The 57,671-nt window shown below is 64.4% G+C and carries 49 protein-coding genes and 1 pseudogene (1 of these 50 only partly in view); 35 read left to right on the top strand and 15 right to left on the bottom strand.

All coding sequences use genetic code 11. The features are described 5' to 3' along the window. From tssC to DAEP_RS0120795, 20 genes and pseudogenes are all read left to right on the top strand, one after another. Window positions 1–566: the end of a type VI secretion system contractile sheath large subunit gene (tssC, locus tag DAEP_RS0120885; RefSeq protein ID WP_008558489.1), read on the top strand. 931 nt of this gene lie to the left of the window's left edge; only the last 566 of its 1,497 coding nucleotides appear in the window; the start codon falls outside the window, past its left edge; its stop codon occupies window positions 564–566. Window positions 567–634: 68 nt separating this feature from the next. Then, on the top strand, window positions 635–1,135 hold the full coding sequence (locus DAEP_RS0120880) for an Hcp family type VI secretion system effector (protein WP_027246061.1): 501 nt from the start codon (window positions 635–637) through the stop codon (window positions 1,133–1,135). Window positions 1,136–1,226: 91 nt separating this feature from the next. Beyond that, window positions 1,227–2,030, top strand: a complete 804-nt coding sequence (locus tag DAEP_RS0120875; RefSeq protein ID WP_027246060.1) for a type VI secretion system accessory protein TagJ — start codon at window positions 1,227–1,229, stop codon at window positions 2,028–2,030. Continuing rightward, a complete protein-coding gene (gene tssE / locus DAEP_RS0120870) occupies window positions 2,023–2,520 on the top strand; it encodes a type VI secretion system baseplate subunit TssE (RefSeq protein WP_008558494.1) in 498 nt (165 codons plus the stop codon). The genes DAEP_RS0120875 and tssE overlap by 8 nt, the downstream gene beginning before the upstream one ends. Then, window positions 2,520–4,397 (top strand): type VI secretion system baseplate subunit TssF, encoded by a 1,878-nt coding sequence (gene tssF, locus DAEP_RS0120865; protein WP_027246059.1) that lies wholly within the window; start codon window positions 2,520–2,522, stop codon window positions 4,395–4,397. The genes tssE and tssF overlap by 1 nt, the downstream gene beginning before the upstream one ends. Beyond that, a complete protein-coding gene (gene tssG, locus DAEP_RS0120860) occupies window positions 4,361–5,416 on the top strand; it encodes a type VI secretion system baseplate subunit TssG (RefSeq protein WP_027246058.1) in 1,056 nt (351 codons plus the stop codon). Before tssF ends, tssG begins: the two co-directional genes overlap by 37 nt. A gap of 1 nt (window position 5,417) precedes the next feature. After that, entirely contained in the window at window positions 5,418–8,141 is a 2,724-nt protein-coding gene (gene tssH / locus DAEP_RS0120855; protein WP_027246057.1) for a type VI secretion system ATPase TssH, read from the top strand. Between the two features lie 58 nt (window positions 8,142–8,199). Continuing rightward, window positions 8,200–9,435, top strand: a complete 1,236-nt coding sequence (locus DAEP_RS0120850; protein WP_027246056.1) for a hypothetical protein — start codon at window positions 8,200–8,202, stop codon at window positions 9,433–9,435. Between the two features lie 87 nt (window positions 9,436–9,522). Beyond that, on the top strand, window positions 9,523–10,353 hold the full coding sequence (locus tag DAEP_RS0120845; protein ID WP_036761555.1) for an ion transporter: 831 nt from the start codon (window positions 9,523–9,525) through the stop codon (window positions 10,351–10,353). Continuing rightward, window positions 10,346–10,843 (top strand): annotated as a pseudogene (tssB, locus tag DAEP_RS24440) (type VI secretion system contractile sheath small subunit); the annotation flags it as partial. The gene DAEP_RS0120845 and the pseudogene tssB, both read left to right, overlap by 8 nt. Window positions 10,844–11,125: 282 nt before the next feature. Then, window positions 11,126–14,614, top strand: coding sequence for a type VI secretion system contractile sheath domain-containing protein (locus tag DAEP_RS24535; RefSeq protein ID WP_342665832.1), 3,489 nt, complete (start codon window positions 11,126–11,128; stop codon window positions 14,612–14,614). A 64-nt stretch (window positions 14,615–14,678) separates the two neighbouring features. Next, complete coding sequence (locus tag DAEP_RS0120835) at window positions 14,679–16,790, top strand: type VI secretion system Vgr family protein (RefSeq protein ID WP_027246054.1); 2,112 nt, start codon at window positions 14,679–14,681, stop codon at window positions 16,788–16,790. Window positions 16,791–16,799: 9 nt separating this feature from the next. Further along, on the top strand, window positions 16,800–17,408 hold the full coding sequence (locus tag DAEP_RS24510) for a DUF6931 family protein (RefSeq protein ID WP_008558504.1): 609 nt from the start codon (window positions 16,800–16,802) through the stop codon (window positions 17,406–17,408). A 17-nt stretch (window positions 17,409–17,425) separates the two neighbouring features. Beyond that, complete coding sequence (locus DAEP_RS0120825) at window positions 17,426–17,725, top strand: PAAR domain-containing protein (RefSeq protein ID WP_008558462.1); 300 nt, start codon at window positions 17,426–17,428, stop codon at window positions 17,723–17,725. Between the two features lie 8 nt (window positions 17,726–17,733). Further along, window positions 17,734–19,212, top strand: coding sequence for a type VI secretion system-associated FHA domain protein TagH (tagH, locus tag DAEP_RS0120820; protein ID WP_027246053.1), 1,479 nt, complete (start codon window positions 17,734–17,736; stop codon window positions 19,210–19,212). 47 nt (window positions 19,213–19,259) lie between these two features. Next, window positions 19,260–20,600: a type VI secretion system baseplate subunit TssK gene (tssK, locus tag DAEP_RS0120815; RefSeq protein WP_008558421.1), complete on the top strand. Its 1,341-nt coding sequence runs from the start codon at window positions 19,260–19,262 to the stop codon at window positions 20,598–20,600. A 14-nt stretch (window positions 20,601–20,614) separates the two neighbouring features. Further along, window positions 20,615–22,039, top strand: a complete 1,425-nt coding sequence (gene tssL / locus DAEP_RS0120810; protein ID WP_027246052.1) for a type VI secretion system protein TssL, long form — start codon at window positions 20,615–20,617, stop codon at window positions 22,037–22,039. Then, window positions 22,036–25,608: a type VI secretion system membrane subunit TssM gene (tssM, locus tag DAEP_RS0120805; protein WP_027246051.1), complete on the top strand. Its 3,573-nt coding sequence runs from the start codon at window positions 22,036–22,038 to the stop codon at window positions 25,606–25,608. Before tssL ends, tssM begins: the two co-directional genes overlap by 4 nt. Next, window positions 25,608–26,276 (top strand): type VI secretion system-associated protein TagF, encoded by a 669-nt coding sequence (tagF, locus tag DAEP_RS0120800; protein ID WP_036761532.1) that lies wholly within the window; start codon window positions 25,608–25,610, stop codon window positions 26,274–26,276. The genes tssM and tagF overlap by 1 nt, the downstream gene beginning before the upstream one ends. Continuing rightward, window positions 26,276–26,998 (top strand): PP2C family protein-serine/threonine phosphatase, encoded by a 723-nt coding sequence (locus DAEP_RS0120795; protein ID WP_027246049.1) that lies wholly within the window; start codon window positions 26,276–26,278, stop codon window positions 26,996–26,998. The genes tagF and DAEP_RS0120795 overlap by 1 nt, the downstream gene beginning before the upstream one ends. 38 nt (window positions 26,999–27,036) lie before the next feature. Here DAEP_RS0120795 and DAEP_RS0120790 read toward each other — a convergent pair whose 3' ends face one another. Both DAEP_RS0120790 and DAEP_RS0120785 read right to left on the bottom strand, forming a co-directional pair. Further along, window positions 27,037–29,202, bottom strand: a complete 2,166-nt coding sequence (locus DAEP_RS0120790; protein WP_027246048.1) for a serine/threonine protein kinase — start codon at window positions 29,200–29,202, stop codon at window positions 27,037–27,039. A gap of 44 nt (window positions 29,203–29,246) precedes the next feature. Continuing rightward, entirely contained in the window at window positions 29,247–29,822 is a 576-nt protein-coding gene (locus DAEP_RS0120785) for an OmpA family protein (RefSeq protein WP_027246047.1), read from the bottom strand. Between the two features lie 183 nt (window positions 29,823–30,005). Between DAEP_RS0120785 and DAEP_RS0120780 the strand changes: the two genes are divergently transcribed. Further along, window positions 30,006–30,848, top strand: a complete 843-nt coding sequence (locus DAEP_RS0120780) for a M15 family metallopeptidase (protein WP_008558485.1) — start codon at window positions 30,006–30,008, stop codon at window positions 30,846–30,848. Between the two features lie 95 nt (window positions 30,849–30,943). Here the strand turns inward: DAEP_RS0120780 and DAEP_RS0120775 are convergent, their stop codons facing one another. The 8 genes from DAEP_RS0120775 to DAEP_RS0120740 all read right to left on the bottom strand — a co-directional run bounded on the left by DAEP_RS0120775 (window position 30,944) and on the right by DAEP_RS0120740 (window position 37,479). Continuing rightward, window positions 30,944–32,443 (bottom strand): caspase family protein, encoded by a 1,500-nt coding sequence (locus DAEP_RS0120775; RefSeq protein WP_027246046.1) that lies wholly within the window; start codon window positions 32,441–32,443, stop codon window positions 30,944–30,946. A gap of 126 nt (window positions 32,444–32,569) precedes the next feature. Then, window positions 32,570–32,896 carry a hypothetical protein gene (locus DAEP_RS0120770; RefSeq protein ID WP_008558481.1) on the bottom strand — a complete coding sequence of 109 codons (327 nt, stop codon included), beginning with the start codon at window positions 32,894–32,896 and terminating at the stop codon, window positions 32,570–32,572. Window positions 32,897–32,898: 2 nt separating this feature from the next. Beyond that, complete coding sequence (locus DAEP_RS0120765; RefSeq protein WP_008558444.1) at window positions 32,899–33,285, bottom strand: response regulator; 387 nt, start codon at window positions 33,283–33,285, stop codon at window positions 32,899–32,901. 33 nt (window positions 33,286–33,318) lie between these two features. Further along, complete coding sequence (locus tag DAEP_RS0120760) at window positions 33,319–34,182, bottom strand: CheR family methyltransferase (RefSeq protein ID WP_008558427.1); 864 nt, start codon at window positions 34,180–34,182, stop codon at window positions 33,319–33,321. Further along, window positions 34,179–34,661, bottom strand: coding sequence for a chemotaxis protein CheW (locus tag DAEP_RS0120755; protein ID WP_008558479.1), 483 nt, complete (start codon window positions 34,659–34,661; stop codon window positions 34,179–34,181). The genes DAEP_RS0120760 and DAEP_RS0120755 overlap by 4 nt, the downstream gene beginning before the upstream one ends. After that, window positions 34,651–36,819, bottom strand: coding sequence for a chemotaxis protein CheA (locus tag DAEP_RS0120750; protein WP_027246044.1), 2,169 nt, complete (start codon window positions 36,817–36,819; stop codon window positions 34,651–34,653). The genes DAEP_RS0120755 and DAEP_RS0120750 overlap by 11 nt, the downstream gene beginning before the upstream one ends. A 1-nt stretch (window position 36,820) precedes the next feature. Next, the gene (locus tag DAEP_RS0120745; RefSeq protein ID WP_008558405.1) at window positions 36,821–37,195 is read right to left on the bottom strand and encodes a response regulator; all 375 of its coding nucleotides are present in this window, start codon (window positions 37,193–37,195) and stop codon (window positions 36,821–36,823) included. Further along, window positions 37,192–37,479 (bottom strand): STAS domain-containing protein, encoded by a 288-nt coding sequence (locus DAEP_RS0120740; RefSeq protein ID WP_008558454.1) that lies wholly within the window; start codon window positions 37,477–37,479, stop codon window positions 37,192–37,194. The genes DAEP_RS0120745 and DAEP_RS0120740 overlap by 4 nt, the downstream gene beginning before the upstream one ends. A gap of 425 nt (window positions 37,480–37,904) precedes the next feature. On the opposite strand from DAEP_RS0120740, the gene DAEP_RS0120735 reads away from it, so the two are divergent. The 7 genes from DAEP_RS0120735 (at window position 37,905) to DAEP_RS0120705 (ending at window position 45,639) form a co-directional block, all read left to right on the top strand. Beyond that, a complete protein-coding gene (locus DAEP_RS0120735) occupies window positions 37,905–40,286 on the top strand; it encodes a methyl-accepting chemotaxis protein (RefSeq protein WP_027246043.1) in 2,382 nt (793 codons plus the stop codon). Window positions 40,287–40,453: 167 nt separating this feature from the next. Further along, a complete protein-coding gene (locus DAEP_RS0120730) occupies window positions 40,454–41,398 on the top strand; it encodes a CheB methylesterase domain-containing protein (protein WP_051337551.1) in 945 nt (314 codons plus the stop codon). A gap of 26 nt (window positions 41,399–41,424) precedes the next feature. Beyond that, window positions 41,425–41,988 carry a chemotaxis protein CheD gene (locus tag DAEP_RS0120725; RefSeq protein WP_027246041.1) on the top strand — a complete coding sequence of 188 codons (564 nt, stop codon included), beginning with the start codon at window positions 41,425–41,427 and terminating at the stop codon, window positions 41,986–41,988. A gap of 195 nt (window positions 41,989–42,183) precedes the next feature. Then, window positions 42,184–42,897 (top strand): molybdate ABC transporter substrate-binding protein, encoded by a 714-nt coding sequence (modA, locus tag DAEP_RS0120720; protein ID WP_051337537.1) that lies wholly within the window; start codon window positions 42,184–42,186, stop codon window positions 42,895–42,897. Then, window positions 42,894–43,598 carry a molybdate ABC transporter permease subunit gene (modB, locus tag DAEP_RS0120715; RefSeq protein ID WP_027246039.1) on the top strand — a complete coding sequence of 235 codons (705 nt, stop codon included), beginning with the start codon at window positions 42,894–42,896 and terminating at the stop codon, window positions 43,596–43,598. Before modA ends, modB begins: the two co-directional genes overlap by 4 nt. Then, window positions 43,598–44,683 (top strand): molybdenum ABC transporter ATP-binding protein, encoded by a 1,086-nt coding sequence (gene modC, locus DAEP_RS0120710; RefSeq protein ID WP_036761527.1) that lies wholly within the window; start codon window positions 43,598–43,600, stop codon window positions 44,681–44,683. Before modB ends, modC begins: the two co-directional genes overlap by 1 nt. A gap of 125 nt (window positions 44,684–44,808) precedes the next feature. Beyond that, a complete protein-coding gene (locus DAEP_RS0120705; RefSeq protein ID WP_027246037.1) occupies window positions 44,809–45,639 on the top strand; it encodes a bifunctional allantoicase/(S)-ureidoglycine aminohydrolase in 831 nt (276 codons plus the stop codon). Between the two features lie 51 nt (window positions 45,640–45,690). Here DAEP_RS0120705 and bhcR read toward each other — a convergent pair whose 3' ends face one another. After that, complete coding sequence (gene bhcR, locus DAEP_RS0120700; protein WP_027246036.1) at window positions 45,691–46,524, bottom strand: HTH-type transcriptional regulator BhcR; 834 nt, start codon at window positions 46,522–46,524, stop codon at window positions 45,691–45,693. A gap of 198 nt (window positions 46,525–46,722) precedes the next feature. Between bhcR and bhcA the strand changes: the two genes are divergently transcribed. From bhcA to DAEP_RS0120675, 5 genes are all read left to right on the top strand, one after another. Next, a complete protein-coding gene (gene bhcA, locus DAEP_RS0120695) occupies window positions 46,723–47,913 on the top strand; it encodes an L-aspartate--glyoxylate aminotransferase BhcA (protein ID WP_008558487.1) in 1,191 nt (396 codons plus the stop codon). Beyond that, complete coding sequence (gene bhcB, locus DAEP_RS0120690) at window positions 47,913–48,881, top strand: beta-hydroxyaspartate dehydratase BhcB (protein WP_027246035.1); 969 nt, start codon at window positions 47,913–47,915, stop codon at window positions 48,879–48,881. Before bhcA ends, bhcB begins: the two co-directional genes overlap by 1 nt. Window positions 48,882–48,897: 16 nt before the next feature. Beyond that, entirely contained in the window at window positions 48,898–50,061 is a 1,164-nt protein-coding gene (gene bhcC / locus DAEP_RS0120685) for a 3-hydroxy-D-aspartate aldolase BhcC (RefSeq protein WP_008558431.1), read from the top strand. Window positions 50,062–50,131: 70 nt separating this feature from the next. Beyond that, entirely contained in the window at window positions 50,132–51,097 is a 966-nt protein-coding gene (gene bhcD / locus DAEP_RS0120680) for an iminosuccinate reductase BhcD (protein ID WP_027246034.1), read from the top strand. A gap of 95 nt (window positions 51,098–51,192) precedes the next feature. Continuing rightward, window positions 51,193–51,705 (top strand): AmiS/UreI family transporter, encoded by a 513-nt coding sequence (locus DAEP_RS0120675; RefSeq protein WP_027246033.1) that lies wholly within the window; start codon window positions 51,193–51,195, stop codon window positions 51,703–51,705. A gap of 65 nt (window positions 51,706–51,770) precedes the next feature. Here DAEP_RS0120675 and DAEP_RS0120670 read toward each other — a convergent pair whose 3' ends face one another. The 3 genes from DAEP_RS0120670 to puuE form a co-directional block, all read right to left on the bottom strand. After that, window positions 51,771–53,207: a uracil-xanthine permease family protein gene (locus DAEP_RS0120670; protein WP_008558467.1), complete on the bottom strand. Its 1,437-nt coding sequence runs from the start codon at window positions 53,205–53,207 to the stop codon at window positions 51,771–51,773. A 73-nt stretch (window positions 53,208–53,280) separates the two neighbouring features. Further along, window positions 53,281–53,772, bottom strand: coding sequence for an ureidoglycolate lyase (locus tag DAEP_RS0120665; RefSeq protein WP_027246032.1), 492 nt, complete (start codon window positions 53,770–53,772; stop codon window positions 53,281–53,283). Continuing rightward, entirely contained in the window at window positions 53,769–55,184 is a 1,416-nt protein-coding gene (gene puuE / locus DAEP_RS0120660) for an allantoinase PuuE (protein WP_027246031.1), read from the bottom strand. Before puuE ends, DAEP_RS0120665 begins: the two co-directional genes overlap by 4 nt. Before the next feature lie 149 nt (window positions 55,185–55,333). Here puuE and uraH point away from each other — a divergent pair, with 149 nt between their 5' ends. Further along, window positions 55,334–55,690: a hydroxyisourate hydrolase gene (gene uraH / locus DAEP_RS0120655; protein WP_027246030.1), complete on the top strand. Its 357-nt coding sequence runs from the start codon at window positions 55,334–55,336 to the stop codon at window positions 55,688–55,690. A 79-nt stretch (window positions 55,691–55,769) separates the two neighbouring features. Here uraH and DAEP_RS0120650 read toward each other — a convergent pair whose 3' ends face one another. Next, window positions 55,770–56,678 carry a LysR family transcriptional regulator gene (locus DAEP_RS0120650; RefSeq protein WP_008558433.1) on the bottom strand — a complete coding sequence of 303 codons (909 nt, stop codon included), beginning with the start codon at window positions 56,676–56,678 and terminating at the stop codon, window positions 55,770–55,772. 104 nt (window positions 56,679–56,782) lie between these two features. On the opposite strand from DAEP_RS0120650, the gene DAEP_RS23115 reads away from it, so the two are divergent. Continuing rightward, window positions 56,783–57,671 (top strand): urate hydroxylase PuuD (locus tag DAEP_RS23115; RefSeq protein ID WP_036761524.1); only part of this gene is annotated, 889 nt, incomplete at its 3' end.

The raw sequence follows: 57,671 nt of genomic DNA, 5'->3' as shown, positions 1-57,671 counted from the left end.
CGCTGGAGAACCTGCCCAGCCACACCTTCCCGACCACCGATGGCGGCGTCGATCAGAAATGCCCGACCGAGATTGCCATCGACGACCGGCGCGAGGCGGAGCTGGCGAAGAATGGCATGATGCCGCTGATCCACCGCAAGAACACCGACGTTGCGACCTTCATGGGGGCGCAGTCGCTGCACAAGCCGGCCGAATACGACGACCCGGACGCGACCGCCAACGCCAACCTCGGCGCGCGGCTGCCCTACCTGTTCGCCACCTGCCGGTTCGCGCACTACCTGAAGTGCATGGTGCGGGACAAGGTCGGCTCGTTCAAAAGCCGTCAGGACATGGAATCCTGGCTGCAGGACTGGATCAACAACTATGTTGATTTCAACGCGGACATCTCCTCGGAGAACGAGAAGGCGCGCAAGCCTCTGGCCGCAGCCGAAGTGGTTGTGGAAGAGGTCGAGGGCAACCCGGGGTATTACTCCTCGAAGTTTTTCCTGCGCCCGCATTACCAGCTTGAGGGGCTGTCCGTCTCGCTGCGGCTGGTATCGAAACTGCCCTCGGAAAAAGGAGGCTGATTTCCCACTCTCCAGCCTCACACCCATCATACTGCAGTAGAGTTCTTAGTTTTTGAAAGGATAGAAAAATGGCTGCAAATATGTTCGTGCAAATCTCGGACATCGAAGGCGACGCCACCGAGGAACAGCACAAGAAGTGGATCGTCGTTCAGTCCGCGAGCTGGAATGTCGAACGTGCCGTGGAAATGACCGATCTGGGCTCGACCCAGCGGATGCACGCGAATTCCAACTTCGGCAAGGTCGAGCTGACCTCGCAGATGGGCAAGGCGTCCAACGGTCTGGCCCTCTCGGTGGCCAACGGCACCGTGCGCCCGGAAATCGTCATGCACTGGTGCCGTTCGGGCGACAGCGCCAGCCAGGGCCTGCTGGTCTATTCGACCTGGAAATTCAAGGATGTGGTAGTGGACAGCTATTCCATCTCTGCCAGCGAAGACGGCATTCCGGAAGAAACCTGGTCGCTGGCCTATGCCTCGATCGAGCATGAGTACAAGTCGACCAACCAGAAAACCGGTAAACTCACCACTGAAGGCACCTTCAAGTGGAACGTGCAGACCGGCAAGGTCGAGTAACGCTTTTCGCTGGCCCCGGGCGTATCGGCGCCCGGGGTCCGTTTTTTCTGAAGCATTTGCAGCATCCATCCCCGTTGCGGAGTAGAGCCCCATGACACCCGAAGAGCATCTGAAGGCCGGTGATCCCAGGGCGGCGCTGGAGGCGCTGCAAGCCAAGATCCGCGCGGACGCGAGCAACGCCAAGCTCCGGGTTTTCCTGTTCCAGCTGCTGTGCGTGCTGGGCGACTGGACGCGGGCGATTGCCCAGTTGAAGGCGGCGGCGGGGCTGGATGAAGGCGCCACGGTGATGGCGCAGGCCTACCGGGAGGCGATCATCTGCGAGGTCTACCGCGAGAAGGTCTTTGCCGGGGAGAAATCGCCGCTGATCCTGGGCGAACCGGAGGAATGGCTGGCGCATCTGATCGAGGCGCAGAAGCTGCTGGCAGCCGGCAATCCCAAGGAAGCCGCGGAGCTGCGCGCCAAGGCGTTCGATGCGGCACCGGCCAGCCCGGGCGAGGTGAACGGCAAGCGGTTCGAGTGGATCGCGGACGCCGACATGCGGCTGGGGCCGGTGCTGGAGGCTGTGATCAACGGGAAATACTACTGGCTGCCGTTTTCCAAGATCGTCTCGTTCGAGGCAGAAGAGCCGAGCGACCTGCGCGATGCGGTCTGGACCACGGGCACCCTGACGCTGGCGGGCGGCGGCGAAGTGGCGGCGATGATCCCGACGCGTTATCCCGGCAGCGAAAAGGCGGACGGGCTGTCGATGCTGGCGCGCGCCACCGTGTGGCAGGATGCCGGCGGGGAAACCTATACCGGTCTGGGCCAGCGGCTGCTGGCGATCGGCGATGAGGACATTGCCATCATGGACGTGCGCACACTCCGGATGGATGGGCACGGCGAAGAGAATGGCTGACAAGACACTGGCCGAGCGCCTGCAGCCCTCGCTGCTGGACCGGCTGACCGACAATGCGCCAGGCGATCAGAAGGAAACCCGCGAGAGCCGGGTGATTGATCTGGTGCGGCTCAGGGAAATCATCCAGCGCGATCTGTCGTGGCTGTTGAACACCCAGAATGTCGAAAGCCATTTCGATGCGGAGAAATACCCGTCGGTGTCGGCCTCGGTGCTGAATTACGGGCTGGTGGAGGTGGCGGGCGAAGCCTCGACCGCTGAGAAGGCGGAAGCGATCCGGCGGTCGATCAAAAAGGCGATCGCCACCTATGAGCCGCGGATCATCGACGGCTCCGTCGATGTGCGGCTGCAGGAGGGGACCGACGCCACCGAGATGACTGTCGGCCTGGAGATCCGTGCCGACATGTGGGCGCAGCCGATGCCGCTGGAGCTGTACCTGCGCAGCAAGGTCGATCTGACCACCGGCGAAGTGGAAATGGAAAGGGCCATGTGATGGATACACGGCTGCTGACCCATTACGAGAATGAGCTGAATTACCTGCGCGACATGGGCGCGGAGTTTGCTGCCGCCTATCCCAAGATCGCGGCCCGGCTGGGCATGGAAGGGGTCGAGGTGCTCGACCCCTATGTGGAGCGTCTGCTGGAAGGGGCCGCCTTCCTGACCGCGAGGGTGCAGCTGGAGCTGGAGCTGCAGTATCCGAACTTCACCTCGAACCTGCTGGAGATCATCTATCCGCATTACCTGGCGCCGACGCCGTCGATGATGATCGCGGCGTTTGAGCCGGATGCGGCGAACTCGGCGGTGAAAAGCGGCTATGTGCTGAAGCGCGGCTCCACCCTCAGGTCGCGGCTGACCGAGGGCGAGCAGACGCCCTGCGAATTCCGCACCGCCGCCGATCTGACCATGTGGCCGATCCAGATCACCGAGGCGCAGTATATCGACGGCCGCGGTGAGCTGGTCGCGGCGGGCGTGGCCACCGGGTATGACGCGCGGGCGGGCATCCGGTTGCGGATCAAGCGGATCGACGGCGACCCGATCAGCAAGCTGGAGATGGACAAGCTGTCGCTGTACCTGTCCGGCACCGCCGGCAACAGCTGGCCGCTGCTGGAGCTGCTGTGCACCCAGGTGCAGGGGATCGTGGCGCGCTCGACCGACCGGCGGGCGGACTGGCAGCTGCCGCTGCGCGGCGCCAGGGTGGTGCAAAAGGGGTTCAGCCCGGAAGAGGCGCTGCTGCCGCTGCCGCGCCGGGTCTATGACGGCTACCGGCTGCTGCAGGAATATTTCGCGATGCCGGAGCGGTTCCGCTTTGTCGAGCTGCAGGGGCTGCGGGCGGGTCTGGAGAAATCCGCCGGCAATGAGGTGGATCTCTATATCCTGCTGCGCGAAGGCATGTCCGGGGTGGCCCCGATCGTGCTGCCGGAAGTGTTCCAGCTGAACGCGGTGCCTGCGGTGAACCTGTTCGAGAAACGCTGCGACCGGGTGCGGATTGCGCCGATTGATACCGAGCATCACGTGATCCCCAACCGCACCGCAGGGCTCGATTTCGAGGTCTACGCGCTGCAAAGCGTGGTCGGGATCAGCGGCGAGGGCGAGGACGACGTGATCTTCCGCCCGTTCTATTCCGCCAATGACTTCACCGCGGCGGGGGAAAGCCACCCGGCCTATTACACCGTCAAGCGGCGGATGCGGCAGCGCTCGGAGAAGGAGCGTTTGCGCGGGGTGCGCAGTTCTTACCTGGGATCGGAGGTGTTCCTGACGCTGGTGGACCGGGCGCAGGTGCCCTATTCGCCGGGGCTGGAGCAGCTGGCGGTCACCGCGCTCTGCACCAACCGCGACCTGCCGATGCTGCTGGCCACCGGCAATGACGATGTGTTCCACCTGCCCGAAGGCGGGCCGGTCAAGAAGGTGACGCTGCCGGTGTCGCCCACCCGTCCGCATCCTACGCTGGCGCAGGGGGACACCGCCTGGCGGTTGATCTCGCACCTTAGCCTCAACTACGTGTCGATTGCCGAAACCGGCAAGGGCCAGTCGGCGGAGGCGCTGCGCGAGCTGGTCGGGCTGTATGCGCCCTTGGGCGACCGGGTGACGGAAAAGCAGCTGGAGGGCATCCTGTCCGTTGGCGCCCGGCCCATCGTGCGGCGGATGAGCGATGAGGTGCTGTCGACTGCGGTGCGCGGCCTGGAGATCACCCTGGGCTTTGACGAGAGTTTTTTCGAGGGCAGCAACATCTATGCGCTGGGGGCCGTGCTGGAACGGTTCTTCCGCGGGTATGCCAGCATCAACTCATTCACGGAGACAGTCCTGAAGACTGAAAAACGCGGGGAAATTGCCAGATGGCGACCGGAAAAGGGCCTTGGCCGGATGATCTGAGCCACTATGGCCGGCTGGCTGCGGAGCCTGAGAAACACCACGTTTTTCAGGCCCTGAGGGTGTTGGAGGCGCATTTCGGAGACGCCCCCCGCCTTGGCGAAAGCCGCCGCCCGCGCCAGGACAGGCTGCGGCTGGGGCAGGAGGCGGAACTGGCCTTCCCGCCTTCGACCATTGCCGCCTTCAAACCGGCGGAGGGTGATAACCCCGCGGTGCTGACCAACCGCTTCTTCGGGCTGTTCGGGCCGCAAGGGCCGCTGCCGCTGCACCTGACCGAATACGCCCGCGACCGCAAAAGGAACCACCGCGACCCGACGATGGTGGCCTTTGCCGACATGCTGACGCACCGGCTGATGAGCCTGCTGTACCGCGCCTGGACGCAAGGCTCGCCCGCGGTCAGCTTTGACCGGGCCGATGACCCGATGGCGCGCAAGGTGGCGTCGCTGATCGGCTATAATGGGTTCAAGTTCGCGGGCCGGGACGAGATGCCCGACCTGGCCAAGCTGCATTTTGCCGGCCACCTTGCCCGCGGCGCGAAAAACCCGGACGGGCTGGTGTCGATCCTGGCGGCGTTTTTCGAGGTGCCGGTCTCCTTGGAGGAATTTGTCGGCAGCTGGCTGGAGCTGGAGCCGGACGACCGCTGGGGCCTGGGCTATGGCGGGCTGGGGCAAAGCACCAGCATCGGCGAAAAGGTGTGGAGCCGCACCGCCAAGTTCCGCATCCGCATCGGGCCGCTGACGCTGAAGGATTACGAGCGGCTGCTGCCCGGCGGTGAGGCGCTGAAACGGCTGCGCGCCATTGTGCGCTCTTATGCCGGCGATGTGCTGGACTGGGACGTGAACCTGGTCTTGGCGGGCGATGAGGTGCCGCGGGCGTCCCTGGGCGGCACCACCCGGCTGGGGCACACCAGCTGGATTCGCTCGCGCCCCGATCCGGATGCGGACCAGCCCGACGTGAATGATTTGTACCTGTACCCGGGATTGTGCGCCGGGGCTGAAGAGCGAGTAGAGGGAGGGATTTGACATGACCGAGATCAGCCGCGTGGCGCTGTTTGGCAAGCTGAACAAGCTGGGGTACCAGGCCGTCGAAAGCGCAACCGTGTTCTGCAAGATGCGGGGCAATCCCTATGTCGAACTGGTGCATTGGATGCATCAGCTCTTGGCGCAGCAGGACAGCGATCTGCACCGGATCATCCAGCATTACGATCTGGACACGGGCAAGATTGCCGCCGAGCTGACCCGCGCCCTGGACATGCTGCCGCGCGGGGCGTCGACGATCTCCGACCTGTCGGATCATCTGATGGACGCGATGGAGCGGGGCTGGGTCTGGGGGTCTCTGCTCTATTCCTCGGGCCAGGTGCGCAGCGGGCATCTGCTGTTGGGCATTTTGAAGACGCCGGCCCTGCGCAACATTCTGTCCGGCATGTCGCCGGAGCTGGCGAAGATCGGCGCCGATGATCTGGCGGACAACTTCCATCAGGCGACCGATGGCTCGCCGGAGGAACGGCTGGGGGCGCAGGACGGCTCCAACGTCACCGGCGGCGCGGCGGAGCCAGGCGAGGCGTCCGGCGCGATGGCGCCGGGTGCGATGGGCAAGGGCGAGGCGCTGGAGCGGTTTTGCACCGACCTGACAGAACAGGCCCGCAATGGCGGGATCGACCCGATCGTGGGCCGGGACGAGGAAATCCGCCAGATCGTCGACATCCTGATGCGGCGGCGCCAGAACAACCCGATCCTGACCGGCGAGGCCGGGGTGGGCAAGACCGCGGTTGTCGAGGGCTTTGCGCTCAGGATCGCGCGCGGTGATGTGCCGCCGGCCCTGCACGATGTGCGGCTGCTGGCGCTGGATGTGGGGCTGCTGCAGGCCGGTGCCAGCATGAAGGGCGAGTTCGAGAACCGCCTGCGCCAGGTGATCGACGAGGTGCAGGCCAGCCCGGTGCCGATTGTGATGTTCGTGGATGAGACCCACACGCTGGTGGGGGCAGGGGGCGCGGCCGGCACCGGCGATGCGGCCAACCTGCTGAAACCGGCGCTGGCGCGCGGCACCCTGCGCACCATCGGGGCGACGACCTGGGCCGAATACAAGAAGTACATCGAGAAAGCCCCCGCGCTGACCCGCCGCTTCCAGGTGGTCAAGGTCGATGAGCCGGACATCCCCAAGGCGGTCCTGATGATGCGCGGCATCGCCTCGATGCTGGAACAGCACCACCGGGTGCAGGTTCTGGACGAGGGGATCGAGGCCGCCGTCAGCCTGTCGGCGCGCTATATCCCGGCGCGGCAGCTGCCGGATAAATCGGTGAGCCTATTGGACACCGCCTGCGCCCGCGTGGCGGTGAGCCAGCACGCGGTGCCCGCCGAGGTCGACGACAGCCAGCGCCGTATTGAAGCGCTGACCACCGAGCTGGAGATCATCGGCCGCGACGAGACTGCCGGTTACGAGGTTGCCGACCGGCGCGAGGCGGTGCAGGCGGCGAAGGCCGCCGAGGAGGAGCGGCTGGCCGGGCTGACCGAGCGCTGGAATAAGGAAAAGGCGGTGGTCGAAGGCATTCTGGAGCTGCGCGCCAAGCTCCGGGAGGGGGCCGCGCCCGTGGACGCGCCGGCGGATGCCGGGGACGACGCGGCGGAGGGCGCCGCCGGAAGCCCGCTGACGGATGACGAGCGCGCCAAGCTGATGCAGGAGCTGAAGGACAAGAACGCGGAGCTGGAGGCGCTGCAGGGCGACAGCGCGCTGATCCTGCCGATCGTGGACCACCAGGCGGTGGCCTCCGTGGTGGGCGACTGGACCGGCATCCCGGTGGGCCGCATGGTCAAGGACGAGATCCAGACCATCCTGAACCTGGAGGAGCATCTGGCCAAACGGGTGATCGGCCAGGACCACGCGATGAAGATGATCGCCAAGCGGATCCAGACCAGCCGGGCAGGCCTCGACAACCCGAACAAGCCGATCGGGGTGTTCATGCTGGCGGGCACGTCCGGTGTCGGCAAGACCGAAACCGCGCTGGCGCTGGCCGAGGTGCTGTATGGCGGTGAACAGAACGTCATCACCATCAACATGTCGGAATACCAGGAGGCCCACACCGTCAGCAGCTTGAAAGGCGCGCCTCCGGGGTATGTCGGCTATGGCGAGGGCGGGGTGCTGACCGAGGCGGTGCGGCGCAAGCCCTATTCCGTCGTGCTGCTGGATGAGGTCGAGAAGGCGCACCCGGACGTGCATGAGATCTTCTTTCAGGTGTTCGACAAGGGCGTGATGGAAGACGGCGAGGGCCGCGTGATCGACTTCAAGAACACGCTGATCCTGCTGACCTCCAACGTCGGCACCGAGACGATCATGGACCTGTGCTCCGATCCGGAACTGATGCCGGAGCCGGAGGGGATGGCCAAGGCGCTGCGCGATCCGCTGCTCAAGGTGTTCCCGCCGGCGCTGCTGGGGCGTCTGGTGACGATCCCCTATTACCCGCTGTCGCCCGGCATGATCGCCGAGATCACCAGGCTGCAACTGGGCCGCATCCAGAAGCGGGTCGAAGAGGCGCACGGGGTGCCGCTGGTGTATTCCGATGCCGTGGTCGACAAGATTGTCGAGCGCTGCCAGGAGCTGGAATCCGGCGGCCGGATGATCGACGCCATTGTCACCAATTCGATGCTGCCGGATATCTCCAACGAATTCCTGCGCCGCCTGATGGCGGGCACGGAGGTCAAGAAGGTCGATATCGGCGTCACTGACGGCGAGTTTTCCTACGCTTTTGAGTGACGCGGCGCCGGGCAACGGGCCTGCGCATTGAGTTAAAGAGTCACAAGGGAGAGACCTGATGGCCAAGACAACAACCGTTAAGCACAAGTTCTATGTCGTTGATCTGGTGCGGTCCAAGCCCAAGCTGCAATACATCGAAATCCCGAAATACCGGGTCGATGTGGAGCTTGAAGTCACCACCACTGGCACGCTGAAAAAGCCGGATCCCGCACCCTCGACCAAACTGAAGCGCCTGGAAGAAGCCGGCATGGCCGAGCTGGAGCGCTATGAGAAGGTGATCACCGAAGAGGCGGTGAAGCTGGACGCCAAGGTTGGCAAGCTGATGGAGACGCCGGGGGCGGCGGCGCAGAAAGAAGCGGAAAAGATGATCCAGGCGACCAACGCCTCGATCAAGAACGCGATGGATTCGGCGGAGGCTGCTGCCCACAAAGCCATCGAAGCGCGGCTCAAGAAAGAGGCCCAGGGCGACAAGCTGCTGAAGGAGGCGCGGGTCAAGACCACGCTCAAGGTGGGGCTGGGCACGATCAAGATTGCAGGGTCCGTGGCCAAGCTGGTGGCGACCTCCGGCGCGGATGTGACCTCCTACAAGACCATTGTGACGGAGGTCGTGAAGCTGGGGCTGGAGCTCAATCAGCAGCTCAAGAACGAGGCCAAGCTGCGCAAGGATCTGTACACCGGCATCCAGGCCTATATCACCCTGCGCGGCACCGTTCTGATGCAGGCGGCAGAGCGGCAGGGGATCACCGACACCTCCGGCATCTCGGTGAAGAAGCCGATTGAGGCGATCAAGAAGCTGACCGCCAAGGCGCTGGCGATGGGCGAAGAGGTGACCAAGGGCAAGGACGCCAAGTCCATCGCCAAGAACCTGCTGGATGCCACGGTCAAGGGGATCTCAGCCAAGGTGAATGATGCGGAGAACGCGCGCAAAGCCTACCGCGAGCACACCACCAAGACCCGCAACAAGACCGACAGCCTGGGGGTTTCGGCGGACAAGCTGATGAAGAAGGTGCGCGCGTCGAAAACTCTGAAAGAGGGGGTGAAGCTGGGCGCTGAATGCATGACGCTGAAACGCGCCGCCAGCGAACTGGCCGCCAAACTGAAGGACCGCGAGGCCTATCTGGAGGAAATGCAGGCGCTGATGGAGGGCAACGGCATGAAGATCGACGACCAGACGACGATCCAGAAACTTAAGGAACTGGACAAGAAGTCGATTGCCTCGGAAGCGGCGACGCTGATGGGCGCAATCAAGACCGTGAAGACCTTGGTGGACAACGTCAGCAAGGCAGTCGCCTGATCCGGACCACCACAGCAATGGCCCGGCCCAAAGCAGGCCGGGCCGCAGAGAGGGAGAAGACCAGTGGAAACCCAGGCCAGCACCGGAATGTCGCTTCGGGACCGCGCCCGCGAATTCGTCGAGCGCCCCTGGGTGACGAATACCATTCTCGGGATCATCATCTTTAACGCCATCACGCTGGGCCTTGGCACCTCTGCCGCGGTGCGGGCGCATGCGGGCGGGCTGCTGGATGTGATCGACACCACGGTCCTGACCATCTTTGTGCTGGAACTGGCGCTGAAGCTTTATGCCTACGGGCTGCGGTTCTTTTCCTCTGCCTGGAATATCTTCGACCTGGTTGTGGTCTCTTTCGGGCTGCTGCCGGACAGCCAGGGCCTGTCGGCCTTGCGCGGACTGCGGGTGGTGCGCGCCCTGCGCCTGCTGTCGGTCATTCCGCAGATGCGCGCCGTGGTGCAGGCGCTGCTGGATGCCTTGCCGGGCATGGGCGCGGTGATCGTGATGATCTCCATCGTGTTTTATGTCTTCGGCGTAATGGCGACGATGATGTACGGGCAGGCCTTTGACGAATGGTTCGGCACGCTGGGCCGGTCGCTCTATTCGCTGTTCCAGATCATGACGCTGGAAAGCTGGTCAATGGGCATCGTGCGCCCGGTGATGGAGGAGTTCCCGTTCGCCTGGTCGTTCTTTGTGCCCTTCATCGTGATCACCGCCTTTTCGGTCCTGAACCTGTTCATCGGCCTTCTGGTCAACACCATGCAGTCGGCGGTGGAGGCTGAGGCGGAGGCGGAGTTCGAAAAGCTGCGGGATCTGGTGAAATCGGAAACCGACGTGGTCGATGCCCATGTTCTGGAGCTGCATGAGCAGATCAAGGCGCTGAGGGCGGAGATCGCGGAGATGAAAGGGCAGGGCAATGGCTGACAGCTCGCAGAAATTCATCGCCCGCAACCGGGCGCCGCGCGTTCAGATCGAATATGATGTGGAGCTGTATGGCGCCGAGAAGAAAGTGCAGCTGCCCTTCGTGATGGGGGTGATGAGCGATCTGATTGGGAAATCCAAGGTCGAGCAGCCCGCGATTGAAGACCGCAAGTTCCTGGAAATCGACGCCGGCAACTTCGATGAGCGGATGAAGGGGCTGGCGCCGCGCGCCGCCTTCAGCGTGCCCAACACGCTGACCGGCGAGGGCAATCTTACGGTCGACCTGACGTTTGAGAGCCTGGCCGATTTTTCGCCCGGGGCAATCGCCGCCAAGGTGGAGGCGCTGCGGCCCTTGCTGGAGGCGCGCACCCAGCTGCAGAACCTGATGGCCTATATGGACGGCAAGACCGGTGCCGAGGCGCTGATCGAGAAGATCCTGAACGACCCGTCGCTGCTGGCCGCGGTGTCGGCGCCGGCGGCGGATGCTGAGAGCGCGGCGGCGCTCGACTCCCTGCGCAATCTGGAGCTTCCGCAGGAGCAGGCGGACACCACGGGTGACGTGCTGGCAGGGCTTGCCGCACAGGCCCCGGAGGACGCCGAGGCAGAGGATGGTGCAGCGGATGTGCTGGCCGGCCTGAGTGCGGCTGCACCAGAAGACGAAGACCAGGGCGATGAAGCCGGGGAGGCGCTGGCCTCGCTGGCTGCTGTGGAGCTTCCGGACGCCGGAGAGAGCGATCAGACGGGCGCCGTGCTGGAAGGCTTGGCGCAGGCGGAAATGCCCGATGAGGAAGAGGACACGTCCGGCGCTGTGCTCGCCGGGCTGGCGGCGCAAGAACCTGAGAAGCCTGCCGGGGAGGATGCCGCTGGCGCGGCGCTGGAGAGCCTTGCGGCGGTTGAGATCCCTGAGACCGCGGCGGAGGACCCTTCGGGCGTGCTGGACGCGCTGGCGGATCTGGATGTGCCAGAGGCCGCTGTGGAGGAGGATCTTTCCGCGGTTCTGCAGGGGCTCGCCTCGGCCGAGGTGGAGGAAGAGGCTGAAGACGCTTCCGGGGCGGCGCTGGAAAGCCTGGCTTCCGTGGAGGTTTCCGAGGACGCGGAGGAAGATATCTCCGGCGTGCTGAGCGGGCTGCCCGGTCTGGAACAGGCGGAGGAAGAAAGAGGCGCGAAGGCCGCGGCGGCCTTGGAAAGCCTGGCGGAGGCAGCGGTTCCGGATGCTGAGGAAGAGGATGGCCTGGAAGATGTGCTTGGCAGTCTGCTGGCGGACGCAGCCGGAGAGGAAGGCGCTGCCAGCGAAACAGAGGATGCGCTGGAAAGCCTGGCCGCTGCCGGGATCGAGGACGCGGAAGAGGATGAAGCGGCGGACATTCTTGAGGGATTGCTGGATGCTGCGCCGGACGCCGCGCCCGAAGAAGACCTGAGCGCCGTTCTGGGCAGCCTGGAAGCAGCGGCAGAGACCGGTGAAACCGGCGCCGCCGGGGATGTGCTGGCCGGTTTGGCGGAATATCCGCCGGAAGATGGCCCGGAGGATGAGACGGATCTGGACGATATCCTGGGCGGCCTTGACGCGCTGGAAGACGAGGAGGGTGAAGACAGCGGGTTGGATGATTTGCTGGCGGACCTTGGCAGCGGTGCGCTGGAAGACGAGGCTGAGGAAGGCACCGCTGATGCTCTGGCGGACCTCGCAGGGGCGGGCGGCGCGCAGGACACGGAAAGCGGTGATGCGGATCTGGAAGCGCTTCTGTCCGGCGGGCTGGACGAGGATGACGATCTGGACAGTCTGCTCGGCGGTCTGGATGCGGAGGAAGACACCGAGAGCGATCTGGACAGGCTGTTGAGTGATGCGGCGGACGAAGCGGTGGCAGAGGACGCGGCAGAGGATAGCGGTTTGGATGATCTTCTGGGCGGCTTGGACGCCGGGGAAGAAGAGGGCAGCGCCGATCTGGACGCGCTTCTGGCTGATGATGGGGCCACCGAAGAAGACGGCGGTGATGATCTGGACGCCTTGCTGGGCGGGTTGGACGAGACCTTAGATCCCGCAGGCGAGGACGCCGGGGACAGCGGTCTCGATGATTTGCTGGTCGGTTTGGAGGAGGCCGGGGAGGATGCCAGCCTGGATGACCTGCTGGGCGGCCTTGGCAGCGACGAGGACGACGACGGTGATCTGGACAGCCTTCTGGCCGGTCTCGGTGAAGACGCGGACGCCGAAGAGGCGGACGGCGCGGAAAGCGCCGAAGATGACCTCGACGCGCTGCTGGGCGGGCTGGAGGACGCGGATGCGGATCTGGACAGCCTGATGGGCGATGACGGGGACATGGATCTGGACCTGGATGATCTGCTCGGCGGTCTTGGCGATGACGATGAGGACACTAGCGGGGATGGCGGCGAGGATCTGGATGCGTTGCTGGGGGATCTGGACGACGGCGGCGCGGCGCCAGCGGCAGGGACCGCCGGGGCGGAACTCTCGGACGAACCGGAGTTTGCCTATGGCACCATGAGCGCGGAGCGGCCTGCGGCGCAGAAGCTGGAACGCAAGCGGTTCCGGATGGCCGTTCTGGGCGATTTCTCCGGCCGCGCGGCCAAGGGGCAGATGGAGACCGGCGATGCGCTGGCGGCGCGCAAGGCGATCCTCCTGGACCCCGATACGGTCGAGGATGTGATCGGGCGATTTGCCACCGGACTGGTGCTGCCGATCGGCAAGGAGGGCGCCGGGATTGCGGTGAAGCTGGAGGACCTGGACGGGCTGCATCCGGATGAACTCTATGAAAACGTGGAGCTGTTTTCCGAGCTGGCGGGCCTGCGCAAGCAGTTGCAGAGCGGCGCGACGGCGGATCACGCCGCCAAGACGCTGAAGGCCTGGGCGGAGAAATACGGCACCAGGGCGCGGGCCCCCAAGCGGAGCTCGGCGGGCAACGCGGTGCCTGCGGACATGCGGCTGAGCGCCTTTCAGCAGCTGATCAGGGACACCGGCATCACGCCGCGTGCGGCCTCGCCGGTGGAGGAGCTGCTGGCGCGGGTTGTCGGCCCGCATATCCGGGCGCTGCCAGACCCGGACCTGGCGGCGATGCAGAAGGCGGTGGATGAGGCCTTGTCTGACGCCATGCGGCTGGTGCTGCACCATCCGGAGTTCCAGTCGGTCGAAGCGCAGTGGCGCTCGCTGGATCTGATGGCGCGCTCGATCGAGGCGGACGATACGCTGGATGTGATGCTGTATGACATCTCGGCGGAGGAGCTGGCGGCGGATCTGGCGGCCGAGGACGACCTTTCCAGGACCGGCTTTGTGCGGCTGCTGACGGATGAGCCGCTTGACGAGGAAAACGGGCGCGGCGGCTATTCGGCGCTGATCGGCATGTATCAGTTCGAGGAAACCCCGCCGCATGCAGAGCTGTTGGGCCGGATCGCGCGGGTGGCGGCGCATGTGGATGCGCCGTTCTTTGCGTCGATCTCGCCGGAGTTTCTGAAAACGCCCAAGGCGGAGCGGCCCAAGCTGGTGGCGGAGGCCTGGGACACGCTGCAGGGCATGGCGGAGGCCGGGCATCTGGGGCTGGCCAGCCCGCGGTTCCTGCTGCGGCGCCCCTATGGTGAGAAAACCGAGCCCTGTTATGAGTTTGATTTTGAGGAGTTCACTGAAATGGAAGGCCTGAAGGGGATGCTTTGGGCCAACCCGGTGGTGCTGCTGGCGATCCTTTTGGGCCGGTCCTTCAAGGAGTTCGGGCCGTCTCTGCAACTGGGCAAGATCATGTCCCTGGGGGGAATGCCCTATCATTTCGTGAACGACAGGTTTGGCGACCAGGTGGCGCTGCCCTGCACGGAGCGCAATATCGACCTGAACAAGATCGCGCTGGCGCAGGAGCGCGGGTTCATGGCGGTAAGCGCGGTCAAGGGGCGGGACGAGGTGCGGCTGACCTCCTTCAACTCCTTGAAGGGCAGCCAGATCCTGGGGCCTTGGACCGGTCTGCCGGCGCCTGAGCCGTCGCCGCCGGACCCGCGCGGGCTGCCGGAACCGCCGGTGCCTGCGGGCGGCGGTGATGAAGATGATTTGGACCTGGGCGGCGGTGACGGCGGTGACTTCGGCCTGGACGATCTGGACCTCGGGGACGATGACGACGGCCTGGATTTGAGCGGTCTGGATTTCGACGCTGAGGATGGCGGCCTTGATGATCTGGATGACCTTTTGTCGTCGTTTGGGGATGACGGCGATGCGGACGACGATGACGGCGGCGACGAAATGGATGCAGAGCTCGCCGCGCTTTTGGATGATTTGTGATGCGAATGTTTGAGAACACTGCCGGCGATTACCGGCCCCGTTCCCGTCGCGGAAAGGAGGAGACATGGTTGTAAGCAAGGGCCATCAAGATGACCTCGCCTGGCTGTCGGGATCCTATTCCGCCGACGGCCTGATGATGAGCCGGGCCATCGTGCGCGAGGGGCTGAGCAAGCTGACCGAGACCACAATCGAGTTTGCCGCCACCAAGGCCCAGCCCAAGCTGGAGGACCTGGTCGGCAAGCAGATGAACGTGCATGTGATGCGCCAGGAGACGGAGCATCAGTTCAACGGCATCTGCGTCTCGGTCGAGCATCTGGGGTTCCGCAACGGGTACGAGATGTACGTGGCCGAGGTGCGGCCGTGGTTCTGGATGCTGACGCGGACCTGCGATCTGCGGGTGTATCAGGAAAAGACCACGGTCGAGATCATCAAGCAGCTGTTCAGCGAATACGGCTTCGGCGATTTCACGGACAAGCTGAGCGACACTTACACCAAGCGCGAATACTGCCTGCAGTACCGCGAAAGCGATTTCGATTTCCTGTGCCGCCTGATGGAGGAAGAGGGGATCTATTATTACTTCGAAAGCCCGGTCGGCGAAACCGCGCACGAAAAGCTGATATTATGCGACGGGATCAGCGGCCATCCCCCGATCAGCGGCGGCTCAAACGTGGAATTTCATGCCCGCGACGACAGCGACCGGCGGCGGGAGGAGCATATCTCCGAGTGGACCAAGGACGAGTGTGTGACCCGCGGCAAGGTCACCCTGAACGATTTCGATTTCCTGACTCCGTCTGCGGATCTCAAGGCGACCTCGGCGATTGCGAAGGGCAAGCATTCCTACAAGGACTATGAGGTCTACGACTACCAAGGCCATTACAGGAAGGATTCCACGCTCGGCACCAAGCTGGCGCGGGTGCGGATGGAAGCGGAGGCGATCAAGCACCTCCGCTGGCGCGGCGCGTCCAGCGTGCCGACCCTGGTGACCGGCTGCACCTTCACCATGGAGGCGCACCCGGTGAGCGAGAACAACAAAGAGTACCTGGTGATTGATGCGGAGCATCATATCAAGGTGGCCTGGGATTATGGCGAGCGGGAAAGCCAGAAGACGAAGAAGGCTGCAACCAAAGGCGAGATGCGCCGGGACCTGAAGGCAAAGAACATGCATGTGCCCGCGGAGATGGAGCATGATGTCTATGCCTCGACCTTCGGTGCGATCCTGAAATCCGAACAGTTCCGGGCGCCGCTGGTGACCCCTTGGCCGGAGGTGCAGGGGCTGCAAACCGCAACCGTGGTCGGCCAGAGCGGCGAGGAAATCTGGACTGATGAGCACGGGCGCATCAAGGTCCAGTTCCATTGGGACCGCGAGGGTCAGAAGAATGAAACCTCCTCCTGCTTCGTGCGGGTGATGACGCCCTGGTCCGGCAAGAACTGGGGCATGGTCGCGATCCCGCGGATGGGGCAGGAGGTGGTGATCCAGTTCGAGGATGGCAACCCGGACCGGCCGATCTGCACGGGCATGCTTTACAATGCTGAAACGATGCCGCCCTATACCTACCCGGACGATCAGACCCAGCTGGGGATCAAGACCAACTCCTCCAAGGGCGGCGGCGGCTATAACGAGTTGATGTTCGACGACAAGAAGGACAGCGAACTGATGCGGGTGCAGGCGCAAAAGGATCACCAGATGCTGGTCAAGGACCGCTCGACGGTGACGGTTGGCCTGGATGCGCCCGATCCGGAGGTCACCTCTGCCGATGAAAAGAGCTATGTGTTCACCGTCCAGCAGCACATGACGGAAACCGTGCACCAGGGCGACCGCACCGAAGTGGTGGAGACCGGCGACAAGTCGGAGACCATCCAGACCGGCAACATGACCTTGGACATCGACACCGGCAACCTGACCGAAACCATCGCCCAGGGCAACCATACGGAGACGGTGTCGCTGGGCAATCTGACCGTGGATGTGACCGCGGGCAAGATCGCGATGAGCGCAGGCCAGGAGATCAAGCTGACCGTGGGGGCCTCAGAGGTCAAGATCGACAATTCCGGCGTGACCATCAAGGGGCCGATGATCAAGATCGAAGGCACCGGCATGGTCGAGGCAAAGGCACCGATGACCACCGTGAAGGGCGAGGCCATGCTGACCCTGAAGGGCGGCCTCACGATGATCAACTAGGTGGTGCAGATGCCGGGAAGATTTGAAAAGCTGGTCAAGATGCCCGCCGATCCGGTGGCCAAGCTGCTGTCGCGGGCCAACGTGATCCTGAAAACGCCGCTGGAGGCGCCGCCGACGGCGCAGGCCGGGACGGTGCTGGAGGAGCTGGACCGCAAGGGCGCGCTGGTCGATCTGCTGCGGGTGTTGGCGGTGCTGCTGCCGCCGCGGGAACGGGTGTGGTGGGCCTGCCTCGCCGCACGGGACTATATCGGGCCGCGGTCGGACAAGGACCCGGCTGCGCTGAAAGCCTCCGAGGCTTGGGTATTCGAGCCCACCGAGGAAAACCGCGACAAGGCGCGGATCACGCTGGATCATGCCTATGTCGATGATGACACGGTGAATTGCGCGCTGGCGGTGCTCTATGCCGCTGGAACGCTGGGACCCGGAGAATTGAATCAATATCCTGCCCCGGCAGGGGCCTCTGAGGCGGCCGCCTTTGCCATGAATATGGTGGCCTTGGGTCAGTTGTCTGATAAGTTTGAAGAACACGGCGGCGTTCTGGTGGAACGCGCGCTGGATATCGCGCGCGGCGGCAAAGGTCAGGTGATCGAAGTCCCGCAGCACGCGGCGCAGGACTGACAGGGAGGATGTAACCGATGGGAATGCCACAAGCCCGGGTGACGGATCTTCATGCCTGCATGCTGCCCTCCACCCCGCCGCCGCCGGTGCTGCCGGTGCCGACGCCGGTCCTGCCGCCCTGTGCGGTCACCGTTCTCGTAGGCGGCCTGCCTGCGGCGCGGGTGTCTGACATGTGCACCGCGGCGCCGCCTCACCCGATTGTCAAAGGGTCGGCAACGGTATTGATCAACAGCCTGCCTGCCGCCCGCATCTTGGATACGGCAGCGTGCGGCGGGATGATCACCATGGGGCAGGTCACCGTACTGGTGGGAGGGTAAGCCCAGGCATGGGAGTGACACTGAGATTCCAAAGTTCGGGCGCGATGCCCGGCGATGCGGCCCCTGTTCCGATGCGGGGGCCAAGCCTGACGGTCGGGCGCGGGGCAAGCTGCGACCTGGTGCTGCCCGATCCGGACCAGATGCTGTCGCGCAATCACTGCGTGATCGAGGATCACAACGGCAATGTGGTGGTGGTGGACCTCAGCTCCAACGGCACCTTTCTGAACTATTCCAAGATCCCGCTGGGCCGGACGCCGACACCGCTCAACAACGGCGATGTGCTGTGCATCGGCAATTATGAGCTGGTGGTGGAAATCCGCGACGATCTGATGGATCTCGGGGACCTGATTGCGGCGCCCGCGGCGCAGGCGCCCGTGTCGCCCGGCAACGCCGCCAATGCGCCCGATCCGCTGCACTTGTTTGAGGAAAGCGGCCCGGGCGGAGATTTCCTGGATGATTTGCTGGGCGAAGGGCCGAAAGGGCCCGCGCAGCTCAACCCGGTTGACCCGATAGACGAACTGCTGCCGCCGCTGGGCGAGGAGGAGGATCCGTTCTTCCAGAAAGCCAGCGACGGGCGCGAAGGCGAGGGGGCCAGCCTGGCCAATCACAACCCCACCGCCTCGGACGGGTTTGCCGCGCCTGCGGCGCATTCCAGCATGATCCCGGATGATTGGGACGACGAGTTCCTGTCCGGCATCGGCGGCCCGGATGAGCCGGAACCGCAGCCCGAGCCGCCGCGCGAGGTCCCGCCGCCGCCGCAGGAGGTGCCGCCTTCGCAGCCGCCGCAAGAAGCGCCGCCCCAGGAAACCCCGCCTCCGGCGCCGCCGCAGGAGGTTCCGCCTGCGCCGCCAACGGAAATTCCGCCCTCTCAGGACGGGGGCAGCCGGGCGCTGCCCTCTGCCGGAGCACAGGAGGCGATTGAAGCTTTTCTCAGCGGGGCAGGCGCCGAAATCAGCATCGGCCCGGAAGATCACATCAGCACCATGGCGCGCATGGGCCGGGTGATGCGGACGCTGGTCGCGGGCTTGCGGGAAATCCTGATGACGCGGACCTCAATCAAGTCGGAGTTCCGCATCGAGCAGACGATGATTTCGGCCGGCGGGAACAATCCGCTGAAATTCTCGATCACGCCGGAGCAGGCGATCGAGGCGATGGTCCGCCCGGCGACCAGGGGCTATCTCAGCCCGGAAACCGCCGCCGAGGAGGCGCTGAAGGACATCAAGGCGCATGAGGTGGCGATGGTCACCGGCATGGAGGCGGCGCTGAAGGGCGTTCTGAAACGCCTCGACCCCAAGGCGCTGGAAGCGCAGATCGAGGACAAGGGCGGCTTCAGCGGCCTCCTGCGCGGCAAGAAGGCGCGGTACTGGGACGTTTACGAGCAGCTTTATGCGGAGATTTCCGACCAGGCTGAGAATGATTTTCACGATCTGTTCAGCCGCGAATTCGCGCGGGCTTACAAGCAGCAGCTGGACAGGCTGAAGGAATGATTGGCGGCGCGCTCCGGCGCGTGCCTGCAAGTTAAGAGGAGAGCCCGGTGTCCTGGGACAGCAAGGTACTTTGGACGGAGGGGCTGTTTTTGCAGCCGCATCACTTCCAGCAGTCCGACCGTTACAACGAGGCGCTGGTGGCCGGTCTGGCGCGGCGGCTCAGCCCTTATGCCTGGGGTGTGAACGGGCTGGAGATTGACCACGAAGCGCTGAAGATCGGCCAGTTTGCGGTCAAGTCCTGCCAGGGGCTGACCCATGACGGCACGGTGTTCCGGGTGCCGATGGCGGATCCGCATCCGCCGGCGCTGGAGGTGCCGACCACGGTCAAGGACTGCATCGTCTACATGACCGTGCCGCAGCGGCGCCAGGGAGCGGTCGAGGTTGACCTGAGCGGCGCCGAACGCTCCGCCAGCCGTTTGCGTCCGGACACGCAGGAAGTGACCGACGTGACCTCGGCCGAGCGCAAGCCGGTGCAGCTGGACGTGGGCAAGATGCGCCTGCAGTTTGCGCTGGAGGTGGATGATCTGGCCGACCTGCTGGCAATTCCGGTGGCGCGCATCATCGAGGTGCGCGCGGACAAGGAGATCGTGCTGGACCAGGCCTTTATCCCCTCCTGCCTGGATGTGCGCGCGGCCCCTGCGCTGAACGGTTTCCTGCGGGAGCTGGAAGGGCTTCTGGCGCACCGGATGGAGGCGCTGGCAGGCCGCCTGTCCGAGGCAGGCGGCGCCCGCGGGGTGGCGGATGTGGCGGATTTCATGCTGCTGACGGTGGTGAACCGGCTGTTGCCGCAGGTGCGCCATCTGCGCAATATCGAGAACCTGCACCCTGAACGCCTGTTCACCCTGTGCGCCGGGCTGGCGGGGGAGCTGTCGGTGTTCATGTCGGCAGACAAACAGGCGCCGGAGTTTCCGCCCTATACCCATGACAACCTGGTCGCCTGCTTTGCGCCGGTGATCCGGGTGCTGCGCCAGTATCTGAGCTCGGTGCTGGAACAGACCGCGATCCCGATCAAGCTGGAAGCGCGCAAATACGGCATCTCGGTCGGCGTCATTGCCGACCGCAAGCTTTTGGGCAATGCCGGTTTTGTGCTGGCGGTCAGCGCCGACATCCCGGCCGAGGACGTGCGCAAGCATTTTGCCGGTCAGGCCAAGATCGGACCCGTCGAGGAAATCCGCCAGCTGGTGAACTCGGCGCTGCCGGGGATCACCCTGCGCCCGCTTCCGGTGGCGCCGCGGCAGATCCCCTATCATTCCGGCGTGGTCTATTTCGAGATGGATGCGGACAGCCCCTATTGGCGCAAGATGACCACTTCCGGCGGGATCGCGGTGCATGTGTCGGGCCAGTATCCGGGGCTCAAGATGGAGCTTTGGGCGATCCGTAATGCATAAGGGAAGGCGCTGAGATGGCTGATTATGACGATCCCTTTGCCGAACCGGGGGATACCGACAAGACGGTGATCAAGCCGAACCCCGGTGGGCGGCGCAGCGCCACGCCCTTGCAGCAGCCAGAGACGCCGCCGCAGACCCAGCCAGTGCCGCAGCAGTCCGCTGATCCCGATCTGGATGCCTATGGCGTGCCGCAGGCGGCAGCGCCGAGGCCGCAGGCTGCGGCGGGCGGGGCCAAGGCGCCGAAGATGGCGCTCACGGGGATGAACCAGCTGACCGCCTGCGCCTCTACCCTGTTTGCGCTGATTTCCCGGATCCGCAACCGGGCGCAGCACATGGATCCGGACGCGCTGCGCAAAAGCGTGGTGGCAGAGGTGCGCGCGTTTGAGAACCGCGCCTTGCAGGCGGGCATTGCCGCGCAGACCGTGAAGGTCGCGCGCTATGCGCTGTGCGCAACGCTGGACGATGTGGTGCTGAACACGCCCTGGGGCGGGCAGTCCTCCTGGGGGTTGCAGTCGATGGTGGCGACCTTCCACCGCGAGGTGGTGGGCGGCGACCGCTTCTATGACCTGCTGGCGCGGCTGGAGAAGGAGCCGGGCGCCAATATCGACATGCTCGAATTCCTCTATATGTGCCTGTCGCTGGGGTTTGAAGGCCGTCTGCGGGTGGAGCAGGGCGGCTCCGAGAAGCATCTGCAGATCCGCGGAGCGCTGGCCCGGATCATCCGCAACCAGCGCGGGCCTGTAGAGCGTGATCTGTCGCCGCATTGGGAAGGCATCGTCAAACCCTTCAAGGCGCTGTCGGTCTGGCGGCTGGTCTGGATCACACTGGCGGCCACCGCTGCGGTGCTGGCGCTGCAGTTCATCGGCCTCAGCTGGATGCTGTCGAACAAGACCGAGAATGTGGTGGGGCAGCTGTCGATTGTTGACGCTGGTCCCAAGGCACAGCTGGAACGGCGCGCTCCGCCGCCGCCGCCGCCGCTGACCCCGACCACCGAGGAGCAGGTCGCCAAGGTTGCGGGCTTCCTGGAGCCGGAGATTAAGGAAGGCATCGTGCAGGTCTTCCAGAAGGGCAACACGCTCATCATCCGGCTGACCGGATCGGGCATGTTCGGCTCCGGCTCTGACCAGTTGAGCAAGGCGTTCCGCAATCCGGTAAACCGGGTGGCCGAGGCGCTGAATGACGAAAAGGGCAAGATCATCGTGGCAGGGCATTCCGACAACGTGCCGATCCGTTCCTCGCGGTTCCCCTCGAACATGGCGCTGTCGCTGGCGCGGGCAAAATCGGTGATGGCGGGCATGGCCAATGTGATGACCGATCCGGACCGGCTGTCGGCGGAGGGCCGCGCCGACAAGGAACCGATTGCAGACAACAGCACCCGCGACGGGCGGGCCAAGAACCGCAGGATCGAAATCCTGCTGGTTCAGGAGGTTCAAGGATGATCCGCCGCTATATCATTCCCCTGTTCCGGTCGATCTACACCGTCCTGCTGATCCTGGCCGCGGTGCTGTCAGCCTGCGTGTGGTTCTTTGCGCCGTTCATCGGCAGCGCCGACTGGCGCCCGTTTGACGGGGTGATGGCGCGGCTGATCGCGATCGGCGTGATCTTCCTGCTGTATTTCATCATCATCGGCCTTATCTTCTGGCGCCGCCGCCGCAAGGACAAGGAAATGACCGAGGAGATGGCGGAGGCGGCGGATACCTCGGAAGATGATGTGCTGTCCGAGGAAATCGGCGAGCTGCGCGGCAAGTTCAAGGACGCGATGAAAGAGCTTCGCAAGTCCAAGGGCGGCCGCCGCCACCTGAACGATCTGCCCTGGTACATCATGATCGGCCCGCCGGGTGCGGGCAAGACCACGGCGATTGTGAATTCCGGCCTGCAGTTCCCGCTGGCCGAGAAACTGGGCAAGGCCGCGATTGGCGGCGTTGGCGGCACCCGCAACTGCGACTGGTGGTTCACCAATGACGCGGTGTTGATCGACACCGCTGGGCGCTACACCACCCAGGAAAGTGACGCGGAGGCAGACAATGCGGCCTGGCTCGGCTTCCTTGGGCTGCTGAAGAAATACCGAAAGCGGCAGCCGATCAACGGTGCTATCGTCGCGATCTCGCTGTCCGACCTCAGCTTGCAGGATGAGATCACCCAGAAAAGCCACGCCGCCGCCGTGCGCCACCGCCTGGAAGAGCTGCGCGAGAAACTGGGGGTGCGCTTTCCGGTCTATGTGCTGTTCACCAAGGCGGACCTGATTGCCGGCTTCCAGGAATTCCACGACAACTTGGGCAAGGAGGAGCGCGAACAGGTCTGGGGGTTCACCCTGCCGCTGCCCAAGGGCAAGAAGGAAGAGCCGCCGATTGCCGCGTTTGACCAGGAGTTCGGGCTGCTTCTGGGGCAGATCAATGCGCAGCTTTTGGAAAAGATGCAGACCGAGACCGACCATCAGCGCCGGGCGCTGATTGCCGGCTTCCCGTCGCAGGTGGCGTCGATGCGCGCGGTGGCACGCGACTTCCTGATGGAGGTGTTTCAGGACAGCCGCTATGCGCAGCGGCAGATGCTGCGCGGGGTCTATTTCACCTCCGGCACCCAGGAAGGCACGCCGATTGACCGGCTGATGCTGGGCATGGCGCAGACCTTCGGCATCGGGCGGCAGGCGATTGGCTCAGGCCTGGGCACCGGGCGCTCGTTCTTCCTGACACGGCTGTTTGAGGGTGTGATGTTCCCGGAGGCGGGGCTGGTGTCGGCCGACGACAAGGTCGAACGCCGCTACCGCTGGACGCGGCGGATTGCGATTGCGGCAACCGTGCTGGTGGCCATCGCAATGGGCGCGCTGTGGGTGCGGTCCTACCTCAAGAACACCGATCTGATCGCCCGGGCCGACGGCCAGGTGTCGGCCTACCAGGCCGCCGCGGCAGAGCTGCCGCCCAGCCCGGTGGGCGACACCGACCTGGTGCCGGTGGTGGCGGCGCTGAACAACCTGCGCGACACGCCGGGCAATCCGGTGCTGTCGGACCCGGAGCCCGAGCGCGCGATGACCTATGGCTTGTATCAGGGCGAGGTGATCGGCACCCAGGCGGCCCAGACCTACCGCGCGGCGCTGAACCGGCGCCTGCTGCCGCGGCTGCTGGTGCGGCTGGAGCAGCAGATCGAGGGCAACATGAACAACCCCGACACGCTGTATGAGGCGCTGAAGATCTACCTGATGCTGGGTCTGCGGGGGCCGATGAACCCCGATCTGGTCAAGGAATGGATGCGGCTGGACTGGGAAAACATTGCCTATCCCGGCATTGCCCGCACCCAGCTGCGCGCCGATCTGATGGATCACCTGACTGCGCTTCTGTCGCAGCCGATGGAGGAGATTGCCCTCAACGGCCCGCTGATCGAACAGGCGCAGAACCTCCTGTCGGAAATGCCGCTGGCGCAGCGGGTCTATAACGGCATTCTGAACGCGCAGCAGGCAACCGCCCTGCCGAAGTGGCGGATCACCGATGTTGGCGGGCCGTCGGTCAAGCGGGTGCTGGTGCGCAGTTCAGGCAAGCCGCTGAATGACGGGATCGAAGGCATCTTCACCTATGACGGTTTCCACAACGTGTTCCTGCCGGAGGCGGTCAGCGTTGCCGAACGCGTCCACCGCGAGGCCTGGGTGCTGGGTGAACAGAGCGAGGCCGCCCAGAATGAGGCGGTGCTTCTGAAGCTCAGCCGCGATGTGCTGGACCTGTATTACAACGACTACATCAGCCGCTATGACCAGATGCTGGGGGATATCGACATCATCCCGCTGGAATCGCTGTCCCATGCGGTGGAAGTCACCAATGTGCTGTCCGGGCCGACCTCTCCCATCGTCAACATCCTGACCGAAGTCAGCAACGAAACCCGGCTGAACGAGGACAAATCGGTGCTGGACGCGGGGTCCCTGGCAGCGGGCGCGCAGCAGGTCGCGGCGATTGAATCCCGGTCGAATCTGTCGATCCAGGGGCAGATCCTGCTGGAGGCGCTGGTCAATTCCGCCGCCAATGCGCCGGGAGAGGCTGCCAAACCGCCGGGGGCCTATGTGCAGGAGCGGTTCCAGTGGCTGTATGATCTGGTCAACCGGCCAGAAGGCCAGCCGTCGCAGCTGGATGATCTGATGGGGCAGCTGCAGCTAGTCTATCAGGAGCTGAACAAGATGTCCTTCTCTGGCGTTGCCACCGGCGGCGAGAGCGGCCAGGCGCTGCTGCAGTTCCAGCAAACCGCCAGCCGGATGGGCGGGCCGCTGCCCCGCTGGGCAACGCAGATCTCGGCGGGCTCATCGGGCATCACCTCCGAGGGCACCCGTGCCTCGATCAACGCACGCTGGCAATCGGCGGTGCTGCCGTTCTGCGAACAGGCGCTGGCCAACCGCTATCCGTTCAACCGCTCGGCGCGGGCCGATGTGGCAATGGCGGATTTTGCCAAGCTGTTTGCGCCGGACGGGATGATCGACAGTTTCTTCAACGAGCATCTGATGAAATACGTCGATACCCGCAGCCGGCCCTGGACCTGGAAGCGTGTCAATGACGTTGACCTGGGCATCAGCCCGGCGGTGCTGCAGCAGATGCAATATGCGGCCGAGATCAAGGAGGCGTTTTTTGCAGACGGGCCGCAGCCGGCGGTGAACTTCCAGATCACCGTCAACGCGCTGGACCCCAAGGCGAAGGAGGTGCTGCTGGAAATCGACGGCACCAAGGTGGCCTACAATCACCGCTCCGGCGCGCCGACACCGGTGGCGGTGACCTGGCCCGGCTCGGTCGGTCTGGCCCGGCTGACGCTGCTGCCGCAGAAGAAGGACAGCGAGAACGTTCTGTCGCGCGACGGTCCCTGGGCCTGGTTCCGGCTGCTGGACGCCGCCGAGGTGCGGCGCACCAATGTGTCCGACCGGCGGCGGGTGAACTTCCGGGTGGGCGGGCGGCTGGCGCTGTTTGAGCTGCAGTCCGGCTCGGTCATCAATCCCTTCGCCCTGCCGGCGATGGCAAAGTTCAGCTGCCCGAAGTCGATGTGATGGCGGGGTTCGGGGCCTTCGGTAAGATGCCGTCAGCCGGGGATTTCTTCCGGCTGAACACGCCGGGCGGATTTGTGCGGGTGTGGGACGCCTGGCTGCAGCAGATCATGCTGGACGGCAGGGCCGCGTATGGCGCGGATTTTGACGCGCATTACATGACCGCGCCAATCTGGCGGTTCACCCTGCCTGCCGGGCTGGCCGGCGCGGGGGCGGTGATGGGCGTGATGATGCCGTCGGTCGACCGCGTGGGGCGCCGGTTTCCCCTGACGCTGATGACAGGTTTGCCGGGGCAGGGGGCGGCGGTGCCGTACCATTTCGGCGAGACCGCATTATTTGAACGGCTGGAGGATGTGGCGCTGGATGCATTGGAGGACACGATGACCAAGGACCGCCTGGCGGCGGCACTCGCAGAGATACCGGCGCCGGCGGCACGGGTTGCAGGCCCCGCGGCCGCAGCAGAGATGGCGGTGGTTCTGGCCGGGGCCCAGGGCACGGAGAGGCTGACGGCCGCATTGGACGGCGCCCGGCTTGCGGATTGCAGCCTCTGGACGGCGGTTCTGGACGGGGTGCCGCGAACGCTGGCCTGCAGCGGTCTGCCGCAAGGCTCTGCGGCGCTGGGTCTGTTTGACCTTGGCGCGCCGGTCTGGGCGGGGGCCGAGGTCCTATGATGAACCCGATGCGCAAATACCGCTATACTGCGCAGACCCATGTGGGGCGGAAGCGCAAAATCAACGAAGATGCCGTTCTGGCGCTGCCGGAGCATGACATCTGGCTGGTGGCCGATGGCATGGGCGGACACCAAGCCGGCGATTTCGCCAGCCGCCTGATTGCCGACGCGGTTGCAACGATCCCGCAGGGGCTGGATCCGGCAGCGCGGATGCATGCGCTGCGCGACGCGATCCAGACCGCGCACCAGGCCATCCGGGCCGAAGCCGCCGCCCGCGGCGGCGGCACCATCGGCTCCACCGTTGCCGCGCTGATCATGGCGAACCAGCATTTCGTCGGCCTCTGGGCCGGGGACAGCCGGATCTACCGGCTGCGCAATGGCCGGATCGAGATGCTGACCGAAGACCATTCGGCGGTGGCGGAGTTTGTTCTGGCGGGCAAGATGACCTGGGATGAGGCCGACCAGCATCCGCAATCCAACGCGATCACCCGCGCTGTCGGGGTCGGCGAGGAGCTGGAAATCGACAAGGTGCGCGGCGGCACGGTGCCCGGCGACCGTTTCCTGATCTGCTCTGACGGGCTGACCAAATACGCGACCTTTGCGATCCTCGCGGATGTTCTCGGCAGCACGCCGCTGGAAACGGTTGGCGACCGGCTGATCCAGATCGCGCTGGACGGCGGCGGCGCGGATAACATCACCGCCGTGGTGATAGATGTCCTGTAGCCAAGCCGCTTCTCCCCTACAGAAGCCCGCCTGCCCGGTCAGGGTTTGGCGGTGACAAGAACCCGGCTGTCCAGCGACCGGATGCGGCTGGAATCGGCCTCGTAACTGGCCTGCAGCGCTTCGGCAAAGCCGACGGCGCTTTCCGAGGTCGGGCGCATCCCGTCAAACAGCGGTTCCGACGAATGCAGCACCAGCACCTTGCTTTTGCCCAAGGTGCTGTCATCCACATTAAAGGCGATACCGCCGCCGGATGCGGATTCCTCCAGGCTGTAGGCCACCCGCACCGGCACGTCGCCCGCAGCCCCGTCGCGCAGGCTGGCCACCGCATTGTCCGGGCGCGCGATGTTGGGCAGCAGGTGGAACACGTTGCCGGAGACATCAAGGACCGAAACGGTCAGGTAGCCGTCGGTCACATCGCCCGGCAGCACCACGTCGATCACCGGATTTTCCCCGACAAAGAAGCGGCCGGAGGGGTTGGGCTCCACCGTCGTGCCGCCCACCGCGAATTCCACTTCGGCACCGCCGGAGGGGGCTTTCGGCAGGTGCTGCTCCACCACGCACAGGGAGTCGTTCAGCACCTCGACATCCAGCACCACCTGGCGTTCATGGGCCAGCGCGCGCAGCGCGTCGAACAGTTCCAGCCGGGTGGCGGTGCTGGCGACGCGGCCGCTGATCAGGATCGGATCGGCCGGCGCATAACCGTCGTAGTGGCCGTTCCCGTCGCGCACCAGCGGGCCGCAGTCGGCAAAGGCCTCCATCACCGCCTTGACCTCCGCCACCGGCAGCATCGGCAGTTCGAACCGGATTTCCGCCTTGCCTTCCAGCGCCCCGGGCAGGCCGTCGCGGAAACGTTCGTTCAGCATTTCGGCAACGTTGGTGTCGCTGGTCGTGCCGGTCAGGCGGGCCTTGTTGTTGCTGACCACCAGCCGCCACTCGCGCAGGCCGTCAAGCGGCTTGACCGTGTCCAGCACATCGGCGCCCCAGGTCTCGGCGATTTCGCCGGAGGCCAGAGTCAGATCCGCGTCCTCCGCCAGCGCCAGCAGGGCGTCGCGGGTGGCTTCCGAGGGCACGTTGCCAACGATCTGCACCGGCCCGTCCGCCGGTTTTTCCGCAATCAGCGAATAGGGGCGGACAACCGGATAAGACGGGCCCATGAAGCTGTCGAGCATACCCGAGAAATAGGCCCCTGCGCCGCCGCCGCCGAGCAGCAGCAGAACCGCCAGCGCTGCCCACAGGCCGCCGCGGCCGCCCTTTTCCCCTTGCGCGGTTTCACGCGCCGGGACCGGCGGGGGAGGCGGCGCCGGCTGGCGGGTTTGCGGCACGATGATTGTGGCATCTTCGGCCGCGGGTCCGTCCAGCACATCGGCCAGGCTGCCGCCATCGGGATTATCAAGAAACGCCAGCACCTCGCCCGCGCTTTGGAACCGGTCATCCGGGTCCGGTGCGCACATCCGGCTGATCAGCGTCCTCAGCGGTTCTGGAACACCGCTGGTATCCAGCGGTTTCTGCTTGTTCTCAACCACCTCCATCGGGTTGGCGCCCAGCTTGGGCGCGGCGCCGCGGAAGTTGGCCAGCAGCAGCGCCCCCAGCGAATAGATGTCCGAGCGCGCATCGGTCTGCCCGCTCATCTGCTCCGGCGCGGCATAGGAATACTTGCCCGCAAATTCGTTGCCGACAATGGTCTGGGCGCCCGGGTTGGTGTCCTTGGCAATGCCAAAGTCGATGATTACGGCTTCTGCCGGGTCGCCGCCCCGCAGGATGATGTTGTCCGGGCTAAGGTCGCGGTGGACGATATTGCGGGCATGCGCCGCCTGCAGCCCTTCCGCCACACGGCGGCAGATCACCAGCAGATCCCCGGCCGCCATCGGCCCCTGTTTCAGCCGCTTGTCGAGGCCGGGGCCGTCGATGTAATCCATCAGCAGGTAGATATGCCCGTCCGGCGTGCGGTGGTTTTCCGAATAGCGCACCACCGCGGCATGGCGGATTTCGCGGATATTCTCCTCGCGCGCCATCAGGACGGTAAAGTCCTCATTGGCGGCAAGCTCCTGCTTCAGCACCTTCAGGGCCACCAGGTTGCCAGAGATTTCCGAGCGCGCCTTGTAGACGTCCGAGGTGCCGCCGCGCCCCAGCAGTCCTTCGATCCGGTAGGTATTGTTCAGCAGATCACCCGGCTGGAACAGGTCGCCAGGGCGCGATTCAAGCATGTAGTTCTCCCTGGCCTGCAGTCCGCCGCGCGCCCAAGCCGGGCTTAGCCCAGGGCCTGGAATTCGACGCGGCGGTTTTCATCGGCACGCGGGTTGTCCTGGTTGAAAGGTGCGGTTTCGCCCATGCCGATCGCCTTCAGCATATCCTCGGGCACGCCGCAGGAGCTGATCAGGTGGCGGCGCACTTCCTGCGCGCGCAGCAGTGACAGCCGCTCGTTATAGGCGGCAGAGCCGGAGCTGTCGGTATGGCCGATGATCTGGAACACGGTGCCGCCCATCAATTTCATCGACTCGCACATATTGGCCAGCTTCGGCGCCTGATCCGCCCGCAGCGCGGCGCTGTCGAAGTCAAAGGAGATCTGGACATTGATCTGGGTCTGCTGATCAACCGGATTGTATTCCTCGGCCGCGGCCGCCACGGTTGCGGTTTCCTGCGCGGTGTCCTGGCTCTGGTCCGTGCTGCTGGGCACGATCACCAGGCCGCGGGTCTTCTGCTTTTTGAAGGCTTCGGTGATTTCCTCAACCGACAGTTCGCTACCGTTCGACTGCGCCTGCGCCAGCGGTGCGAACATAAGGCCGGTGCCCAGAACGCTTGCGAAAATTCCTTTAAGGGGGATCATGCTCAGCGCCCTTTCCTACCGTTACAACATCGCTGGCAGCTTATACCAGCACCTGCTGCCTGCCAATGGCGGGCAAAGGCCAGCGGCGGAAAAAAACATGGCGTTTCCGGCAAGTTGTAATCAGGGGGTTTACTTGCTGCGCACTGAAAGATTGAAATGGGCGCAGGTGAACCGGGAGGGTATATGCGGGTTCTGCCAGCCGTCATAATCGCCATTGGCCTGGTGCTCGCTCCGGCTGTCTGGTTCGGGCTCAGCTGGCTGCTCAGCGAAGAAGATTACCAGGGCGCTGGCGGGGTGGATTCCACCGCGCGGATCGAGATCGAGATGCTGCGCCAGCAGGTCGAGGATCTGCAGGCCAGGATGACCGACCTGCAAAACGAGCTTGCCAGCCTGCCTGCGGGAGGGGCAGGCACCGGGACCCCTTTCACCGATGACGCGGCCGGCGAGGCCGCGATCTGGAACCAGACCGGCGGCGCGGATCTCGATTATGCGCAGGTGGTGCTGATCGCCGACCGGCTGAACGTGAACCGCGGGCTGACGGTGACGGGCGGCAGCTATCTGACGGAAAGGCTGGGCCGCCCGCGGGAGGATCTGAACGACACCTGCCAGCCGATGACCAACCCGGGCCTCAAGGAGAAGCTGGTGACAGAGCAGGTCGGGCCGATCCGGGTCAGCATGCTGCGCCCGGCCATCGAAAGCCTGAAGGTGGTGTTCGAGAACATCCGCCAGGCGGACCCCGACCTTTATGCCCGGATCAACACGGCCGGGGCGCTGTGCGTGCGCCGGATCCGCGGCACGCTCAGCGCGCTTTCCACCCACAGCTATGGCTTGGCCGTCGATCTGAACATCGACGGCAAGCTGGACAATTTCACCGATGGCAAGACCCAGCTGGGGCTGACCATCATGGCGGATTTCTTTTACGATCAGGGCTGGGTCTGGGGCGCGGGCTTCCGCCGCGAGGACAGCATGCATTTCGAAATCAGCCGCCGCCAGCTGGATCAATGGCTGGCCGAAGGGCAGCTGTAAGGGCGCGCTTCTCTGCCCAAGGGCCGGTCCAGGAAAAAGACGCGCGCAAGGCCGAACCCTCCGCGAAGCGGATGCATCCGCGGGACCCCGGGCGCCTACCCCTCCAGCCCGTAGGCCTGGCGGATCCCCCTTTGGGTGCTTGGCCCGAAATCGCCGTCGATCGCGCCCGCGTAGAAATTGTTGTCTTTCAGTTTCCGCTGCAGCGCGCGCCGGGTCTCCTCGGTGAACATCTTGGGGCGTTCGCTCAGCAGGTTGAGCACGTCCGAACTGCCGCTGCGCAGCGCCGCATACAGGTAATGGGCTGAATCTTCGGGGCCTTTTGACGGGATCAACCCGTCATCAATCAGCGCGGCGAAATTGAACTGGGCCTGCGGATGGCGCAGGTCCGCAGCGCGCTCAAAGAACGTCAGCGCCTTTTTCGGGTTGGCGCGCAGGCCAAGCCCGCCCTGGTAATGCAAAAAGCCAAGATCGTTGATCGCATCGGCAAAATCCTGGGCCGCCGCCGCCTGATACAGCTCCAATGCCCTGGCCGGATCGGCGTCGACGCCGGTGCCGCGCTCATAAAGTTTGGCCAGCTCGAACTGCGCTTCGGGGGAGTCCGCGTCCGCAGCCCGCTGCAGGAAATCCACGGCCGCCTTGGGATCGAACCGGCCCTCATTAGGGTTCAGCCGGATATAGGCCAGCCCCAGCATCGACCGGGTATCGCCAAGGTCGGCCAGCGCCAGCAGCTGCTCTTCCTGGTCGGGTTTCAGCGCGGCCCAGGCGGCAGAGGCATCGGCTACGGAGACCGGGGCGTCATTTGCGCCCGGGCCGGCCAGATAGAACGGCACGCCGGTCAGCGAGCCATAGGTGTGGGGTTCCTGCAGGTTGCCGGTGGTCTCCAGAACCCGGTCGCGCACCTGGCGGAACATCAGGCTGATCTCCAGCCCCGGCTGCACCATCTTTTCCATCAGCGCCGTAGCATAAGGCGAGTTGCTGCCGCTGCCGTCCAGCGCCACCTGGCCGTCCTTGGCGGCAAAGGCCACCAGCGTGCCGCGGTCCGGATCGGCCGGCGCCATGCCGCCGCCGCCACGGGTGGCGGCAGCGGTTTCAGCGGCCTGGGTGCCGCCTTGCTCAAAGGCAATCGAGTCGCCCAGCGGGTTGTCGCGGCAGCTGTCGAGGATCACGATGCGCATCTTGCGGGCCCGGTCCACGGCCGCCAGCAGCTGTTTCAGCGACAGCGACTGGCGCTGAACATCCCGGTTGCCGGCCACCTTGGCGTCTGCCGGGATCAGGAAATTCTCGCCCTGAACCTCGATCCCGTGGCCCGCAAAATAGACCAGCGCCAGATCGGCAACTTCGGAGCGGAAGGCGAAATCCTGCAGCAGCTGCTCCATCTCAGCGGTGCCGGGATCCAGCGCCAGGCTGACGTCAAAGCCGATGCCTTCCAGCGTGTCCGCCATCGCGGCGGCATCGTTGCGGGTGTTTTCCAGCGGCGGCAGGTACTGGTAGTCAGCCACGCCGATGACCAGGGCGATGCGGTCGCTTGCAGCCTGCGCCCCTGCCGCCATCAGCAGGCAGGCGGTGAAAATCAACGGTTTGAAAAGCAAAGACATACGGACACCCGGGCTGGCGGTTTCAGCTAGGTCCAATGTAGTCCGCGGCGGCCGCAATGAAAAAGGAAATTCGCGGCCGCGGGACTGCAGTGCAGCCCCGCCCGGGACGGGGCGGGGCCAGGGCGTTCAGGTGTTTGCCAGGCTGCTGGCAGAGCGCAGCCGGTCGCGCAGTTTTTCGAGAGTGACCCCTGCCGCTGCGGCCGGCAGATCGGCAGGGCCGGACTCGTCAACCTGCGCCTGCACGCGCTTGTAGAAACCGGAGAGCCCGGCCAGGGTCTGGATCACCAGATCAAAGTCCTGCAGAGAGCGCAGTTCCTGGCTGGTCGGGGGCGTGCCCCGTTCCAGCACGTCGAGCACGACGTCTTCCAGCGCCTGCATCTGACCGCGCAGCTGCTCCATTTCCCACGCCGAGGCGGCGCAAAGTTCGCTCAGGGCTTTGCCGGGACGCTCCATGGTTAAAGCCGCCCGACGACCTGTTCGATGGCCTGCTTCATCGTGGCGACCGTGAACGGCTTGCGGACAATGTTGTTCAGGCCGATCTGCTTGCCGACCTGGATCATTTCCGGCGTCGGCTTGCCGGTGACGAGAATGAACCCGACCCGCTGAGTGACCTGGTGGCTGCGCAGGGCCTTCAGCAGCCCCAAACCGTCCATGCCCGGCATGTTGTAGTCGGACAGCACCATGTGAACCGGTGTCTGGATCAGTTTCTGGTAGGCGCCCTGGCCGGAGTTTTCGACCATGTAGTTCTTGATGCCGATCTCATCCAGGCTTTGTGTGATGATCCCCCGGCTGGTTGACATGTCGTCAACGACCATAACGCGGAGAGAGTCTTTCAAGCTCATTTTTCTTTCCTTCTGCTCTGCTTGCAGCCGTGGTCAGGAAGTCCTGCCAGCGGGTGAGTTGACATAGGTTGTGATCCCGGCCGTCTTCAGGTGCTGCGATGCCGGGCCGGACATGCGCTCGGAGTGCCCGATGAAGAGATAGCCGCCCGGGTTCAAGGCGTTCTGGAAGGCCTGCCACACCTTCTGCTGGGTCGGGTTGTCGAAATAGATTGCCACGTTGCGGCAAAAGATGGCGTCGAACTTGCCGCGGAACGGGAATGGCTCGATCAGGTTCAGCACCCCGAAGGTGATCAGCTTGCGCAGACTGTCCGGCAGCCGCCCCTCGGCGTCCCGGGCCGGCACCAGCTTGCGGTATTTCGCGTCAATCTGGGCCAGTTCGTCCTCGGGATATTTTGCCGCCTTGGCGTGGCGCACCACAACCGGGTCGATATCGGTGCCCAGGATCTTGAAATCCAGCTTGGCCGCGTCCGGGCACAGGTCCAGAACGGTCATGGCAATCGAAAAGGGTTCCTGCCCGTTGGAACAGCCCGCCGACCACAGCCGCACCCGCCCGCCGCGCCGCGCCTGTTCGATCAGCGGCGGCAGCACATCGTTGCGCAGGGTTTCGAAATGGTGCGGCTCCCGGAAGAAATGGGTCACGTTGGTGGTCAGCAGCGACAGCAGGCCGCTGCGCTCCTGTTCGGCGTTGGGGCCGTCCAGGCAAGCCAGGTATTCCTTGAAGCTGGTGAAATTGCGCTGGCGCAGCTTGCGCGCCAGCCGCGAGGACACCAGCGGCTTCTTGCTTGCCGCCAGGGCCAGGCCGAAGTGCTTGTGCGCAAACTGCGCAATGGCTCCGAATTCCTGGTCCGAGAGCGTAAAGCTTTCAGTGGCGTTAGTGATGGACCCTTCTGCGCTCACGGCATCACCTGCTCCGGAGCTGAGATCACCGCATCCAGATTGATGATGCGCACCATGGTGTCATCATGCGAGATGATGCCCTGGATGTATTCCATCGTATTGCGGCTGTCGACCGGCGGGGTGTCCTGGATGTCATCCGGGTTGATCGAGATGATTTCCGAGACCGATTCCGCCAGCAGCCCGACCGGTTTGCCATGGACCGAGACCACGATGACGACATTGCGCTCGCTTGCTTCGGTCTGATGCAGGCCGAAACGGGCCGACAGGTCATAGATCGGGATCACCGCGCCGCGCAGGTTCATCACCCCCAGCACATCGGCCGGCGCATGCGGCAGGATGGTCACCGGCGACCAGCGCCGGATCTCGCGGATCTGGGTGATCTTCAGGCAAAAGGCCTGGCCTGCCACGGTGAAGCTGACGAACTCGCTGTGTTCAGCGTGCTTCACTTCCTGATCGGTTTGCTTCACTTCAGCTTGCATTGCTCAATCTCCGCTCGGTGTCAAAGGCGGCTGCCGTGGGCGAAGCCGCAATGATGCTTTCTGGGTCCAGGATCATGGCAATCTTGCCATCGCCCAGGATGGTTGCAGCGGCGACGCCGGGAATTTCCCCGCAGACGCCATCAAGGCTTTTGATCACCACCTGGCGCTGGTCGTGGATGTCATCCACCGCCAAGGCGCAGCGCTGGCCGGTTTCGGTCTCCACCAGCAGGTAGACGCCGGCCTGCCGGTCGCTTTCGCGATAAAGACCCAGCGCGCCCGCAACATCGCAGATCGGCACGAAGTTGCCGCGGATCGACAGCAGGGTGCCGTCGGCGCCGAGGCTGTTGATCATGTCGTCGCTGCCGCGCATGGTTTCGACGATCGATGTGATCGGCACCACCATGGTCTGATCGGCAACCGACACCACCATTCCGTCCATCACCGCCAGTGTCAGCGGAAGAATGATGGTGAATGTGGACCCTTTGCCGGGGGCGGAGGAGATGTTGATGCGCCCGCCGAGGCCGGTCACCGCATTCTTCACCACGTCCATGCCAACCCCGCGCCCGGAGAGGTTGGAGATCTCCTTGGCCGTTGAAAACCCCGGTGCGAACAGCAGGTTGTCAATTTCGCCATCGGTCAGCTCGGCGTTTTCCGGGATCAGCCCCTTCTCGATCGCGATCTGTTTGACCCGCGGACGGTTCACACCGGCGCCGTCGTCCCTGATCTCGATGCAGACGCTGCCGGAGCGGTGCGAGGCGGACAGCCGGATTTCGCCGGTGGTCTGCTTGCCGGCCGCGGCCCGGTCCTCGGGCTTTTCCACGCCATGGTCGACCGCGTTGCGCAGAATGTGCGTCAGCGGGTCGGACAGCCGTTCGATGACCGTCTTGTCGACTTCGGTATTCTCGCCCTCGGTGACCAGTTTGCAGGTCTTGCCGGTGGCAGCCGACGCTTCGCGCACGATGCGGGCCATGCGCTGGAACAGCGGCTTGACCGGCTGCGCGCGGATGGCCATCACCCCTTCCTGGATGTCGCGGGCCAGATTCTTGAAGCCTTCCAGCTCCGTCTCGACGTCCCGCGTGTCGGAGACGTTGAGATTGGCGATCTGCTGCGCCAGCATAGAATGGTTGATGATAAGCTCCCCGACAGCGTTGATCAGCCGGTCCACCCGCTCGAGCTCGACGCGGAGCGTTGGCTTGGGACCGCCGCGCTGCTCCTGGTTGCCGCTCTCGGCTTTCGGGGCCGATGCCTTTTCTTCGGCAACTGCCGGTTTGGCTTCGGGTTCAGGTGCGGGGACCGGCGGTTCAAAAGGGGCGGCAGCGGCCTCGCCGTCTGCGCTGCCGGCGGCGGGCGGGACGGGCGGGGCTGCGAACATCGCATCCAGTGCCGCCAAGGCGTTTGCCTCCGCTTCGGCATCGCCATCCCCTGCAATCGACAGCTCGCACAAGCCCTCGACGAACTCAAAGACCGCCTCGACCACCGACCGCGGCTCCTTGGTCACCAGGACCAGATCCCACGCCAGGTAGCTTTCGTCCATGTCCATGGCGTCGAACCCGGGCAGCTCGTTCTCGTCGAGCGCCACGGTCAGCCCGCCCATGTCCCTGAGCGCCTGGAACAGGAAGAACGGCTCGTTGCCGGTGCCGTACATTTCCTTCAGCGGCTGGAAGCGGATCCGGTAGGTTTCCTCCTGCGGTGCTGCCGGAGCGCCGCCCAGACCGCCAAGGTCCATCATCGGCGCCGGGCCGCCAAGGCCCATCGGCTCGAAGGTGAGGTCCTCCTCCTCATCGGGAGTGTATTCGTCCAGCGCCGCCAGCAGGGTGTCGTGATGCGCCTCGTCGATCTGGCCGCCGTCGCGGGCCGCCTCGACCAGCGCCGACAGATGGTCGCTGGAGCGCAGCAGCAGCTGAACCAGCTTTCCGTCCAGTTCCAGCCGGTTGGAGCGCACTTCGTCAAACACGGTCTCGAACCGGTGGGCAAAGGCCACCAGGTCATCCAGGCCAAAGGCACCGGCGCCGCCCTTGATAGAGTGAACGGCGCGGAAGATCGCATTGACAACCTCAGGGTTGTGATCGCCTCCTTCGATGGCGGTCAGCCCCTCATCCGTCGCTTCGAGGAGCTCTTCGCACTCCTCAAAGAAGGTATCCTGAATCGAGCCCGACATCTTAGGCCGCGGCTCCGGTCACGCGCTTGAGCGCGAAGATCAGCGAGGCATCGTCGAACGGCTTGGTGATCCAGCCGGTGGCGCCGGCGCCGCGGGCGCGGGCCTTCAGCTCAGGCGCGCTCTCGGTGGTCAGCACCAGGATCGGCACCTTGGAGTTGATGCCTTCGCCGCGCAGCTCCTCGATCACGCCGAAGCCGTCGAGGTTGGGCATGTTGATGTCGGTGATCACGACGTCGGGATCGATTTCCGGATACATGTCCACGCCTTCGCGGCCATCAACCGCACAGTGGTATTCAAACCCGGCCTCTTCCAGGGTTGCGGCCAGAAGATTCCGGATCGTGCGGGAATCGTCGATTGCCAGAACTTTGGTCTTCATGCTGTTTCCTCGTCTTCAAAACGGTTGGGCTCCAGCCCCAGAAGGGTCAGGGACTTGCGGCAGGATTCGGTGATGTTGGTGACTGAGAAGCCTACCCCCTCGGACCGCCACTGCTGTTCTGCTCCAAGCAGAATCTGCAGGCAGCGCGAAGGCATCAGAGCAACGCTGCTGCAGTCGATTTCGACCGCCCGGGAGCGGGCCCCTTGCAGGAAGGCGATCAGAGGATCCAGCTCCGCGAAGGCGTTCGGCAGATCCAGAATGTGCTTTTGCGTTTCCGTGGTCATTTTCGGCGATTCGCACCCCCGTTGTCGGCGATCAGTTCGAGTTCGATGGAGCAATTGATAGGTGCGGGGCCTTAACATTTGATTGCCGCCGCGTGCGCCCAGAAAGGGATTCATAAGGAGAGGGCCCGCGATTCAGCGTGGAAATTCCCGTCAATTTTTATCAGTGGCCGGCCGGGGCCGGAGAATCACCTGGCCGCTGCGTCCGGGCGCTTCTGGCTGTGTGCAGCGCAAGGCGCACAGCCGGCGGCTGCATGTTTACCCGGCCTTTACGGAGTGACGCTGATGCGCTGCGGAATCGGGGCCTTTTTTGCTGTTGACCGGCGCCACGCTTCCCCTCCGTAAGCCGCAAATTAACGTATCCGCGCCATCCTGAGCGGCATCATCATATGCGGTGGCCTAGACCGCGATGCTCTTAGGAGGACGGAATGAAAGCGCTTAAATCGCTCAAGCTGGCACATAAATTGCCACTGTTTGTTGTTGGGTTCGGTATGCTTGTGACGGCGATTCTCGTCACTATCAGCACGGTCAGTTTCCAGCGCAGCGCAGAACTCAATGCCCAGGATCAGCTCAGCTCCATGGTGGCCGACCGCAAGCTGTCGGTTCAGACCCTGCTGGACGGGATTCATGCGGATGTGCAGACGCTGGCCTCGGTGCCGTCGTCGGCAACCGCCATCGAATGGCTGACGATGACCTGGAACGACCTGGAGGGGAACCCCGGCCAGGTGCTGCGCCAGGCCTATATCGATGCTAACCCCCATCCGGCTGGAGAGAGGCACCTGCTGGCGCGGGCGGAGGGCGAGTCGCCCTACCACATGCACCACGAAAGCTTCCACCCGGCTTACAAGATGCTGATCGACAGCAAGGGCTATTATGATGCCTTTCTGATCAACCTGGCGGGCGACATTGTGTATTCGGTGTTCAAGGAAAACGATTTCGGCACCAACATGATGTCCGGGCCGTTCAAGGATTCCGGGCTTGGCAAAGTCTACCGTGAAGCGCTTGAGGGCAGCCGCGGCGAGGTGTTCTTTGCCGATATGGAGCCCTACGCGCCGAGTGCCGGCGCAGCAGCAGCCTTTGCCGCCGCACCAGTTGTGAATGATGCCAACCTCACGGTCGGCGTGCTGGCGGTGCAGATCCCCGTGGACATGCTGGGGGCCATCATCAACAACGAACAGGGCATGGGCGAGACCACCCAGATCTATCTGGTGGGGTCCGACATGCAGGCCCGGACCAAATCGCGTTTTGAAAACGGGTTTGACGTTCTGACACCGCTGCCGCCGACCAAGCAGGTGGTGGAGGCCTTTGACGGCAAATCGCATGTGCAGAAGGGTGTTCCCGGCCTCGACGGGCATTCCGTGCTGGCCTATTCGGAACCGCTGCCGCTGGAATTTGCGGACTGGGCGATCATCGCCGAACAGGACTGGGCCGAGCTGATGGCCCCTGCGGTCGAAAAGCGCAACATGCTGCTGATGGCCTCGCTGATCTGCGCCGGCGGCATGTCGCTCTTCGGCTGGCTGTTTGCCCGCTCCATTACCAAGCCGATCGACCGGATCTGCGCGGACATGGAGGCTGTCTCCGCCGGTAACCTCGACACAGAGATTGCGGCGGCGGGCCGTTCTGATGAAATCGGCAAGATCGGCAAAACACTGGTCTCGATGCAGGACGACTTGAAGCTGGCCCGCGCGGCAGAAGAAGAGCGCGCGGAGATGCAGCGCCAGCAGCAGGAAGTGGTCGAAAGCCTGAGCACCGGCCTGATGCAGCTTGCCGATGGCGATTTCTCGCATGAGATCAGCGGCCCGTTCCCGCAGGAATACGAACAGCTGCGGAGGAACTTCAACAGCACGGTCACCAATCTGAGCGGCACCGTGCAGCAGGTGATCGAAGCTTCGGGCAGTATCCGCAACGGCGCCGCCGAAATCAGCCAGGCTTCCGATGACCTTTCGCACCGCACCGAAAGCCAGGCAGCAACCCTGGAAGAAACCGCGGCGGCGCTGGATGAGCTGACCGCGTCGGTGAAATCCGCCGCCGAAGGCGCCCGCAGCGTCGAGGCAACCATGGCAGAGGCCCGGACCGAAGCGGAGAACAACCGCGAAGTGGTGCAAAGCGCGGTGTCGGCCATGACCGAGATCGAGCAGAGCTCCAACCACATCAGCCAGATCATCTCTGTGATCGACGACATCGCCTTCCAGACCAACCTTCTGGCCCTGAACGCGGGCGTCGAGGCGGCGCGGGCGGGCGAGGCCGGCAAGGGCTTTGCCGTGGTCGCGAGCGAAGTGCGGGCGCTGGCGCAGCGCTCCTCTGACGCGGCGATGGAGATCAAGACCCTGATCAGCGACAGCTCCAAACAAGTGGAGCGCGGGGTGGATCTGGTCGGCAAGGCCGGCGAGGCGCTGCAAAGCATCGTCGAACGGGTCACCCATATCTCGCAGCTGGTTTCCGGCATCGCCGAGGGCGCGGCCGAACAGTCGACCGGCCTCAACGAGATCAACACCGGCGTCACCCAGCTGGACCAGGTGACCCAGCAGAACGCGGCCATGGTGGAAGAGGCCACCGCGGCCGGCCACATGCTGAACACCGACGCGACCAAACTGGCCGAGCTGGTCGCCCATTTCCGGGTCGCAGGCGTCAGCCCTGCAGCCCGTCCTGCCCCCGCAGCGGCCCCGGCTGCTGCGGCCAAGGCGGCCGCCAAGCCTGCGCCCTCGGCGCATGGCGATGATGACTGGGAGATCGAGGCAAGCGCTGCGCCAGTGGCGGCCTCTGCGGCGGCCAGCGGCAATGCCGCCCGCGATCTCTGGCAGGACTTCTAAGCGACTCACCGGAGGCGCCGCTGCCCGGGCAGCGGCGCCTTCAGGCCATGGCAACCTGTGCCGGAAGTTCTGATGGCACCGAAAATTGACTGGGGAACCCATTGTCTTCGAAAAACTTATTGATCATTACCACTGACCGCAGCTTTGCCCGCACCCTGCAGAGCTACATGGAATCCGCTTACCCGGGCATGCGGGTGTATTTGGCGAACAACCTGATGATGGCCTACAACCAGGCAGAAGCGGCACAGCCGGTTTTTGCCTTTGTGGAAGACGGGTTCACCAAGCTGCCGGAATTCGAGATGATGATGGCGCTGTTTTCGGCGATCGACACGCGCTGGGTCTCGGTTATGGACACCCAGGGCGCCACGCCGGCGCGCAAATCCTCGCCTCTGCTGGACGTCGGGGCAGGTATCTTCGAACTGACGAAGGCGGATCACCCCAGCCAGTTCGCCCAGTATTTCGACATGATGGTCAACGCGCCGCGCCGCAGCCCACGGACGGCGGCGCGCGCCACGGCAAGCGGTCCTGCAGCGGCTGCGGGCGGCAGCCGCAAGCTGATCCTGATCGGGTCCTCGACCGGCGGGGTGGAGGCCCTGCGCAGCATTCTGGTCGGCTTCCCGTTCGACTGCCCGCCAACCCTGATCGTGCAGCACACCGGCAAGAATTTCGGCTCCGGCCTGGTATCCCTGCTGGACCGGATCTGCCCGGCCCGGGTGCGGGCCGCCGAGGACGGCATCCCGCTGGAGCCGGGCTATGTCTACATCGCCGCCGGCCAGCGCCGCCACATGGGGCTGAGCAGCCGCAAGCCGCTGCGGCTGAGGATGAAGGAAGGCCCGGATATTTCCGGCCACACGCCGTCTGTTGACGCTCTGTTCACCTCTGCCGTGCCATATGGAAAGGACGTTGTTGCCACCATCCTGACCGGCATGGGCCAGGACGGCGCCAGGGGGCTGCTCGACCTGCGCAAGGCCGGTGCCAAGACCTTTGCCCAGGATGAAAAGTCCTCGGTCGTTTACGGAATGCCCAGAGTGGCCTGGGACATCGGCGCTGCGCAGCAGCAGGTGCCGCTGGCCCGGATGGCCAGCACACTACTCCAGGCCAGCAGAGCCTGAACATACCGCAGGAAGGAACCAAAGCCTTGACCACTGTTTTCGCCAATTCGAAATCCGTAACGGTTCTTCAGGGGGAATACCGGGTGACTACCGATCCGAAAATCGTGTTCTCCACGGTGCTTGGCTCGTGCATCGCGGCGTGTATTTACGATCCGGAGAACGGTGTGGGCGGAATGAACCATTTCCTGCTGGCGAATGCCCGCCAGGGCGGGGCGGCCAACGCCCGCTACGGCATCCACGCGATGGAGCTGCTGATCAACGGAATCATGAAGAAGGGCGCCGTGCGGTCCAATCTGAAGGCCAAGGTCTTTGGCGGCGCCAAGATGTCGGCAAACCTGTCGGATATCGGCGCGTCCAATGCCGACTTCGTGCAGCGGTTCCTGCGCGATGAGGGCATCCCCTGCATTTCCTCCAGCGTAGGCGGCACATCCGCCCGCAGGGTGCGGTTCCACGCCTGTTCCGGCGCGGCCCAGCAGACCCATGTCCAGGACGACCGCAAGCTCGGCGAAATGGAGCAGCGTGCCGCAACGCGCCCGGCTCCGGCACCGGCACCGGCGGCAGGCGGCGCGGGCGCTGTCACCCTGTTCTGACCGGCCATCCCTGCAACAGCAGAAGACTGCGCCGTCCGGTGCAAACCCGGCGGAGGCAAATACCGTTTGCCCGCGGAGGCCGGCGGCGGTAGTCCCTTAGGGGCTATGAGAACAAACCGGGCCTCATTTTCGCTGTCTCATATCCTGCCAGGCCTCCGGCGGGGCTTGGCAGCGGCTGTCCTGCTGCTATGCGGTATGGCAGCGATGGCGCAGGCGCAGATCACGGTCTTCGCCGCCGCCAGCACCAAGACAGCGCTGGATGAGGCCGCCGCGGCCTATCAGTCCGCCACCGCGCTGCCCGTCACCATTTCCTATGCCGGCTCCCCGGCGCTGGCGCGGCAGATCCAGCTGGGCGCGCCGGCGGATGTGTTCCTCTCCGCCAATCCCGGCTGGATGGATGTGCTGCAGCAGGAGGGGCTTGCGGATCCGGCCTCGCGCCTGGACCTGCTGACCAACCGCCTGGTGCTGATCGCGCACGGGAAAGATGCCGCGCCGCTGGATCTGTCAGCCGCGGATCTGGGCGGACTGCTGGGCGAAGGCAGGCTGGCCATGGCGCTGACCGATGCGGTGCCTGCGGGGATCTACGGCAAGGCCGCCCTGATGGCATTGGGGCAATGGGCCGGCGTCGCGCCCAAGGTGGCGCAGACCGCCAATGTGCGCGCGGCGCTGGCGCTGGTGGCGTCGGGCGAGGCGCCGATGGGCGTTGTCTACGCGACCGATGCCAGCGCGGATGACCGGGTCTCGGTGATCGCGGTGTTTCCGGAGGGAAGCCACCCGCGGATCGTCTATCCGGCCGCCGCCGTCACAGGCGGAAACGCCGCAGAAGCCAAGGCTTTTCTGGACTATCTGCACAGCCCCGAAGCGCGGGACATCTTCCTGCGCCACGGCTTCGGGGTGCTGGCGGAGTGAGCGCTGAGACCGCATGGCTGGGGCCGCAGGAATGGCAGGCGGTGATGCTGTCGCTGCGGGTCTCGCTCTGGGCGACGCTGGCGGCGCTGCCGCTGGCGGTCTTTGTGGCCTATGCGCTGGCGCGCTGGCGGTTTCCCGGCAAGCAGATCGTCAACAGCCTGGTGCATCTGCCGCTGATCCTGCCGCCGGTGGTGACTGGTTACCTCTTGCTGATGGTGTTTGGCACCAAGGGGCCGGTCGGCGGAGCGCTGCAGCAGATCGGCATCGTCTTTGCCTTCCGCTGGACCGGGGCGGCGCTGGCGGCCGGGATCATGGCCTTTCCGCTGATGGTGCGGGCGATCCGGCTGTCGGTTGAGGCGGTGGATCCGAAGCTGGAACAGGCCGCGGCGACCCTGGGCGCTTCGCGGGTGCTGTGCTTTGCCACCGTCACACTGCCAATGATCCTGCCGGGGCTGATTGCCGGCACTGTGCTGGGCTTTGCCAAGGCGATGGGGGAATTCGGCGCGACCATTACCTTCGTCTCCAGCATCCCGGGGCAGACGCAGACATTGCCCTCGGCGATCTACACGTTTCTGCAGGTGCCAGGCGGGGAGGCGGCGGCATTGCGGCTGACGCTGGTGTCGATTGCTATTGCCCTCAGCGCGCTGCTGTTCTCCGAACTACTGGCACGCCGCGCGGCTGAGCGGGCCGGAGGGGGCTGATGCTGACGGTCTCGCTGCAACATGCGCTGCAGGGGTTCGGGCTGGATGTGCAGTTCGAGGCGCCGCCCGGCGTCACCGTGCTGTTCGGGCGGTCGGGCACCGGCAAGACCACGGTGGTTCAGGCGGTTGCCGGCCTGCTGCGGCCCGATCAGGGGCGGGTGACGCTGAATGGTGAGCTGCTGTTTGACACCTCGCAGCGGCATTGGCTGCCGCCGCACAAGCGGCGCATGGGCTATGTGTTTCAGGAGGGGCGGCTGTTTCCGCATCTGACCGTGCGGCAGAATCTGCTGTTCGGGCAATGGTTTGCGCCGCGCAGCGCCAAGCGGGAGAGCCTGGACCGGGTGGTGGAGCTGCTGGGCATCGGTCCCCTGCTGCAACGGCGGCCCGGGCGGCTGTCAGGCGGTGAGAAACAGCGGGTGGCGATTGGCCGGGCCCTGCTGTCGGCGCCGCGGATGATCCTGGCGGACGAGCCGCTGTCAGCGCTGGATGAGGCGCGCAAGGCGGAGATCCTGCCATACTTCGAGCGGCTCAGGGACGAGATCGGCATCCCTATGCTCTATGTCAGCCATTCCGCCGCTGAAGTGGCCCGGCTGGCGACCACGGTTGTGGTGTTGCAGGACGGCAAGGTGCAGCGCCAGGGCAGCGCGGCAGAGGTGCTGGGCGATCCGGCGGTCCTGCCCGCAGGCGTGCGCGCCGCCGGCGCCCTGCTGGAGGCACGAGTGACCCGCCACCACGCGGACGGGCTGACGGAGCTGGAGGCGGGTGGCGTGCCGCTGTTCCTGCCGCAAATCGCCAAGGCACCGGGCAGCCAGGTGCGGGTTCGAATCTCGGCGCATGAGGTGATCCTGTCGCGCCAGCGCCCTGAAGGCCTGTCAGCGCTCAACATCCTGCCGGGCACGGTTGAGAATGTCCGCACCGGCAGCGGCCCGGGCGCCATGGTCTCGCTGCGGACGCCGGCAGGGCAGTTGCTGGCGCGGGTCACCCGGCGCTCGGCGCAGGCGCTGGGGCTGGAACCGGGGGCAAATTGCTTTGCCGTGGTGAAAACCGTTTCCATCGCGCCGGAGGATATCGGCAGCGGCGGCTAGGCGTCACCGCCTGCTTTCAAAATTTCCGCAACAATCCTTCAGGTAATCTTGATACGGAAATACGTTCGGTTGCGCGCGGAGCGCGGGTATCAATAGGGGCAGCAGTTCAGCAGGAAAGGCAGCCCATGACCAAACGATCCTATTACGCTCCGGAAGGCGGGCTGCCGCCGCAGACCCAGTTGCTGACCGACCGGGCCATGTTCACCGAAGCCTATGCGGTGATCCCCAAGGGCACGATGAGCGATATCGTGGCGAGCCTGCTGCCGTTCTGGGACAAGGCGCGGTTTTGGGTGCTGTCGCGGCCCCTGTCGGGCTTTGCCGAGACGTTTTCCCAGTATATCGCCGAGGTGCAGCCCGGCGGCGGCAGTGACCGTCCTGAGACGGAACCCGGCACCGAGACGGTTCTGTTTGTCGTCCAAGGGGCCATGACGCTGTCCATTGACGGCACCGCGCATGAAATGGAGGAGGGCGGTTATGCCTTCCTGCCGCCGCAGGCCAGCTGGAGCTTGCGGAACAACTCCGGCGCGCCGGTGCGCTTCCACTGGATCCGCAAGGCGTATCAGGCAGTTGCCGGGCTGGACGCACCCGAAGCCTTTGTCACCAACGAAAACAGCGTTGACCCGACCCCGATGCCGGGGACCGAGGGCAAATGGGCGACCACGCGTTTCGTGGACCCCAATGACCTGCGCCACGACATGCATGTGACAATCGTCACCTTTGAACCCGGCGCGGTGATCCCCTTTGCCGAAACGCATGTGATGGAGCACGGGCTCTATGTGCTGGAGGGCAAGGCGGTTTACCGGCTGAACCAGGACTGGGTCGAGGTCGAGGCCGGCGATTACATGTGGCTGCGGGCCTTCTGCCCGCAGGCCTGTTATGCAGGCGGTCCGGGCAAGTTCCGCTATCTGCTCTATAAGGACGTGAACCGGCATATGCCGCTGGCACCGCTGCGCTGACAGCGGGGGCAGCGCCCGGCCCTGATATGTGCCCGGGCGCTGCCCGGCTTGTCAGCCGGGCGCGGCCTGATCCGCTGCCGGCGCGCCCAGCCCATAGGACAGTTTCTCAGCGGCGCCCCTGACCAGGGCGCCGATTTCGCTGATGCGCGTGTCCGGCATCCTGGACGTCGGGCCGGAGACAGAGATCCCGGCCAGCACCTCACCCTGCATTCCGAACACCGGCGCCGCCACACAGCGCATGCCCGGCGCCTTTTCCTCGTCGTCGAAAGACCAGCCGCGGCGGCGGATCTGTGCCAGGTCTTCGCGCAAGGCTTCGGCGGAGGTGAGGGTTTTCTCCGTGAATTCCGTCAGCGTCCGCCCGCGCAGGAAGCGGGTCAGCTGGTCCTCCCCGAAACAGCTGAGCAGCGCCTTGCCGATGCCGGACGCGTGCATGGGTGAGGTGGTGCCGGGCGGGAAGAAGGCGCGGATCGACTCGTAGGTTTCCACCTGGCTCACAAACATCACGTCGCCGCCGCGTTCGATACCGAGGTTCGAGGTCTCGCCGGTTGCCTCCATCAGCTCCCGCATCACCGGCCGTGCGCGTTCAATCACGCTGGAGCGGCGCAGGAAGGCGGAGCCGAGGCGGAAGGCCATGGCGCCGATGTGCCAGGTCTGCGACTGCGGCTCCATCTCGACGATCTGGCGCGCCTCCAGCGTGGCCAGCACCCGGTACATGGTGGCCGCCGACTGATCCAGCGCGGTGGACAGTTCCGTCAGCGTCATGCCGCTGGCGCCGGCCAGTGCATCCAGCACGTCCAGCGCCCGGTCGAGCGATTGGATCGTGGGCGGATTGCTGGCGGAATCAAAGTTCTTAGGGCGGCCCTTGCGGCGCGGCGCTTGCGGCATTTTCAAGCCTCCGAAGGCAATTCAAACAGCTGCTTATTGATACCGATGAAAATCAATTCTGTACAATGAAAAACTCAAAGCCTTTGTAAATAATCACTTTTCATGACCTATTTCGATTTTTGAAAGCTTTTTTCAAAAAAATTTACCTGCGCAGAGTGTCCCCTTAAAGTGAAGGAAATCGCCACAGGAGGGCACGACATGAGCTTTCAAAATCCGGTTTTCATCCCCGGTCCGACCAATATGCCCGAAGCACTGCGCAAGGCAGTGGACATGCCGACGCTGGACCACCGCTCGCCGCTGTTCGGCCAGATCCTGCATCCGGCACTGGCCGGGGTGAAGAAGGTTCTGAAAAGCGAAACCGCCGAGATCTTTGTGTTTCCGTCGACCGGCACCGGCGGCTGGGAAACCGCGATCACCAACACGCTGAACGCAGGCGACAAGATCCTGGCCGCCCGCAACGGCATGTTCAGCCACCGCTGGATCGACATGTGCCAGCGCCACGGGCTGGACGTTCAGGTCGTTGAAACCCCTTGGGGCGCGGGCATCCCGGCGGACCGCTACGAGGAAATCCTGACCGCTGACAAAGCGCACGAAATCAAGGTGGTTCTGGCGACCCACAACGAGACCGCAACCGGCGTCAAATCCGACATCGCCGCCGTCCGCCGCGCCCTGGACGCCGCAGGCCACCCGGCGCTGCTGTTCGTGGATGGCGTGTCCTCAATCGCCTCGATGGACTTCCGGATGGATGAATGGGGCGTCGATATTGCCGTCACCGGCTCGCAGAAGGGTTTCATGCTGCCGCCGGGCCTGGCCATCACCGGTTTCTCGCCCAAGGCGATGAAGGCGGCGGAGACCGCGACGCTGCCGCGCACCTTCTTTGATATCAAGGACATGGCCAAGGGTTATGCCAACAGTGCCTATCCCTACACGCCTTCCGTCGGCCTGCTGAACGGTTTGAACATGGCTTGTGGTATGCTGCTGGATGAAGGGCTGGAGAATGTCTTTGCCCGCCACCACCGGATTGCCGAGGGTGTCCGCGCCGCGGTCCGTGCCTGGGGGCTGGAGCTGTGCGCGGTGTCGCCGGAGGTCTACTCCGACAGCGTTAGCGCGATCCGCACGCCGGAGGGCTTTGACGCCAACACATTCGTCAGCCTGGCGGCGGAGAAATACGGCGTCGCCTTTGGCACCGGCCTGGGTGAGGTCGCGGGCAAGGTATTCCGCATCGGCCACCTCGGCAGCCTGACCGATGTGATGGCGCTGTCCGGTATTGCCACCGCCGAAATGGTCATGGCCGATCTGGGCCTCGGTATCCAGCTGGGCTCCGGCGTGGCGGCGGCGCAGGACTACTACCGCGGCAACACTGCCAGCAGCGCCAAGGCTGCTGCCTGATGAAGGATACCGCTATGTATATCCCGACCTATGAGGACATGCTGGCTGCGCATGAGCGCATCCGGCCCCATATCCGCCGCACGCCGGTGCGCACTTCGGATTTTCTGAATGAGCTGACCGGGGCGGAGCTGTTCTTCAAGTGCGAGAACTTCCAGGAGCCGGGCGCGTTCAAGGTGCGCGGCGCCAGCAACGCGGTGTTCGGGCTGGATGAGGAACAGGCGAAAAAAGGCGTGGCAACGCATTCTTCGGGCAATCATGCCTCCTGCCTGTCCTATGCGGCGATGCTGCGCGGCATCCCGTGCAACGTGGTCATGCCGCGCACCGCGCCGCAGGCCAAGAAGGACACCGTGCGCCGGTACGGCGGCAAGATTACCGAATGCGAGCCCTCGACCTCCTCGCGCGAAGAAACCTTTGCCCAGGTGCAGGCGGAGACCGGCGGCGATTTCGTGCATCCCTACAACGACCCGCGCGTCATTGCGGGGCAGGGCACCTGCGCCAAGGAGTTCGTGGAGCAGACCGATGGCCTCGACATGGTTGTGGCCCCGATCGGCGGCGGCGGCATGATCTCCGGCACCTGCCTGACGCTGTCGACGCTCGCGCCGGAAACTCAGGTGATCGCGGCGGAGCCAGAGCAGGCCGATGACGCCTACCGCAGCTTCAAGGCGGGCTACATCATCGCTGATGATGCGCCCAAGACCATCGCCGACGGGCTGCTGGTGCCGCTGAAGGAGCTGACCTGGCATTTCGTCAGCAACCACGTGAGCGAAATCTACACCGCGTCCGATGCCGAAATCATCGATGCGATGAAACTGATCTGGAAGCACCTGCGCATCGTGATGGAGCCATCCTCGGCGGTGCCGCTCGCCACCATTCTGAAAAACAAGGACGCCTTCGCGGGCAAACGCGTGGGCCTGATCGTCACCGGCGGCAATGTCGACCTCGACAAACTGCCCTGGATGAACAGCTAAACTGGGGAATAGAACCATGAACGCACAGACAAATTTTGATCAGCTCGAAGTCGGCTATGACGTCCCGGCGGTCCCGGGCATGGACGAGGCTGACATCCAGACCCCGGCGCTGGTCCTCGACCTGGATGCGCTGGAGCGCAACATCAAGAAGATGGGCGACTATGCCAAGGCGCACGGAATGCGCCACCGGGTGCACGGCAAGATGCACAAGTCGGTGGATGTGGCGAAGCTGCAAGAAGAACTGGGCGGCGCGGTTGGCGTCTGCTGCCAGAAGGTCTCCGAGGCCGAGGTCTTTGCCCGCGGCGGCATCAAGGACATCCTGGTCTCCAACCAGGTGCGCGACCCGCAAAAGATCGACCGCCTGGCCCGCCTGCCCAAACTGGGCGCCCGCACCATCGTCTGCGTCGATGACATCGACAACGTGGCCGACCTGTCGGCCGCGGCGCAGAAGCACGGCACGGAGCTGGAAGTCTTTGTCGAGATCGACTGCGGCGCCGGCCGCTGCGGTGTGACCACAACCGAGGCGGTTGTCGAGATCGCCAAGGCGGTGAACGCGGCCGAGAACCTCAAGTTCTCCGGCATCCAGGCCTATCAGGGCGCGATGCAGCACATGGACAGCTATGAGGACCGCAAGGCCAAGCTGGACATTGCCATCGCCCAGGTTGCCGATGCGGTCGAAGGCCTGAAGGCTGAAGGCATTGAATGCGAGCTGGTTTCCGGCGGCGGCACCGGCTCCTACTACTTTGAATCGAACTCCGGCGTGTACAACGAGCTGCAGTGCGGCTCCTACGCCTTCATGGACGCGGATTACGGCCGCATCCTGGACAAGGACGGCAACCGGATCGACCAGGGCGAGTGGGAAAACGCCTTCTTCCTCCTGACCCAGGTGATGAGCCACGCCAAGGCCGACAAAGCCATTGTGGACGCGGGGCTGAAGGCGCAGTCGGTCGACAGCGGCCTGCCCTTCGTCTTCGGCCGCGATGACGTGGAATACATCAAATGCTCGGATGAGCACGGCGTGGTCTCCGACCCGAACGGCGCGCTGAAAGTGGGCGACAAGCTGCGGCTGGTGCCCGGCCACTGCGACCCCACCGCCAACGTGCATGACTGGTACGTCGGCGTGCGCAACGGCAAGGTCGAAACCGTCTGGCCCGTCTCTGCCCGCGGCAAGGCTTACTGAGGACGATCCCCGAACTGGCGGAGGTGCGCATGCCGCCCTCCGCCGGCTTTTTTGTTGAGGAGAAACAGACATGTATATCGTTCCGGAAAAGGCGGTTGCGGACCTGGTGACCCGCGAAGCCTCGTTCGATGCGGTCGAGAAGGTCTTTGCCGCCATGGCTTCGGGGGATGCCTACAACTTCCCTGTGGTGCGCGAGGCAATCGGCCACGAGGATGCGCTCTACGGCTTCAAGGGCGGCTTTGACCGTGCCGGGCTGACGCTGGGCCTGAAGGCCGGCGGCTACTGGCCCAACAACCTGGAAAAGCGCGGGCTGATCAACCACCAGTCCACCGTTTTCCTGTTCGACCCGGACACCGGCAAGGTGAAGGCGATGGTGGGCGGCAACCTCTTGACCGCGCTGCGCACCGCCGCGGCGTCCTCGGTGTCGATCAAGCATCTGGCCCGCCAGGGCGCCAAGGTGATCGGCATGATCGGCGCAGGCCATCAGGCCACCTTCCAACTGCGCGCCGCATTGGAGCAGCGCCCGTTCGAGAAGGTCATCGGCTGGAACTACCACCCGGAAATGCTGCCCAACATCGAAAAGGTCGCCGCAGAAGCAGGCGTGCCGTTTGAGGCGGTGGACCTCCCCGGCATGGCTGATGCGGATGTGATCATCTCCATCACGTCGGCCTTCGCACCGTCGCTGATGGCAGATCACGTCAGCCCCGGCACCCACATCGCCTGCATGGGCACCGATACCAAGGGCAAGCAGGAGGTTGAGGCCGAACTGCTGGTCAAGGCAACGGTGTTCACCGACGAAGTGGCGCAATCCATCTCCATCGGCGAGGCGCAGCACGCAGTGGCCCAGGGCCTGATCCAGGAGTCTGACGTGGCCCAGATCGGCGCGGTGATCAACGGCACCAATCCGGGACGCACATCGGACGATCAGATCACCCTGTTCGACGGCACCGGCGTCGGCCTGCAGGATCTGGCCGTCGCGGCCTCCGTGGTTGAGGTGGCGTTGGAAAAGGGCATCGCCATCGAGGTCGATTTCTAAGCCCCAGCCAGAAACACATTCTGCAAATATCCGCATAGCGGAGCGGCAGGAGAGAGGTGTACCTCTCTCCTGTTTTTCTTTGAGGGGCTGAGAACATGTTTCTGGGATTAAGCCTGCTGGTGGTCGGCGTGGTGCTGTGCCTGAACGGCGTCTGGCAGATGGGCCGTATTCAGGACCGCGAGATCATCCTGATCAATGCGGTTGCGGCACTGGTGTTTTTTGCCGTCGTCCTGCTGATCGCGCTGGCGGCGCAGCAGCCGGCGGACCTGCTGGATGCCGGTATGACCCTGCTGTTCGGCACTACTTACTTGTGGGTGGCCTACAACCGGATTTTCGCATCCAGCGGCGATGGGCTGGGATGGTTCAGCGGTTTTGTGGCGCTGACCGCCGCGCCCATGGTGCTGCGGGTGCTGGCGCAGGCGGAGGGTTTGTTCGACGTCTGGCTGGCCGGATGCTGGGCCGCCTGGTCCGGGCTGTGGTTTCTGTACTTCCTGAACCTTGCCCTCAGGCGCGGCAGCCCCCGGCTGACCGCCTTGGCAACGCTGCTGTGCGGGATCTTCACCGGCTGGCTGCCGGGGCTGGCGGTGCTGCACGGCTTAAGCGGCTGAGCCCGCACGAAAAAGCCGACCCTGAAAAGGGCCGGCTCTCTCATTCTCACACGGCGCTAGGCGCGTCAGGCATGATCCTCATGCGGCAGCGAGCCTTTGCCGTGTCCGCTTAAGCCGCCCGAGACTTCCTCGGTGGCTTCGTCCGCCAGATCCTGCGGCAGCACCAGGTTCAGCACGATGGCAATCAGCGCCGCGGGCAGCAGGCCGCTGGTCAGCAGGATGCGCGCGGTATCGGGCATGTGCTGCAATGCACCCGGCTCCAGCTGCAGTCCCAGGCCGATGGACAGGGAAATCGCAAAGATCACCATGTTCCGGCGGTTCCAGTCCACGTCCGACAGCATCGAAACACCGGCCGCAACCACCATGCCGAACATCACGATGACGCCGCCGCCCAGCACCTCGATCGGCACGGTGCGGATCACAGCGCCAACCTTGGGGATCAGCCCGCAGATGATCAGGAAGATGGCGCCGCAGGTAACCACGTGGCGGCTCATCACGCCGGTCATGGCAATCAAGCCGACGTTCTGGCTGAAGGAGGTGTTAGGGAAGGCGCCGAAGAAGCCCGCAATGGCGGTGCCGATACCATCGGCATAGGTCGCACCGGCAATTTCCTCCTCGGTGGCCTCACGGCCCGCGCCGCCCTTGGTCACGCCAGAGACGTCCCCGACGGTTTCCACCGCAGAGACAAAGCTCATCAGGCAGAAGCCGATGAGGGCCGCGGCGGAGAATTCCACCCCGTATTTGAACGGCTGCGGCAGGGCAAAGGCTGCGGCCCGCTCCCAGGAGCCGGAAACCGCCTCAAACGTCAGCATGCCTGTCATCAGCGCATAGATGTAGCCCACAATCAGTCCGAGCAGAACGGCAGAGACCGACAGCATCCCCCGGGTGAAGAACTTGAGGCCCAGGGTCACCAGGATCACCACCAGCGCCGCCGACCAGTTGAGGAGAGAGCCGTATTCCGGCGTGCCGATGGCGGGCACACCGCCAGCGGCATACTGGATGCCCACCTTGACCAGCGCGAGGCCGATCATCGTGACCACCAGGCCCGTCACCAGCGGCGGCAGGGCAAAGCGGATCCTGCCGATCACCATGCCCAGCGAAGCATGGAAGATGCCGCCGATGATGACGCCGGTGAACATGGCCGCCAGCCCGTCCACGCCCTTGCCCGCAACCAGCGGGATCATGATCGGCAGAAAGGCAAAGGAGGTGCCCTGCACAATCGGCAGCGCGGCGCCGACCGGGCCCAAAGTGATGGTCTGCAAAAGCGTGGCAATGCCGGCAAACAGCATCGACATCTGAATGAGGTAAAGCAGTTCCGGGAAATCGGGCGAGTTGGAGCCGAAACCGAACCCGGCGGCACCTGCCACGATGATCGCCGGCGTCACGTTCGAGACGAACATCGCCAGCACATGCTGGATGCCCAGCGGCACCGCCTTGTGCAAGGGGGGGGTATAATTGGGGTCGCGCAACTGCGCTGGCGTCCCTATGGAAGTGTCAGCCATGAATATCTCCTGTTGGTCATGGGGATCTTGCCGCTTCTTGTTGTTGTGTGAGCGGCTTCGGTTATTTCGGGGGTTACTCTGAAACCACGGTGTAGGGGTCCTGGAACCAGTGTTCTTCCAGGTTCGGGGTCTGTCCGATGCGGTCGACCACGATGTACTGTCCGGGGGCGCCCAGCGGGGTGAGCACCCCGTGCCAGGTGCCCCGGTGCAGGTTGATGGACTGGCCCGGCTGGGTGATGAAGGCTTTCAGCTCAACCGGGACACCGCCAGCGTCTCCCGCGACAATGACCAGCATCGGCACACCGCTGACCGGCACAAAGGCCTGGCTGCCGTCGGGGTGGCGTTCAACCATGTCCACCTTGTGCGGCAGGTGGCGGGCCCGGGCGTCGAACAGGCTGATGCCTGCCCGTCCGCCCTCGCCGAAATCGAGACGGGCGCGGTCGTGGTGACGGCCGCACATGCCCTGATTGATCAGCTTGTCCGGCGCGCCCGCGGCCTCGATCACGTCGCCATAAGGCGCAAAGGCCTCCGCGGTGAGCGGCACGGCGGTCAGCAGGCGGCTCATGGCAGCAGGTCCTGCAACCGGAACTGGGCAATGCGCTCCACCTGGCGGCAGGCCTCGGCGAATTCGGTTGCCCGGTCGTTGTGGATCCGGCGATGGAACGCCTCCATGATCGACGCCTTGTTATGGTCGCGCACCGCGATGATGAAGGGGAAGCCGTGCTTCTCCACATACTCGGTGTTGAGCCGGGTAAAGGTCTCGCGCTCCTCGTCAGTCAGCATGTCAAGGCCGGCGCTGGACTGTTCCGAGGTGCTCTCGGCGGTTAGACGGCCCGCCGCGGCCAGCTTGCCCGCCAGATCCGGGTGCGCGGTCAGAACGCCCAGGCGCTCTTCCTCGCTGGCGGTGCGGAAGATCCGGCACAGCGCGTTGTGGACGCCAGCCGCGCAGTCATGCGCCGGGCCCAGCTCCAGATCAAAGGCACGGTCGGCGATCCAGGGCGAGTGTTCGAAGATCGAGCCGAACTTGGACACGAACGCCTCGCGCCCCATCCGGCTGGGGCGCTCGCGTTTCACCGGCGGATGGGTTTCGGCCCAATGCTCGGCAATGTCGATGCGGCGCGGGCACCAGACACCCTCAAAGCCCTGGATGTAATCAATAAACCGCTTGAGGCCGGCAATCTTGCCCGGACGGCCAACCAGACGGCAGTGCAGGCCGATGGTCATCATTTTCGCCGCGCCCGCCTCGCCCTCGGCATAGATCACGTCAAAGGCATCTTTCAGATACTGAAAGAAATGCTCACCCGTGATCCAGCCCGGCGAGTTGGCGAACCGCATGTCGTTGGCTTCCAGCGTATAAGGAATGATCAGCTGATCGCGTCCGCCGGTTTCCAGCCAATAGGGCAGGTCGTCGTCATAGGTGTCGGAGATATAATCAAACCCGCCTTCCTCGGCTACCAGCCGCACCGTGTTGGCGCTGCAGCGGCCGGTGTACCAGCCGCGCGGGCGGGTGCCGGTCACTTCGGTATGCAGGCGCACAGCCTCGGCGATTGCGGCGCGCTCCTCCTCCTCGGCCATGTCCTTGTGCTCGACCCATTTCAGGCCGTGGCTGGCGATCTCCCAATCCGCGTCCTTCATCGCCTGCACCTGCTCGGGGCTGCGCGCCAGCGCGGTCGCCACGCCATAGATGGTGAGCGGGATGCCCGCGCCGGTGAACAGCCGGTGCAGCCGCCAGAAGCCGGCGCGGCTGCCGTATTCATAGATCGACTCCATGTTCCAGTGGCGCTGGCCGGGCCATTGCGCGGCACCGGGAATGTCCGACAGAAACGCCTCAGAGGCAGCATCCCCGTGCAGGACGCAATTCTCGCCGCCTTCTTCATAGTTGAGGACAAATTGCACGGCAGCTTTGGCCCCATTTGGCCACTGCGGGTCAGGTGCCTCAGCACCGTACCCGCGCAAGTCACGAGGATAGCGCGTCACGTCAGGTCTCCTGTCTTTTTATTATGTATAGAACAGATAATCTGCTTCGGCTTTCAGTATATTTTTGAAAGAACTTTTTGACTCTTCCCGCTGTATGGGGCGGGCTGAACAACGCATACCTAGGGAAACGGAATTGAAAGGAGGCTGGCATGGCCGGATTTCTGACCACCCATGTGCTGGACACCGCCCGCGGCTGCCCGGCGGAAGGGCTGAAGATCGAGCTTTACCGGATCGAGGGCGATGAGCGCATCCACCTGCGCAGCCTGACCACCAATCACGACGGGCGCACCGATGAGCAGATCCTGCCGGCCGGCGAATTCGCCACCGGCACCTATGAGCTGGTGTTTCACGCGGGCGGCTATCTGCGCGCCACCGGCCAGGCAGGCGCCGATCCGCTGTTTCTGGACGAGGTGCCGCTGCGTTTCGGCATGAGCGAGGCGGACAGCCACTACCATGTGCCGCTGCTGCTGTCGCCCTACGGCTATTCGACCTACCGCGGCAGCTGAGCCGCAAGTTCCAAGATACCTCTCCTCCCGCTTGGCATCTGCCGGCGGTTCCCGTCCCAGGCAACTGGGGCGGGCTTTTTTATTCCGAGGGGAGGGACGCTTGGATGTGGTCCACCATGAAATCCATGAACAGCCGCACCTTGGGGTCCTGATGGCGGCGGTGGACGTACAGGCAGGCCATCTGGATCGGGATCGGCGGCTCCTCCGTCAGCACCGGCACCAGCCGGCCGGAGGCAAGGTGTTCCGATATTTCAAACACCGGCTTCAGGATGATCCCGTGCCCGTCCAGCGCCCAGCTGGTCAGCACATCGCCGTGGTCCGATTCAAACGGGCCCGTGACGGTCACCCGCTTGACCCCGTCGCGGCTGCGCAGCGGCCATTGGAACTCCGGCGCGCCGGGATAGCGCAGGTTCAGGCAATCATGCGCGTCCGTCTTCAGTTCCTCGCTGTTTTTCGGCTGGCCGCGCTGCCTGATATACTCCGGCGCCGCGCACAGTACCCGCGGGCAGTCGGCGATCTTGCGTATGCGCAAGTTTGAGTCCTCCGGCACACCAAGGAAAAACGCCGCATCCAGCCCCTCTGCCGCCAGGTCCAGCTTGCGGTCCGACAGCCGCAATCGGATCGAGATCAGCGGATAGGCTTCGTTGAACTTCGGCACCGCCGGGGCAATCAGCCGCTGCCCCAGCCCCAGCGGTGCGGCAACATACAGGGTGCCGCGCGGGGTCTGGGTGACGCTGCTGATATCGGCCTCCGCCTCATCCACCGCTTCCAGGATCTTGACCGCGCCGTGATAGAACAGGTTGCCCTGCTCGGTCGGATTGAGCAGCCGTGTAGTGCGCTGGAACAGCCGCACGTTCAGGTGATCCTCCAGCTGCGAAATCCGCGAAGACGCCACCGCCGCCGAAATCCGCATGTCGCGCGCCGCAGCAGACATGTTGCCAAGTTCATAGACGCGGACAAAGGTGCGGATGTTGTCGAGATAGGCCATTCACGTATTCTTTGTGTTATTTTGAAACAGCTTGGATTTTTTACCTAATACATGAAAATAACGCCATGCTCTAGTCTCGGGTCAAAGCTTATGAGGAGAGAACAATGGAAGAGCTTGTGATCATGTGGGACTGGCTGGGCTTTGCGGTCCGCTGGCTTCATGTCATCACCGCCATTGCCTGGATCGGATCGTCCTTCTACTTCGTTGCGCTGGATCTTGGCCTGCGGAAGGTTCCGCACCTGCCGGTCGGCGCGCATGGTGAGGAATGGCAGGTCCATGGCGGCGGTTTTTATCACATCCAGAAATACCTGGTGGCGCCGGAGAACATGCCGGACCATCTGGTCTGGTTCAAATGGGAGAGCTACGCCACCTGGCTGTCTGGCGCCGGCCTGTTGATGATCGTCTATTGGGCGGGCGGGGAGCTGTACCTTATTGACTCCAGCAAGGCCGACTTGGCGCTGTGGCAGGGCATCCTGATTTCCGGCGCATCGCTGACCATCGGCTGGATCGTTTACGATTTCCTGTGCAAATCGCCGCTGGGGGAAAAGCCGACCTTCCTGATGGTGCTGCTGTTCATCCTGCTGGTGATCATGGGCTGGGGCTACAACCAGATCTTCACCGGCCGCGCCGTGATGCTGCATCTGGGCGCTTTCACCGCGACCATCATGACCGCAAACGTGTTTTTCATCATCATGCCGAACCAGCGCATCGTGGTGAAGGACCTGCAGGAAGGCCGCACGCCGGATGCCAAATACGGCAAGATCGCCAAGCTGCGCTCGACCCACAACAACTACCTGACGCTGCCGGTTGTGTTCCTGATGCTGTCCAACCACTACCCGCTGGCTTTTGCCACCGAGTACAACTGGCTGATCGCGGCGCTGGTGTTCCTGATGGGCGTGACCATCCGCCATTACTTCAACAGCAACCACGCAGGCACCAGCAACCCGACCTGGACCTGGCCGGTGACCGCCATCCTGTTCATCGGCATCATGA

The organism is Leisingera daeponensis DSM 23529 (genome assembly GCF_000473145.1).
GTDB classification, from domain to species: domain Bacteria; phylum Pseudomonadota; class Alphaproteobacteria; order Rhodobacterales; family Rhodobacteraceae; genus Leisingera; species Leisingera daeponensis.
The sequence above is the reverse complement of the archived record's forward strand: the minus strand, read 5'-3'. Positions and strand labels throughout refer to the sequence as shown.

Coding starts and splice junctions, on each gene's coding strand:
- DAEP_RS0120880 (WP_027246061.1), top strand. CDS start 635: ATGGCTGCAAATATGTTCGTGCAAATCTCGGACATCGAAGGCGACGCC.
- DAEP_RS0120875 (WP_027246060.1), top strand. CDS start 1,227: ATGACACCCGAAGAGCATCTGAAGGCCGGTGATCCCAGGGCGGCGCTG.
- tssE (WP_008558494.1), top strand. CDS start 2,023: ATGGCTGACAAGACACTGGCCGAGCGCCTGCAGCCCTCGCTGCTGGAC.
- tssF (WP_027246059.1), top strand. CDS start 2,520: ATGGATACACGGCTGCTGACCCATTACGAGAATGAGCTGAATTACCTG.
- tssG (WP_027246058.1), top strand. CDS start 4,361: ATGGCGACCGGAAAAGGGCCTTGGCCGGATGATCTGAGCCACTATGGC.
- tssH (WP_027246057.1), top strand. CDS start 5,418: ATGACCGAGATCAGCCGCGTGGCGCTGTTTGGCAAGCTGAACAAGCTG.
- DAEP_RS0120850 (WP_027246056.1), top strand. CDS start 8,200: ATGGCCAAGACAACAACCGTTAAGCACAAGTTCTATGTCGTTGATCTG.
- DAEP_RS0120845 (WP_036761555.1), top strand. CDS start 9,523: ATGTCGCTTCGGGACCGCGCCCGCGAATTCGTCGAGCGCCCCTGGGTG.
- DAEP_RS24535 (WP_342665832.1), top strand. CDS start 11,126: ATGCCCGATGAGGAAGAGGACACGTCCGGCGCTGTGCTCGCCGGGCTG.
- DAEP_RS0120835 (WP_027246054.1), top strand. CDS start 14,679: ATGGTTGTAAGCAAGGGCCATCAAGATGACCTCGCCTGGCTGTCGGGA.
- DAEP_RS24510 (WP_008558504.1), top strand. CDS start 16,800: ATGCCGGGAAGATTTGAAAAGCTGGTCAAGATGCCCGCCGATCCGGTG.
- DAEP_RS0120825 (WP_008558462.1), top strand. CDS start 17,426: ATGGGAATGCCACAAGCCCGGGTGACGGATCTTCATGCCTGCATGCTG.
- tagH (WP_027246053.1), top strand. CDS start 17,734: ATGGGAGTGACACTGAGATTCCAAAGTTCGGGCGCGATGCCCGGCGAT.
- tssL (WP_027246052.1), top strand. CDS start 20,615: ATGGCTGATTATGACGATCCCTTTGCCGAACCGGGGGATACCGACAAG.
- tssM (WP_027246051.1), top strand. CDS start 22,036: ATGATCCGCCGCTATATCATTCCCCTGTTCCGGTCGATCTACACCGTC.
- tagF (WP_036761532.1), top strand. CDS start 25,608: ATGGCGGGGTTCGGGGCCTTCGGTAAGATGCCGTCAGCCGGGGATTTC.
- DAEP_RS0120795 (WP_027246049.1), top strand. CDS start 26,276: ATGAACCCGATGCGCAAATACCGCTATACTGCGCAGACCCATGTGGGG.
- DAEP_RS0120790 (WP_027246048.1), bottom strand. CDS start 29,202: ATGCTTGAATCGCGCCCTGGCGACCTGTTCCAGCCGGGTGATCTGCTG.
- DAEP_RS0120785 (WP_027246047.1), bottom strand. CDS start 29,822: ATGATCCCCCTTAAAGGAATTTTCGCAAGCGTTCTGGGCACCGGCCTT.
- DAEP_RS0120780 (WP_008558485.1), top strand. CDS start 30,006: ATGCGGGTTCTGCCAGCCGTCATAATCGCCATTGGCCTGGTGCTCGCT.
- DAEP_RS0120775 (WP_027246046.1), bottom strand. CDS start 32,443: ATGTCTTTGCTTTTCAAACCGTTGATTTTCACCGCCTGCCTGCTGATG.
- DAEP_RS0120770 (WP_008558481.1), bottom strand. CDS start 32,896: ATGGAGCGTCCCGGCAAAGCCCTGAGCGAACTTTGCGCCGCCTCGGCG.
- DAEP_RS0120765 (WP_008558444.1), bottom strand. CDS start 33,285: ATGAGCTTGAAAGACTCTCTCCGCGTTATGGTCGTTGACGACATGTCA.
- DAEP_RS0120755 (WP_008558479.1), bottom strand. CDS start 34,661: ATGCAAGCTGAAGTGAAGCAAACCGATCAGGAAGTGAAGCACGCTGAA.
- DAEP_RS0120750 (WP_027246044.1), bottom strand. CDS start 36,819: ATGTCGGGCTCGATTCAGGATACCTTCTTTGAGGAGTGCGAAGAGCTC.
- DAEP_RS0120745 (WP_008558405.1), bottom strand. CDS start 37,195: ATGAAGACCAAAGTTCTGGCAATCGACGATTCCCGCACGATCCGGAAT.
- DAEP_RS0120740 (WP_008558454.1), bottom strand. CDS start 37,479: ATGACCACGGAAACGCAAAAGCACATTCTGGATCTGCCGAACGCCTTC.
- DAEP_RS0120735 (WP_027246043.1), top strand. CDS start 37,905: ATGAAAGCGCTTAAATCGCTCAAGCTGGCACATAAATTGCCACTGTTT.
- DAEP_RS0120730 (WP_051337551.1), top strand. CDS start 40,454: ATGGAATCCGCTTACCCGGGCATGCGGGTGTATTTGGCGAACAACCTG.
- modA (WP_051337537.1), top strand. CDS start 42,184: ATGGCAGCGATGGCGCAGGCGCAGATCACGGTCTTCGCCGCCGCCAGC.
- modC (WP_036761527.1), top strand. CDS start 43,598: ATGCTGACGGTCTCGCTGCAACATGCGCTGCAGGGGTTCGGGCTGGAT.
- DAEP_RS0120705 (WP_027246037.1), top strand. CDS start 44,809: ATGACCAAACGATCCTATTACGCTCCGGAAGGCGGGCTGCCGCCGCAG.
- bhcR (WP_027246036.1), bottom strand. CDS start 46,524: ATGCCGCAAGCGCCGCGCCGCAAGGGCCGCCCTAAGAACTTTGATTCC.
- bhcA (WP_008558487.1), top strand. CDS start 46,723: ATGAGCTTTCAAAATCCGGTTTTCATCCCCGGTCCGACCAATATGCCC.
- bhcB (WP_027246035.1), top strand. CDS start 47,913: ATGAAGGATACCGCTATGTATATCCCGACCTATGAGGACATGCTGGCT.
- bhcC (WP_008558431.1), top strand. CDS start 48,898: ATGAACGCACAGACAAATTTTGATCAGCTCGAAGTCGGCTATGACGTC.
- bhcD (WP_027246034.1), top strand. CDS start 50,132: ATGTATATCGTTCCGGAAAAGGCGGTTGCGGACCTGGTGACCCGCGAA.
- DAEP_RS0120675 (WP_027246033.1), top strand. CDS start 51,193: ATGTTTCTGGGATTAAGCCTGCTGGTGGTCGGCGTGGTGCTGTGCCTG.
- DAEP_RS0120670 (WP_008558467.1), bottom strand. CDS start 53,207: ATGGCTGACACTTCCATAGGGACGCCAGCGCAGTTGCGCGACCCCAAT.
- DAEP_RS0120665 (WP_027246032.1), bottom strand. CDS start 53,772: ATGAGCCGCCTGCTGACCGCCGTGCCGCTCACCGCGGAGGCCTTTGCG.
- uraH (WP_027246030.1), top strand. CDS start 55,334: ATGGCCGGATTTCTGACCACCCATGTGCTGGACACCGCCCGCGGCTGC.
- DAEP_RS0120650 (WP_008558433.1), bottom strand. CDS start 56,678: ATGGCCTATCTCGACAACATCCGCACCTTTGTCCGCGTCTATGAACTT.